This is a genomic window from Kitasatospora sp. NPDC043950, assembly GCF_056435345.1.
The window spans coordinates 1-57489 of the sequence record NZ_JBWKER010000010.1 but is presented as its reverse complement, the minus strand read 5'-3'; the positions used below and the strand labels follow the sequence as shown (position 1 = coordinate 57489).

At 73.7% G+C, this 57489-nt stretch carries 49 protein-coding genes (1 of these 49 only partly in view); 24 read left to right on the top strand and 25 right to left on the bottom strand.

Annotation, left to right across the window (positions count from 1 at the left end):
* On the bottom strand, window positions 1-857 hold the 5' portion of the coding sequence (locus AC07BF_RS09315; protein WP_478333132.1) for a TolB family protein. 532 nt of this gene lie to the left of the window's left edge; 857 of the gene's 1389 nt are visible here — the first part of the coding sequence; the start codon lies at window positions 855-857; the stop codon falls past the left edge of the window.
* Window positions 858-1076: 219 nt separating this feature from the next.
* On the opposite strand from AC07BF_RS09315, the gene AC07BF_RS09310 reads away from it, so the two are divergent.
* The gene (locus AC07BF_RS09310; RefSeq protein ID WP_400987126.1) at window positions 1077-1988 is read left to right on the top strand and encodes a LysR family transcriptional regulator; all 912 of its coding nucleotides are present in this window, start codon (window positions 1077-1079) and stop codon (window positions 1986-1988) included.
* Between the two features lie 54 nt (window positions 1989-2042).
* Here AC07BF_RS09310 and AC07BF_RS09305 read toward each other — a convergent pair whose 3' ends face one another.
* The 4 genes from AC07BF_RS09305 to AC07BF_RS09290 all read right to left on the bottom strand — a co-directional run bounded on the left by AC07BF_RS09305 (window position 2043) and on the right by AC07BF_RS09290 (window position 7390).
* A complete protein-coding gene (locus AC07BF_RS09305) occupies window positions 2043-2729 on the bottom strand; it encodes a TetR/AcrR family transcriptional regulator (protein ID WP_363588867.1) in 687 nt (228 codons plus the stop codon).
* A 58-nt stretch (window positions 2730-2787) separates the two neighbouring features.
* Window positions 2788-3948: an FAD-dependent oxidoreductase gene (locus AC07BF_RS09300; RefSeq protein WP_478333131.1), complete on the bottom strand. Its 1161-nt coding sequence runs from the start codon at window positions 3946-3948 to the stop codon at window positions 2788-2790.
* A 413-nt stretch (window positions 3949-4361) separates the two neighbouring features.
* Window positions 4362-6098 (bottom strand): serine/threonine-protein kinase, encoded by a 1737-nt coding sequence (locus AC07BF_RS09295; protein WP_478333130.1) that lies wholly within the window; start codon window positions 6096-6098, stop codon window positions 4362-4364.
* Between the two features lie 146 nt (window positions 6099-6244).
* Window positions 6245-7390: a hypothetical protein gene (locus tag AC07BF_RS09290; protein WP_478333129.1), complete on the bottom strand. Its 1146-nt coding sequence runs from the start codon at window positions 7388-7390 to the stop codon at window positions 6245-6247.
* 344 nt (window positions 7391-7734) lie between these two features.
* On the opposite strand from AC07BF_RS09290, the gene AC07BF_RS09285 reads away from it, so the two are divergent.
* The 5 genes from AC07BF_RS09285 (at window position 7735) to pip (ending at window position 13224) form a co-directional block, all read left to right on the top strand.
* Entirely contained in the window at window positions 7735-8256 is a 522-nt protein-coding gene (locus tag AC07BF_RS09285) for a hypothetical protein (protein WP_363588875.1), read from the top strand.
* A 98-nt stretch (window positions 8257-8354) separates the two neighbouring features.
* The gene (locus AC07BF_RS09280) at window positions 8355-9284 is read left to right on the top strand and encodes a Gfo/Idh/MocA family protein (protein WP_363629762.1); all 930 of its coding nucleotides are present in this window, start codon (window positions 8355-8357) and stop codon (window positions 9282-9284) included.
* Window positions 9285-9720: 436 nt separating this feature from the next.
* A complete protein-coding gene (locus AC07BF_RS09275; protein ID WP_478333170.1) occupies window positions 9721-11547 on the top strand; it encodes an endonuclease/exonuclease/phosphatase family protein in 1827 nt (608 codons plus the stop codon).
* A gap of 10 nt (window positions 11548-11557) precedes the next feature.
* On the top strand, window positions 11558-12169 hold the full coding sequence (locus tag AC07BF_RS09270) for a GNAT family N-acetyltransferase (protein ID WP_478333128.1): 612 nt from the start codon (window positions 11558-11560) through the stop codon (window positions 12167-12169).
* A 95-nt stretch (window positions 12170-12264) separates the two neighbouring features.
* A complete protein-coding gene (gene pip / locus AC07BF_RS09265) occupies window positions 12265-13224 on the top strand; it encodes a prolyl aminopeptidase (protein WP_363588881.1) in 960 nt (319 codons plus the stop codon).
* A 57-nt stretch (window positions 13225-13281) separates the two neighbouring features.
* Here the strand turns inward: pip and AC07BF_RS09260 are convergent, their stop codons facing one another.
* Complete coding sequence (locus tag AC07BF_RS09260; protein ID WP_478333127.1) at window positions 13282-15204, bottom strand: prolyl oligopeptidase family serine peptidase; 1923 nt, start codon at window positions 15202-15204, stop codon at window positions 13282-13284.
* Window positions 15205-15496: 292 nt separating this feature from the next.
* Between AC07BF_RS09260 and AC07BF_RS09255 the strand changes: the two genes are divergently transcribed.
* The 7 genes from AC07BF_RS09255 (at window position 15497) to AC07BF_RS09225 (ending at window position 27350) form a co-directional block, all read left to right on the top strand.
* The gene (locus AC07BF_RS09255; protein WP_363629768.1) at window positions 15497-17257 is read left to right on the top strand and encodes an acyclic terpene utilization AtuA family protein; all 1761 of its coding nucleotides are present in this window, start codon (window positions 15497-15499) and stop codon (window positions 17255-17257) included.
* On the top strand, window positions 17254-18852 hold the full coding sequence (locus tag AC07BF_RS09250; protein ID WP_387816043.1) for an acyl-CoA carboxylase subunit beta: 1599 nt from the start codon (window positions 17254-17256) through the stop codon (window positions 18850-18852). Before AC07BF_RS09255 ends, AC07BF_RS09250 begins: the two co-directional genes overlap by 4 nt.
* A 66-nt stretch (window positions 18853-18918) precedes the next feature.
* Window positions 18919-20919, top strand: a complete 2001-nt coding sequence (locus AC07BF_RS09245) for an acetyl/propionyl/methylcrotonyl-CoA carboxylase subunit alpha (RefSeq protein WP_478333126.1) — start codon at window positions 18919-18921, stop codon at window positions 20917-20919.
* Window positions 20920-20932: 13 nt separating this feature from the next.
* A complete protein-coding gene (locus tag AC07BF_RS09240; RefSeq protein ID WP_363621641.1) occupies window positions 20933-22114 on the top strand; it encodes an acyl-CoA dehydrogenase family protein in 1182 nt (393 codons plus the stop codon).
* A gap of 216 nt (window positions 22115-22330) precedes the next feature.
* Window positions 22331-23971 carry an AMP-binding protein gene (locus AC07BF_RS09235; protein WP_478333125.1) on the top strand — a complete coding sequence of 547 codons (1641 nt, stop codon included), beginning with the start codon at window positions 22331-22333 and terminating at the stop codon, window positions 23969-23971.
* Window positions 23972-24114: 143 nt separating this feature from the next.
* A complete protein-coding gene (locus AC07BF_RS09230) occupies window positions 24115-24735 on the top strand; it encodes a TetR/AcrR family transcriptional regulator (RefSeq protein WP_363584637.1) in 621 nt (206 codons plus the stop codon).
* A gap of 146 nt (window positions 24736-24881) precedes the next feature.
* Window positions 24882-27350, top strand: coding sequence for a SpoIIE family protein phosphatase (locus AC07BF_RS09225; protein WP_363584639.1), 2469 nt, complete (start codon window positions 24882-24884; stop codon window positions 27348-27350).
* 39 nt (window positions 27351-27389) lie between these two features.
* Here the strand turns inward: AC07BF_RS09225 and sph are convergent, their stop codons facing one another.
* From sph to AC07BF_RS09210, 3 genes are all read right to left on the bottom strand, one after another.
* Window positions 27390-28385, bottom strand: coding sequence for a sphingomyelin phosphodiesterase (gene sph / locus AC07BF_RS09220; RefSeq protein WP_478333124.1), 996 nt, complete (start codon window positions 28383-28385; stop codon window positions 27390-27392).
* A 188-nt stretch (window positions 28386-28573) separates the two neighbouring features.
* Window positions 28574-28786 (bottom strand): DUF397 domain-containing protein, encoded by a 213-nt coding sequence (locus AC07BF_RS09215; RefSeq protein WP_478333123.1) that lies wholly within the window; start codon window positions 28784-28786, stop codon window positions 28574-28576.
* Complete coding sequence (locus tag AC07BF_RS09210; protein ID WP_363621650.1) at window positions 28783-29613, bottom strand: helix-turn-helix domain-containing protein; 831 nt, start codon at window positions 29611-29613, stop codon at window positions 28783-28785. The genes AC07BF_RS09215 and AC07BF_RS09210 overlap by 4 nt, the downstream gene beginning before the upstream one ends.
* A gap of 123 nt (window positions 29614-29736) precedes the next feature.
* Here AC07BF_RS09210 and AC07BF_RS09205 point away from each other — a divergent pair, with 123 nt between their 5' ends.
* The 4 genes from AC07BF_RS09205 (at window position 29737) to AC07BF_RS09190 (ending at window position 32563) form a co-directional block, all read left to right on the top strand.
* Window positions 29737-30000: a hypothetical protein gene (locus AC07BF_RS09205; protein ID WP_363584647.1), complete on the top strand. Its 264-nt coding sequence runs from the start codon at window positions 29737-29739 to the stop codon at window positions 29998-30000.
* Window positions 29997-30182, top strand: coding sequence for a hypothetical protein (locus tag AC07BF_RS09200; RefSeq protein WP_363629777.1), 186 nt, complete (start codon window positions 29997-29999; stop codon window positions 30180-30182). Before AC07BF_RS09205 ends, AC07BF_RS09200 begins: the two co-directional genes overlap by 4 nt.
* Before the next feature lie 279 nt (window positions 30183-30461).
* Window positions 30462-31406, top strand: a complete 945-nt coding sequence (locus tag AC07BF_RS09195) for a radical SAM protein (protein ID WP_363629778.1) — start codon at window positions 30462-30464, stop codon at window positions 31404-31406.
* A gap of 191 nt (window positions 31407-31597) precedes the next feature.
* The gene (locus AC07BF_RS09190; RefSeq protein WP_363629780.1) at window positions 31598-32563 is read left to right on the top strand and encodes a methyltransferase domain-containing protein; all 966 of its coding nucleotides are present in this window, start codon (window positions 31598-31600) and stop codon (window positions 32561-32563) included.
* 122 nt (window positions 32564-32685) lie between these two features.
* Here AC07BF_RS09190 and AC07BF_RS09185 read toward each other — a convergent pair whose 3' ends face one another.
* Both AC07BF_RS09185 and AC07BF_RS09180 read right to left on the bottom strand, forming a co-directional pair.
* A complete protein-coding gene (locus tag AC07BF_RS09185; protein WP_363584659.1) occupies window positions 32686-32898 on the bottom strand; it encodes a DUF397 domain-containing protein in 213 nt (70 codons plus the stop codon).
* 104 nt (window positions 32899-33002) lie between these two features.
* Window positions 33003-33851: a patatin-like phospholipase family protein gene (locus AC07BF_RS09180; protein ID WP_363629782.1), complete on the bottom strand. Its 849-nt coding sequence runs from the start codon at window positions 33849-33851 to the stop codon at window positions 33003-33005.
* Between the two features lie 84 nt (window positions 33852-33935).
* Between AC07BF_RS09180 and AC07BF_RS09175 the strand changes: the two genes are divergently transcribed.
* On the top strand, window positions 33936-34496 hold the full coding sequence (locus AC07BF_RS09175) for a TetR/AcrR family transcriptional regulator (RefSeq protein WP_363629784.1): 561 nt from the start codon (window positions 33936-33938) through the stop codon (window positions 34494-34496).
* 76 nt (window positions 34497-34572) lie between these two features.
* On the opposite strand, the gene AC07BF_RS09170 is transcribed toward AC07BF_RS09175, so the two are convergent.
* The 11 genes from AC07BF_RS09170 to AC07BF_RS09120 all read right to left on the bottom strand — a co-directional run bounded on the left by AC07BF_RS09170 (window position 34573) and on the right by AC07BF_RS09120 (window position 46832).
* Window positions 34573-34893 carry an MFS transporter gene (locus tag AC07BF_RS09170; protein WP_363629786.1) on the bottom strand — a complete coding sequence of 107 codons (321 nt, stop codon included), beginning with the start codon at window positions 34891-34893 and terminating at the stop codon, window positions 34573-34575.
* Window positions 34894-34974: 81 nt separating this feature from the next.
* Window positions 34975-38514, bottom strand: coding sequence for a carboxylic acid reductase (gene car / locus AC07BF_RS09165; protein WP_363629787.1), 3540 nt, complete (start codon window positions 38512-38514; stop codon window positions 34975-34977).
* A gap of 182 nt (window positions 38515-38696) precedes the next feature.
* Window positions 38697-39407 (bottom strand): FadR/GntR family transcriptional regulator, encoded by a 711-nt coding sequence (locus AC07BF_RS09160; RefSeq protein WP_363584669.1) that lies wholly within the window; start codon window positions 39405-39407, stop codon window positions 38697-38699.
* A gap of 145 nt (window positions 39408-39552) precedes the next feature.
* Window positions 39553-41142, bottom strand: coding sequence for an MFS transporter (locus AC07BF_RS09155; protein WP_363584671.1), 1590 nt, complete (start codon window positions 41140-41142; stop codon window positions 39553-39555).
* Between the two features lie 73 nt (window positions 41143-41215).
* Complete coding sequence (locus tag AC07BF_RS09150; protein WP_363584673.1) at window positions 41216-41821, bottom strand: TetR/AcrR family transcriptional regulator; 606 nt, start codon at window positions 41819-41821, stop codon at window positions 41216-41218.
* A gap of 191 nt (window positions 41822-42012) precedes the next feature.
* Window positions 42013-42405: a cell division protein SepF gene (locus AC07BF_RS09145; protein WP_363584675.1), complete on the bottom strand. Its 393-nt coding sequence runs from the start codon at window positions 42403-42405 to the stop codon at window positions 42013-42015.
* Between the two features lie 270 nt (window positions 42406-42675).
* Window positions 42676-43191: a DinB family protein gene (locus AC07BF_RS09140; protein WP_363584677.1), complete on the bottom strand. Its 516-nt coding sequence runs from the start codon at window positions 43189-43191 to the stop codon at window positions 42676-42678.
* Between the two features lie 121 nt (window positions 43192-43312).
* On the bottom strand, window positions 43313-44047 hold the full coding sequence (locus AC07BF_RS09135; RefSeq protein WP_363629789.1) for a TVP38/TMEM64 family protein: 735 nt from the start codon (window positions 44045-44047) through the stop codon (window positions 43313-43315).
* A gap of 49 nt (window positions 44048-44096) precedes the next feature.
* Window positions 44097-44696, bottom strand: coding sequence for an RICIN domain-containing protein (locus AC07BF_RS09130; protein ID WP_363629791.1), 600 nt, complete (start codon window positions 44694-44696; stop codon window positions 44097-44099).
* Window positions 44696-45493, bottom strand: a complete 798-nt coding sequence (locus tag AC07BF_RS09125) for a dienelactone hydrolase family protein (RefSeq protein ID WP_363629793.1) — start codon at window positions 45491-45493, stop codon at window positions 44696-44698. The genes AC07BF_RS09130 and AC07BF_RS09125 overlap by 1 nt, the downstream gene beginning before the upstream one ends.
* Window positions 45494-45584: 91 nt before the next feature.
* Window positions 45585-46832 (bottom strand): MFS transporter, encoded by a 1248-nt coding sequence (locus AC07BF_RS09120; RefSeq protein ID WP_363584685.1) that lies wholly within the window; start codon window positions 46830-46832, stop codon window positions 45585-45587.
* Window positions 46833-47041: 209 nt separating this feature from the next.
* Here AC07BF_RS09120 and AC07BF_RS09115 point away from each other — a divergent pair, with 209 nt between their 5' ends.
* From AC07BF_RS09115 to AC07BF_RS09095, 5 genes are all read left to right on the top strand, one after another.
* Window positions 47042-48235 carry an ROK family transcriptional regulator gene (locus AC07BF_RS09115; RefSeq protein WP_363629795.1) on the top strand — a complete coding sequence of 398 codons (1194 nt, stop codon included), beginning with the start codon at window positions 47042-47044 and terminating at the stop codon, window positions 48233-48235.
* 141 nt (window positions 48236-48376) lie between these two features.
* A complete protein-coding gene (locus AC07BF_RS09110; RefSeq protein ID WP_208869038.1) occupies window positions 48377-48793 on the top strand; it encodes a TOBE domain-containing protein in 417 nt (138 codons plus the stop codon).
* A 111-nt stretch (window positions 48794-48904) separates the two neighbouring features.
* Entirely contained in the window at window positions 48905-49666 is a 762-nt protein-coding gene (locus AC07BF_RS09105; protein WP_363629797.1) for a glycerophosphodiester phosphodiesterase, read from the top strand.
* A gap of 294 nt (window positions 49667-49960) precedes the next feature.
* Window positions 49961-51103 carry an AI-2E family transporter gene (locus AC07BF_RS09100; RefSeq protein ID WP_363621687.1) on the top strand — a complete coding sequence of 381 codons (1143 nt, stop codon included), beginning with the start codon at window positions 49961-49963 and terminating at the stop codon, window positions 51101-51103.
* Between the two features lie 78 nt (window positions 51104-51181).
* On the top strand, window positions 51182-52075 hold the full coding sequence (locus AC07BF_RS09095; RefSeq protein ID WP_400802793.1) for a Vgb family protein: 894 nt from the start codon (window positions 51182-51184) through the stop codon (window positions 52073-52075).
* On the opposite strand, the gene AC07BF_RS09090 is transcribed toward AC07BF_RS09095, so the two are convergent.
* The 3 genes from AC07BF_RS09090 to AC07BF_RS09080 are packed head-to-tail and all read right to left on the bottom strand — an operon-like array spanning window position 52066 to window position 56670.
* On the bottom strand, window positions 52066-52623 hold the full coding sequence (locus AC07BF_RS09090; RefSeq protein ID WP_350879761.1) for a GAF domain-containing protein: 558 nt from the start codon (window positions 52621-52623) through the stop codon (window positions 52066-52068). The two genes, AC07BF_RS09095 and AC07BF_RS09090, sit on opposite strands and share 10 nt — an antisense overlap.
* Window positions 52607-53563, bottom strand: a complete 957-nt coding sequence (locus AC07BF_RS09085) for a S8 family peptidase (RefSeq protein ID WP_400802789.1) — start codon at window positions 53561-53563, stop codon at window positions 52607-52609. The genes AC07BF_RS09090 and AC07BF_RS09085 overlap by 17 nt, the downstream gene beginning before the upstream one ends.
* Complete coding sequence (locus AC07BF_RS09080; RefSeq protein WP_478318326.1) at window positions 53560-56670, bottom strand: adenylate/guanylate cyclase domain-containing protein; 3111 nt, start codon at window positions 56668-56670, stop codon at window positions 53560-53562. Before AC07BF_RS09080 ends, AC07BF_RS09085 begins: the two co-directional genes overlap by 4 nt.
* 449 nt (window positions 56671-57119) lie before the next feature.
* Here AC07BF_RS09080 and AC07BF_RS09075 point away from each other — a divergent pair, with 449 nt between their 5' ends.
* Complete coding sequence (locus AC07BF_RS09075; protein ID WP_363584699.1) at window positions 57120-57293, top strand: hypothetical protein; 174 nt, start codon at window positions 57120-57122, stop codon at window positions 57291-57293.
* Window positions 57294-57489: the final 196 nt, after the last annotated feature.

The window sequence follows — 57489 nt, the reverse complement described above, 5'->3', positions numbered from 1 at the left end:
TTCCAGACGTAGTACGGGTAGAACTTGGGCCCGGCCAGCTGGGGTGACCCGGCGCCCGGCGTCGGGTCGGCGGCCGGGGCCGGGGTGCCCGGGAGCAGGTTTCCGGCCCGGGAGCCGAAACCGACGGTCGAGCCGTCCGCACTGATCGTCGGGCTGAAGGAGTTGTTGTCGGCGCCCTCGCCCTCCGTGCCGGAGGTGACCAGCCGGGTGGTGTGGGTCCAGCGGTCGGTGACGTAGATGTTGTTCTTGCCGCGCTTCACGCCCGGGGCGAGGTCGGTGCGGCTGGAGGCGTAGGCGACGAAGCGGCCGTCCCAGCTGAGGGTGGGGCTGTCGGCGGTGCGGATGCTCTGGTCGTCGGTGCTCGCCGAGCCGGGGGCGGTGATCAGCTCGGTGCGGCCGGTCCAGCGGTCGCGGACGAAGACGTCGTTGCCGTGCTTCGGCTGGCCGGGCAGCACGTTGGTGGCGGCGGTGCTGAACGCCACGTACCGGCCGTCGCCGCTGATCGAGGCCTGGTTGGTGGCGGCGTCCAGCTTGGAGCCGTCGGCGGCGACGCTGACCCGCTCGACGTGCCCGTTGCGCAGGTCCCGCACGTAGACCTCGTCCGAGTTCGGGGTGCCGGCCCCGGGCAGCAGGTTGGTCGCGGTCGAGGTGAACAGCGCGGAGCGGCCGTCGGCGCTCAGCCCGAGCGCGGACGAGGTGCCGTCGAGCTGCTCGCCCTTGGGCCCCTCGCTCACCCGGGAGGTGTAGCCCTTGAGCGGCCGGGCCTCGGCGGCGGGCATCGCGGCCCCGGCCACGGCGGCGGCCACCAGGACGCCGGCGGTCCGGGCCAGCCAACGGCGGGTTCGTGCGGTGGTCATGGAGATCCTCCCCTGATGACGGCACCGGGCCCTCGTCACCCCCGCGGCCCGGCTCGGGAAGAGCCAATCGTCGCCCGGGCCGGGTGGTCAACCGGGCGAAGCGATCTCGTCCGGAAATACGCCACCGGTCGTATCGCCCCTTACGCGGAACCGGGCCCGGACCCCGCCCCGGCTCCGGGCCCGGTCCGGCTGACCCCGGCACGCTGGCAGAATTGGCCTGTGATCGACGCCCGACGGCTGCGGACCCTGCGGGCCGTGGCGGACCACCGCACCGTGACCGCCGCGGCGGCTGCCCTCTACCTGACCCCTTCCGCCGTCTCCCAGCAGCTGGCCGCCCTGGAACAGGAGACCGGCCACCACCTGCTCGCCCGCGAGGGCCGGGGGGTGCGGCTGACCGCCGCCGGGGAGATCCTGCTGGGCCACGCCGACGCCGTGCTCGCCCAGCTGGAGCGCGCCGAGGCCGACCTCGCCGCCTACAGCGCGGGCGTCTCCGGCGAGGTGACCGTCGCCTCCTTCGCCACCGGCATCGCGCTCGTCCTCGCCCCGGCGATCGGGCTGCTGGCCGCGCAGGCGCCCGGGGTGCGGCTCAAGGTGCTGGACGCGGAGGGCGACGCCAGCCTGCCGATGGTCCTCGACGGCCGGGCCGACCTCGCGGTGGCCGTCGAGTACCGGGGCGCCCCGCGCGCCGACGACGCCCGGCTCACCCGCGTCCCGCTGTACGCCGAGCCGTTCGAGGCGGTGCTGCCGCTCGGCCACCCGCTGGCCGCCGACCGCGGTCCGCTCGCCGTCGCGGCCCTGGCCGACGAACGGTGGATCGGCCCCTACCCGGGCAACCCCTGCCACGACGTCGTCCTGCTCGCCTGCGAGCACGCCGGCTTCCAGCCGCGCCTGGTGCACTCCTCCGACGACTTCCGGGCCGTCGTCGCCCTCGCCTCGGCGGGCGCCGGCGTCGCCCTCGTGCCGCGCTCGGCGCTGCGCGGCGTCGACCTCGGCCGGATCGCCGTCCGGCCGGTGGACAGCGAACTCGCCACCCGCCGGGTCTTCGCTGCCGTCCGGGCCGGCGCCGACGGGCACCCGCTGATCCGCCCGGTGCTGGACGCCCTCGCCGAGGCGGCCGCGGCGGGCGCCTGAGGGTCCGAGGTCGGGTGGGTCCGAGCTCGGGCGGGGCGCGGTGGGCGGCTGGGGTCAGGCGGGTCGGGGCGTCGTGCGCGTGCCGTTGACGACCGCCCGGAACATCCAGGACAGCCGGTCCTCCGGCGCCCCGGAGACCAGGTCGTCCCCGAGCGCGGCGATCCTCGGGTAGGTGGCGGCGGGCGCCGCGCGGAGCGCGTCGGTGAGCGCGGCCTGTTCCCGCTCCGCCTGCTCGCCCTGCCGGGCGGACTGCTCGGCGGCGGTGGCGGTGGCCACCTGGAGCAGCACGTCCACGCCCCAGGCCGCCTGCCCGTCCGGCACCCCGCCCTCGTGCAGCAGTGCCAGGACCGCCTCCACCAGGGCCAGGTAGTGCGGCCCGGACGGCCTCGCCACCAGTGCGGCGTGGGCGAGCGCCGGGTGCCGGAGCAGCACCCCGGTGCAGGAGTCGAGGACGGCGGCCAACCGCTCGCGCCAGTCCCCGGCCGCCGTCACCGGGCTCAGGTCCACCTCCCCGAGGTACTCCTCCAGGATCGCGGCGTGCAGTTCCGCGGCGTTGGCCACGTACACGTACAGCGAGGCCGGCCCGGTGTCCAGCTCCTGGGCCAGCCGCCGCATGGTCACCCGTGGCAGGCCCTCCGCCTCCAGCACCCGTACGGCGGCGGCGACGATCGCTTCGTGGCTCAGCGCGGGCTTCGCCGGTCGCTCGCGGCGGCTGCGGGGTCGGGAGGGGGAGCTCGTCATACCGGCCAGCCTAGCGACCGTGTTCGTGACGAACTAGTTCGCCGAAACGGCGCCGCCGCTACCGGCCGGCCGGCGGGGCGGGCTGGTTCGGGGCGGCGAACTGGTCGAGCAGGCCCTGGAGGCCGTCGGGGCCGAACATCAGCTCCAGGCTGGCGGCGGAGGCGGCGGCCGAGGCCTCGCTGCGGGGGAAGAGGGCGCGCTCGTAGGTGGTCAGGGCGGCCTCGGGGTCGCCGGGGTGGTGGGCGAGGGCCTTGCCGAGTTCGGCGCCGTCGAGCATGGCGAGGTTGGCGCCCTCGCCGGCGAACGGGGACATCAGGTGGGCGGCGTCGCCGAGCAGGGTGACGCCGGGGGTGCGGTCCCAGCGGTGGCCGACGGGCAGGGCGTGGATCCGGCGCGGGACCAGGTCGCCGTCGGCGTCGGCGAGCAGGGCCCGCAGGCCGTCGGCCCAGCCGTCGAAGCCGGCCAGCACGGCCGCCTTGGCGGTGTCGGGGGCGGTGGTGTCGATGCCGTCCAGCCAGTCCTCGCCGGCCCGGACGGCGGTGTAGACGTGGATGCTGCCGTCGCCCTCGCGGTGGGCGAGGAAGCCGCGACCCTCGGCCACGGAGAGGAAGAACCCGCCGCCGACCAGGGCGGCCGCCTCGGGGTGCCGGGTGTCCGCGTCGTGCAGGTCGGCCTCGACGAAGGAGATCCCGGTGTAGGTGGGCCGGGCGTCGGACAGCAGTGGCCGGATCCGGGACCACGCGCCGTCCGCCCCGACCAGCAGGTCCGTGGTGACGGCCGTGCCGTCGGCGAAGGCGACCTGGTGGCGGCCGTCGCCCAGCGCGTGGGCGCGGACCACCTTCCGGCCCCAGCGGACGGTGCCGGCGGGCAGGGAGTCCAGCAGCAGGTCGCGCAGGCGGCCCCGGTCGACCTCGGGGCGGCCGCCGGTGCCGTCGTCCTCCTGCTCCAACCGGACGGCGCCGTCCGGTCCCACCACCCGCAGGGCCTCGCCGCCCGCGTGGACCAGGGCCAGGAACCGGTCGTGCAGCCCGGCGTCGCGCAGGGCCTGCTGGCCGGAGTCGTCGTGGATGTCGAGCAGGCCGCCCTGGGTGCGGGCCTCGGGTGAGGGCTCCAGGTCGAAGACGGCGGCCCGGATGCCGTGGACGTGCAGGACCCGGGCGAGCACGAGGCCCCCGAGCCCGGCTCCGATGACGGCGACGGGAACGTGCTGGACGGTCATGGCCACTCCTTGGGTCGGTGTCGGTCCGTGTCGGTCGGCGTGGGTTCGCCTCCCGTTCCTCCACGGTAACGAACAGGTTCGTAACGAACAAGTTCGTCTCCTGGAGCGGCCTACCGGACAACCGGGATCCCCCCGGACGGGAGCGTGAGAACTTCACGATCCGGACGTGGCGGGATCACTGGCGCGCCGCGAGACGAGGCGGGCAGCCTCGGTGCCGGAGAACCAGCTGACGGGAGGCCGTCGCCCTGGTCCACCCCTCGCAACTGCCCGGCCCCGGCGTGCCCGGCGTGCCCGCGTACGTCGCCGACCACCCGCTCCCCGACACCACCCGCGCCGCCATCGACCGCACCAACTCCGCCCGGCTCTTCGCCGGGGCGGCGTTCCTCAAGTAGTGGCCGAAGGCCGTGGGGACCTCACTCCACGATCAGGTACCGCTGCGCGCTCGCCCCGCTGGCGCAGGTCCCGCCGTCGCAGCCGCCCTTGGCCTCGGTGAACGCGCTCCAGACGTAGATCCCGGGCGAGGGCGGGGTGTACAGGTAGGTCGACGCGTCCTGCCATGGCATGTTCTGCCAGGTCCCGTCGGGCGACAGCACCGAGGCGTGGGAGGAGAAGCCGCTCGCCGTCCAGCTCAGCGAGACCGGCCGGCCGGCCTTGGCCACGGTCTGGTCCGCCGGGGCCAGCAGGCGGGGGACGGCCGGGGTGTCGTGCCCGGGGTCGGGCGTGGAGGAGCCCTTCGCCCTGACGAACAGGAACCGGTCCTCGGACCACGCGCTGCCGGTCTGTCCTTCGGCGGCGTTCGCGGTGCTCGCCTCCCACCGGTACAGCCCGGCGGCGGTGGGAGTGAACGTGCAGGCGGCGGAGCTCAGCCAGGCGGTGTAGCGGGGGGCGTCGTCGCCCAGCCCGGTGAAGACGCGCGACACCGCGGCGGCGTGGTCCCAGCTGAGCGTGACCGACTGGCCGAGCTCGATGACCGTCCGGTCGGCGGGCCCGGTGGGCTCGGGCGGGTGCGGAGTCCCCGCGGGCACGCTGGTCACCCTGGCCGGGGGCGAGGAGTCGGCCGGGGCGCCGCCGGACGGGAAGCAGTCCGGCGGCCCGGAGCCGCCGGTCATCACGAAGAGGCGGACGCAGACGGCGGCGGCGACGAGCACGAGGGCGAGCGGCACCGGCAGCCAGCGGAGCCGGTGCTTCCCGCCACCGGGCGGCGGGGCGTCGGGAGCCTGCCGGAGCTCGGTGACCGCCGTACGGGTGCGGTCGTTCGGGCCGTTCGGTGGCCCGATCGGCGGGGGTCCGGGGTGGGCCGGAGCCGCCCGCCGCTGCGCCGGAAGCCACGCCCCGGCGGGTGCGTCGTGCGCGGCCGGCCCGAACAGGTCCAGCAACTCGGCGGGGGTGGGCCGGTCGGCGGGATCGCGCGCCAGACAGGCGGCGATCGCCGGGCGCAGGGCCTGCGGGACGCCGCCGAGATCCGGCTCGGTGTGCAGGACCCGGTAGAGCATCACCTGCGCTGCACCGTGGCCGAACGGCGCGCACCCGGCAGCGTGGCAGAGCACGTGGCCGAGGCTGAACACGTCACAGGCCGGCCCGATCGCGCCGCCCGCGATCTGCTCAGGCGCCATGTAGCCGGGCGTGCCGACGACGACCTGGGTCCGGGTGATCGCGGTCCCGTCCAGCGCGCGGGCGATCCCGAAGTCGATGACGCGCGGCCCGTCGTCGGCGAGCAGCACGTTCGACGGCTTGAGGTCCCGGTGGATCAGGCCGACGGCGTGGATGGCGTCCAGCGCCTCGGCCAGCCCCGCCCCGAGGACGCGCAACGACGCTTCCGGCAGCGGGCCGTGGGCGGCGACCGCCTCGGCCAGGGACGGCCCCGGAACGTAGGCGGTGACCAGCCACGGCGGGTCACCGCCCGGGTCGGCGTCGACGACCTGGGCGGTGTGGAACCCGCCGACCCGCCGTACGGCCTCCAGCTCGTGGGCGAAGCGCCGCCGGAACTCCGGGTCGGCGGCGAGCTCCCGGTGCACGCACTTGACGGCGACCAGCCGACCGCCCGGCGAACGCCCGAGGTACACCACGCCCATCCCGCCGCTGCCCAGGCGCCCGAGCAGCCGGTACCGGCCGCCGACCGTCGTCGGGTCAGTGGCTCGTAACGCCTCCACGACACCCCCGGTGGGCCACCGCGCAGCAGCCGGTCCCGTCGACCGGACCCCCCGTGACGAACCCTCGCCTCATCCCAGCGCGTCGCGCGCGGGGCTGTCAATGCCGGCCGCCGAACACTCGGCGACCGGCGCCCCGGCGCGCGGCGTCAGATGCGCAGGGTCCGCAGGAAGCAGCCCGTGGCCGAGTCGCAGCCGGTGACGTAGAGCGAGTGGCCGTCCGGCCCGACGGAGAGGGCGTGCACACGCCACTCGGGGACGGAGAGGGACACGCTCTGGTCGAACCGGTTCTCGCCCGGCACGAACGTGTACAGCGGGGTGGGGAGCCTGTACTCGGGGCCGCCGAGCAGGTAGACGCGACTGCCGTCGGCGTTCATCGCCGGGTGGTGGTACTCGAAGTAGCCGGAGCCGTACTTCATGAGGTAGCGCACCTTGTCCGTGCCCGTGTCGAGCCCGATGCCCACGGAGTAGGTGCGGACCGACCCGAGCGCGAGCAGGAAGGAGCCGTCCGGGGAGAGCGCCAGCTCGTCCTTGGCCCCGGGGTCGACGACCGTGGTGGTGCCGAGTCCGGTCCCGATGTCGAGGCGCAGCAGGTCGAGGTTGGTGCCCGCGTAGAGGTAGTTGCCGTCGGGCAGGACGGCGAGATCGTTGACCGTGTGGCCGGTGACCGCCGTCTGGTCGATGAACTCCTGGTCGCCGGTGGAGAATTCCAGGATCCGGCCCGGCTCCTCCTGCCCGGCGGGGCCTGAGGGACCGGACTGCCCGACGTAGAGGGTCTCGCCGTCCGGGTCGGTGGCCAGACTGGTCGCCGCGCCCGGGGTCCAGCCCGCCGGGAGCTGCTGCTCCGGCGCGGCGACGCGGGCCTTGACCGTGTTGGTCGCGGTGTCGATGACGTAGACGGCGGAGCCGACTCCGACGTACAGCCGGTGGCCGTCCGGGCTGAGGGCAGGCCGCCCGTAGGGTGCCGGGTCGCCGAGCGGGAGGCGGGCCGTCACCGTGCCGGTCTGCGTGTCGACGGTGGACAGGTACACGCCCTGGCGCCCGCCGACCACGTCCGTCAGCACGAGGTAGACCGTTCGGCCGTCCGGACTGACCGCCTCGGTGACCTTCTCCCAGGTGAATTCCGCGATCCGGACGGCCCCCGGCACGCCGACGACGGGGCCGTCGGGAACGCCGGAGGGGGCCGCCCCCGAGGCCCCCGAGACGCCCGCCCCACCGAGCAGCAGCGCCACCGCCGTCGCCGCCGAGACGGCCCAGCGGGATCCGCGCCGTAACGCGCTTGCCGGAGTCCTCATCATGTCCTCCCCTTGTCGGCCGGTGCGCCGCGCCGGGCACCGGATGGATCGAAGCCTAGGTGATTCCATTGCCATCGAATGGGACAACTATTAAGTGGTGAAGGAGGGTTGGAAGATCCGGCAGTGGCTGGTGGGGTGTGCGGCGCCGGCCTGCCGGGACCGTCGTGCCCACCGGAAACCGTTCGACCGCCGTGCTTCCACCGCGAGCCGGTGGGAGGTCAACTGGCGCCCACCACCGGGTGAGTCCGTCTCCGTCGAATGAGAGAATCACCCCGGCCCGCGAATTCCGGCCCGCGAATTCCATTCCATGCGGCCGGAGTTACGACCCACCAAAGGAATCGCAGATGACCGACCTGCCGGCGCCCGCTCCCTTCACCACCGAGGACACCCTGTTCGGCGAGATCACCGTCCGCATCGAAGGCCAGCACCGGGTGACCGTCTCCGGGGATCGGATCCCCACCGCCGTCCTGGAGCGCGACCCGGGCAGCGAGCCGGACCCGCAGATCGCCATCGGCACCCGCGACACCGCCCACCTGACGCTGACCGTCGACGGCTCGCCGGTGCCGCTGCGGCCGGGCCGGGGCAAGCTCCGCCGGAAGTCCTACCGGGTCGAGACCACGTACGACGGCGCCGTCCACGTCCTCGTCCCGGACTCCATCCCCAGCAGTCGGCTCATGCGCGACGGCAAGCGCCTCGGCGACTTCTCCTGCGACGGCGACCAGATCGTCATCGTGGAGTGGCGGGACGGCGCCCCCGCCCGCCCCGCCGACGCCGCGATCGGGTACGTCCTCGCCTCCGCCTTCGGCACGGGCGGGCAGCCCACCTGGATGCTGGTGGTCGAAGGGGTCGCCGCCCTCATCCCCTGAGCCGCCGGGCCGGTCGCTCGCCGGCCCGGCGCCGTTGCGCGGGAGCGGGCGAATAGGGTGGGGCGGATGGTTTTCGGCGCATGAGTATGGAGATTCGTATGAGCTCGACCTCTGTTCCTGACGGCCTGCTCCCGGTCGGGGTGATCGGTCTCGGTGACATTGCGCAGAAGGCGTATCTGCCGGTCCTGGGCGGGTTGCCGGCGCTGGACCTGCGGTTGATGACCAGGGACGGGGCGAAGCTGGACCGGATCGGTGACGCGCACCGGATTGCGCCGGAGAATCGCTTCACCGATCTCGGGGAGTTGATCGGGAGCGGGATCCGGGCGGCGTTCGTGCACGCCGCGACCAGCCAGCACGTTCCGATCGTGGAGCAGCTGCTGACGGCCGGTGTCGACGTCTACGTCGACAAGCCGCTCGACTACACCGTCGACGGTGCCCGCCGGCTCGTCGACCTCGCCGACCGGACGGGCCGCTCGCTGATGGTCGGCTTCAACCGCCGGCACGCGCCCGGCTACGCCCAGGCCAAGGAGCGCCCCCGCGACCTGATCGTCCTGCAGAAGAACCGCGAGGGCCTCGCCGAGGCCGCCCGCTCCCTGGTGTTCGACGACTTCATCCACGTCGTCGACACCCTGCGCTTCCTGGCCCCCGGCGAGATCGAGCACGTCGACGTCCGCGCCCGCGTCCGGGACGGGCTGGTCGAGCACGTCGTCCTGACCCTCGGCGGGGACGGCTTCACGGCGCTCGGCATCATGAACCGGCTCTCCGGCTCGACGGAGGAGATCCTGGAGGTCTCCGGCGCCGACTCCAAGCGGGCGGTGCACAACCTCGCCGAGGTGATCGACCACCGCGGCCAGCCCACCGTCCGCCGGCGTGGTGACTGGGTGTCCGTCGCCCGCCAGCGCGGCATCGAGCAGTGCGTGCTGTCCTTCCTGGACGCCGTCCGGGCCGGCAAGACCCTGGACGCGCACGACGCGCTGCGCAGCCACGAGCTGTGCGAGCTGATCGTGGAGCGGATCGAGGCGGGCTGAGGGGACGTCGAGGCAGGTTGAAGGAGCGGGCTGAAGGGCCGGGCTGAAGGGATGGGGATAGGGGCGGGGGTAGGAGCAGGGGCAGGGGCGGACGCCGAAGCGGAACCAGAAGTTCACTGACGGGGTCTTGTCGCGTCATTTTCTACGCGCGTATCTTGGGGTCGCCGCGGGGGACGGGTGACCGGCTTCCGCTTCATCTACGCGGGTAGCGCGTGCCATGGGCACGCCGCCTGACCATGCGTCACGGCCCGGCGGCCGCAGACCCGCCGGGTGGACGACGCGCCCTGTGCCCCGCTCCACCCTCGACCGCCGTGCCACGACCGTGCCGCACGGTGGAGCTAGGAGTCATGCCCCGGTGACCACCGCCCCCGCTCCCCGCCCCCGCCGGGCCCTGCTGCGCGCCGCGATCCTCCCGGCCGGACTGGCCGCCTCGCTGGTGCTCGTCCCGCTGCCGGCCGCGAACGCCGCGCCCACCGCCGCGAACGCCGCGCCCACCGCCGCGAACGCCGCCGCCCCGGCCGGGCCGACCGAGGCCGGACCGCTGCGCATCCACGACATCCAGGGCACCACCCGGATCTCCCCGCAGGCCGGGAAGCCCGTCACCGGCGTGCCCGGCGTCGTCACCGGCGTGCGCGCCTACGGCAGCGCCAAGGGCTTCTGGATGCAGGACCCGAACCCCGACGCCGACCCGGCCACCAGCGAGGGCATCTTCGTCTACACCGGCGGCAACCCGACCGTGAAGGCCGGCGACTCGGTCCTGGTCAGCGGCAAGGTCACCGAGTACTACCCGAACTTCGCGGGCGGCTCGCAGTCCGTCACCGAGCTCACCGGCCCCGCCGTCACCGTGCTGTCCTCCGGCAACCCGCTGCCGGCCCCGGTGGTCGTGGACACCCGCAACATCCCCGGCACCTACGCCCCGCCGGCGCCCGAGGGCGGCAGCATCGACGCGCTGCCGCTCGACCCGGAGAAGTACGCCCTGGACTTCTACGAGTCGCTGGAGGGCATGCTCGTCCAGGTCAAGGACGTCCGGGTGATACAGGCGACGGACAAGTACAACGAGCTGTGGGTCGCCGCCGACCGGCAGGACCAGCGCAGCAAGCGCGGCGGCGTGCTGTACGAGTCGTACGCGGAGCCCAACGTGGGCCGCCTGATGGTGCAGCAGCAGGCGGCGGTCACCCCGCAGCAGCCGTTCCCGGTGGCCAACGTGGGCGACGTGCTGACCGGCACCACCACCGGCCCGCTGGACTACAACCAGTTCGGCGGCTACACCCTCGTCGCCGGCACCCTGGGCACGCTCCAGGACAACCACCTCCAGCGCGAGGTCACCGCCAAGGCGGCCGACCGCGAACTCGCCATCGCCACGTACAACGTGGAGAACCTGGCCCCCGGCAACCCGGACGCCAAGTTCGCCGAGTTGGCCCAGGGCATCGTCACCAACCTGCGCTCGCCCGACATCGTCGCCCTGGAGGAGATCCAGGACAACAACGGCGCCAAGAACGACGGCACGGTCGACGCGAGCCAGACCGTCGCCAAGTTCATCGCCGCGATCAAGGCGGTCGGCGGCCCGGCGTACGACTGGCGCTCGATCGACCCGCAGGACGGCAAGGACGGCGGCGAGCCGGGCGGCAACATCCGGCAGGTGTTCCTGTTCAACCCGCAGCGGGTCTCCTTCACCGACATCCCCGGCGGCGCCGCCGCCAGTGCCGTGGACGTCGCCGGCAGCGGCGCCACCACCGCGCTGACCGCCTCGCCCGGCCGGATCGCCCCGGCCGACGACGCGTGGACCAACAGCCGCAAGCCGCTGGTCGGGCAGTTCTCCTTCCGCGGCAAGAAGGTCTTCGTCATCGCCAACCACTTCAACAGCAAGGGCGGCGACCAGGGCATCGACAGCCGCTTCCAGGCCCCCACCCGCAGCTCCGAGGTGCAGCGGGTCAAGCAGGCCACCATCGAGCAGGCCTTCGTCGCCAAGCTGCTGGCCGCCGACAAGGAGGCGCGCGTCGTCTCGCTCGGCGACTTCAACGACTACCAGTTCTCGCCCGCGCTGGCCGCGCTCACCAAGGACGGCGTGCTGCGCGACCTGGTGAACGAACTGCCGGAGACCGAGCAGTACTCGTACGTCTACCAGGGCAACTCGCAGGTGCTGGACCACATCCTGGTCAGCCCCGAGGTCGGCTACGCCAAGTACGACGTGGTGCACATCAACGCCGAGTTCGCCCAGCAGGCCAGCGACCACGACCCGCAGGTGGTCCGCATCAAGCCCTGAGCGTCAAGCCGTGACCGGTCTGCATCAGGCCCTGACCTGCGGCTATGCTGCCTTCGCCGGAGGTGACCACCGCCGGCGAAGGCGGCTGCGGCAGTGGGGGTCGGAGAGCATGCGGTACCGGATCGAGCGGATGGGGACCGAGGACTGGCAGCGCCTGCGGAAGGTGCGGCTGGCCCAGCTCCTCGACTTCCCGATGGCCTTCGGCGAGACCCACGCCGCGGCGCAGGCCCTGGGCGAGGCCGACTGGCGGGCCCGGACGGCCCGGGTGAACGAGCCGGGCAGCGTCGGCCTGGTGGCCGTCGACCCGGACGGCGAATGGGTCGGCACGATGCTCTCCGTCCCCGACCGGGACCAGGCCGCGACCGCCGTCCTGATCGGCGTCTGGGTGGCCCCGGAACACCGCGGCCGCGAACGCGGCGTGACGGACGCCCTGTTGGACGCCGCCACCGACTGGGCCCGCACCGAGGGCGGCGCCAAGCGGATGCTGCTCGGCGTGCACGAGGCGAACTCCCGCGCCGCCGCCTTCTACCTGCGCCGGGGCTTCACCTACACCGGCGGGGAGACCCCGTACGGGCTCGACCCGCAGGCCCGCATCCTGGAGATGGCCCTCCCGCTGGACTGAAACGCCCTGAGGCCGGCCGAACGGCCGTTCCCACGAAGCGGGTTGGGCGGAAAAGCGCGGGCCCCGAGCGCGCCCGCGCCCTAGGATCGACGGTCATGGTTGATCTCTATCCTCCGACGAGTCCCTACGGCCACGGTTTCCTCGACACCGGAGACGGCAACCGGGTCTACTACGAGCAGCTCGGCAACCCCGAGGGCAAGCCCGTCCTCTACGTCCACGGCGGCCCCGGCGCGGGGACGCCGGACCGGCCCACCCGGGCGTGGGATCCGGAGTGCTACCGCGTGATCCGCTACGACCAGCGCAACTGCGGCCGCAGCACCCCGCACGCCGGCGACCCGGCGGCGGACATGAGCCTGAACACCACGCAGCACCTGATCGACGACATGGAGCGGCTGCGCGAACACCTCGGCATCGAGCGGTGGTTGCTGAACGGTGCCTCCTGGGGTTCGACCCTCCTGCTGGCCTACGCGCAGCAGCACCCCGAGCGGGTCAGCGAGATCATCATCCAGGCGGTGACGACGACCCGCCGGGCCGAGACCGACTGGCTCTACCGGGGCGCCGGGTCCTTCTACCCCGAGGCGTGGGACCGGTTCCGCGAGGGCGTGCCCGAGGACGAGCGGGACGGCGACCTGCTCGCCGCCTACGCGCGGCTGATGGAGAACCCCGACCGGGCGGTCCGGGCGAAGGCCGCCGCCGGCTGGCTCGCCTGGGAGGACGCGGTCATCTCGAACGAGCCCAACGGCTCGCCCGGCATGTACAGCGCCCGGGAGGTCGACGAGCAGATCGCGTTCGTCCGGATCTGCGCCCACTTCTTCAGCAACGGCGCCTGGCTGGAGGAGGACCAACTGCTGCGCAACGCCCACAGACTGGCCGGGATCCCGGCGGTGCTGGTGCACGGCCGGCACGACATGGGCTGCCCGGTGCAGACGGCCTGGGAGCTGGCGAAGGCGTGGCCGGGCGCGCGGCTGCACATCTCCGAGGACTCGGGGCACATCGGCAGCGAGGAGATGAAGAACACCGTCCGGGAGGCCATCGAGGAGTTCAAGCACCGCTGATCCTGCTCGGGTTCCGCCACTCGTCGATCACGACTCGATGCCCTCCCGGGTACGGGCTCACAGCCAGCGGTCGTACCAGGCGCGGATGCGCCGGAGGGCGTCGAGTTGATGGGCGCGCTCGTGCAGCCCGTGGCCCTCCCGGGGGTAGACGACGAACTCGTGCTCGACGCCGAAGTGGCGCAGTGCGCGATGGAAGTGGACGGCCTGGCCGAGGGGGACGTTGGTGTCCTGCTCGCCGTGCAGGATCAGGACCGGGGTGCGGATCCGGGACGCGTAGGAGATCGGGCTGTTCCGGTCGTGGAGGTGCGGTCCCGGTCCGTTCCAGCCGGTGCTGCCGCCGAGCGCCGCGTCCATGGCTCCCCACTCGCCGGTCCCGGCCTGCATGCCCCAGTCGGTGATGCCCGCGCCCATCATGGCGGCCTTGAACCGCCCGGTCTGGCCGATGGCCCAGGCCGCCATGAAACCGCCGTGGCTCCAGCCGGAGATGCCCAGGCGTTCGGGATCGGCGACTCCCTCGGCGACCAGCAGGTCGATCCCGGCGAGGATGTCGGTCCACTCGTCGCCGCCCACCGCGCCCGCCACCACGGCGGCGAATTCATGGCCGTGGCCCGACCCGCCCCGGGGATTGGGCAGGAAGACCGCGTATCCGGCGGTCGCCAGCCACTGGCCGCAGTCGACCGCGGTGAGCGTGAACTCGTCGGCATGGCGGAAGTAGGGGCCGCCGTGGACCATGGTGACGAGCGGGAACGGGCCCTGGCCCCGAGTCCGGCCGGCCGGCAGGATCAGCAGGCCGTCCAACTGGAGTCCGTCGGACGCCTGGTAGCCGAGCCGTTCCTGGGCGCCCCAGCGGATCCCGCGCAGTTCGGGGCTGGTGTCGCTGAGCCGGAGCAGTGGCCCGCCCGTGGGGCCCGCGTGGACGTTCCTGGGCTCGCGCGCGGTGCTCAGCAGCACGGCGAGGGTCGCTCCGGAGCGACTCGCAGTGAGCCCGGCGAGCGTGCCGGGCGTGCCGAACGTGCCTGGCGTGCCGGGCGCGCAGGACAACCGGTGGAACCGCAGCGACTGCGGATCGAGCCGGTACAGCGCGGTGTCCAGCCCGTCGGCGAACAGCGCCAGCGGCGGCCCGTCGGCGACCTGCACCAGCTCGGTGGGGCAGGCGGACATGCCGACCGTGAGATCGCGCTGTTCGACGGTCGGGCCGGTCGCCGGCGGCACGGTGTCGATCACGGCGAGCGCGCCGACCAAGTGCCCGGGGGTCACCGCCAGGTGGGCCAGATGCCATTCACCGTCGTGATGCCACCAGACCGGGGACCGGGCCTCGAATCCGACCGGGCCCAGGTCCTGGACGGCTCCCGTCTCCGGGGCGACCAGGTGCAGTCCTGCCGTCGTGACGCCGGGGTCGAGCTCGGGGGTGGCCCAGCTCAGCACGGCCAGCGGGCCGCCGTCCGGACGCTGGGCCACCTCCACGACATGGCGGTCTCCGAGGCCGTCCACGGTGCGGACCACGCCGGTCGCCAGGTCGAGCAGGCGCAGCCGGGTGGCGGGGAGGTGCCGGCCCCAGACCTTCGCGTCGTCACCCTCGGCCTCCCGGCGTTCGTCCTCCGGGGTGGGCTCGTCCTCGGCGAGTAGCGCCACGGTGCGGCCGTCGGCGAGCGGGTAGTGGTCGCAGATGCCCCCGCGCCACCTGGTCAGGGGCTCCGCCCGGGCGATGTCCCCGCTGCCGTCCAGAAGGATCCGCCGGAGTTGAGCGGTGCCCCGCTCCTCGCGGTCGGAGGTGAGAAACAGAGAAGCCGAGTCCGGCGCCCACTTCGGGGCGGCGGCGCGGGCCGTGCCGTCGGTCAGCCCGCGCGGGGCAGCGCTGCCATCGGCGGCGGCGACCCAGACCGAGCTGTGCGGGCGTCCTTCCCTTCCACTGTTCGCGACCACGCCGTAGGCGACCAGGCGACCGTCCGGCGAGATGGCCGGCGCCGCGGGGGTGGCCATGTCCACCACCAGTTCCGCGGTGAGCGGGTCGGTCTACTCGGGAGTCGGTCGCGGTGCGGGATGCGGCATGCGGGCTGCCTTTCACTCGCCAGTACGACGGACGGACATCGTGTCGCACCGACGGGCCGGTGTCAGTCGGGTTTCGGAGAATCGGGCCGTACGCGGCCCTGTCGAGTGCGGCCACCGGCTCGAAACAAGCAGGCGTGATTGCTTTTTTTCGCGCCCGGTGCCACGCTGCTGCCCGGCGGCGCTCGTGTGGGGGCGTCGCCAACCCGTCGGCAGGGGAGGCGCTTTGGCGCGCGAACGCTCGGTACTGCGGGTCGGCAACGCCTCGGGGTTCTACGGGGACCGCTTCGCGGCGGTGCGGGAGATGCTCACCGGCGGGCCGCTGGACGTGCTCACCGGGGACTACCTGGCGGAGCTGACCATGCTCATCCTGGCCCGGGACCGCCTGAAGGACCCGTCCCTCGGCTACGCCCGGACGTTCCTGCGGCAGATGGAGGAGTGCCTCGGCCTGGCGCAGGAGCGCGGGGTGAGGATCGTGGTGAACGCGGGTGGGCTGAATCCGGCCCGGCTCGCCGCCGAACTGCGGAACCTGGCACAGCGCCAGGGCCTCGCGGTGGCCGTCGCCCACGTCGAGGGGGACGACCTGATGCCGCGCAGGAGCGAACTCGGCTTGCCTGACGGCCTGTTGGCCGCGAACGCCTACCTCGGCGGCTTCGGGGTGGCGGCCTGCCTGGCCGCGGGCGCCGAGGTGGTGGTCACCGGGCGGGTCACCGACGCGGCGCTGGTCGCCGGGCCCGCGATCGCCCACTTCGGCTGGACGGCGGCAGACTTCGACGCCCTCGCCGGGGCGGTGGTCGCCGGGCACGTGCTGGAGTGCGGCGCCCAGGCGACGGGCGGGAACTACGCGTTCTTCCGCGAGCACGACGTCACCCGCCCGGGCTTCCCGATCGCCGAACTGCACGCCGACGGCTCCAGCGTGATCACCAAGCACCCGGGCACCGGCGGCGCCGTCACCGCGGGCACCGTCACCGCCCAACTCCTGTACGAGACGGGCGGTGCGCGCTACCTGGGCCCGGACGTCACCGCCCGGCTGGACACCGTGCGGCTCGCCGAGGAGGGGCCGGACCGGGTCCGGATCGACGGGGTACGCGGCGAGGCGCCGCCGCCCACGCTGAAGGTGGGCCTGAACCGGCTCGGCGGCCACCGCAACGAGGTGGTGTTCGTCCTCACCGGCCTCGACATCGAAGCCAAGGCCGACCTGGTGCGGCGGCAGTTCCTGGACGCCCTGCCGCCCGCCGCCCGGCCCGCCGAACTGCGCTGGACGCTCGCCCGGACCGACCACCCGGACGCCGGCACCGAGGAGGCCGCCTCCGCCCTGCTCCGGCTCACCGCCCGCGACCCGGACCAGGCCAAGGTCGGGCGCGAACTGGGCAAGGCCGCCGTGGAGTTGGGGTTGGCCGGTTACCCGGGCTTCCACCTCACCGCGCCGCCAGGCCCCGGCGCGCCGTACGGGGTGTTCGCCGCCGCGTACGTCGACGCCGAGGCCGTCGAGCACACCGCCGTGCTACCGGACGGCCGCCGGCTCGCCGTCCCGCCGGCCCCGGTGACGAGCCGACCTGCTGAGACCTCCGAAGAGCCGACGCTCCCCGCAGCACTCCCAGCAGTACTCCCAGCAGTACTCCCAACTGCACTCCCCGCAGAACCCCCCGCCGGCCCGCGTCGCCGCGCCCCGCTCGGCCTGGTGGCCGGCGCCCGCAGCGGCGACAAGGGCGGCGACGCCAACCTCGGCGTCTGGGCCCGCTCCGAGGCGGGATGGCGCTGGCTCGCCCACACCCTCACCGTCGACAAGCTGCGCGAACTCCTGCCCGAGACCGCCGACTTGCCCGTCACCCGGCACCTGCTCCCGAACCTGCGCGCGGTCAACTTCACCCTCACCGGCCTGCTCGGCGAAGGCGTCGCCGCCCAGCACCGCTTCGACCCGCAGGCCAAGGCCCTCGGGGAGTGGCTGCGCTCCCGCCACCTCGACATCCCGGAGGCCCTGCTGTGACCGTGCTGCCCACCCGCGTCGACCCGGCCGGGCCCGAGTACGCCGAGTACCGCGCCGCGATGCTCGCCAAGCTCGCCGGGCTGGACGCCGAGCACGCCAAGGCGCTGGCCGGCGGCGGCCCCAAGTACGTGGACCGCCACCGCGCCCGCGGCAAGCTGCTGCCGCGCGAGCGGATCGAGCTGCTGGTCGACCCGGACTCGCCGTTCCTGGAGCTCTCGCCGCTGGCCGCCTGGGGCAGCGACTACCCGGTGGGCGCGGCGCTGGTCACCGGCATCGGCGTGATCGAGGGCGTGGAGTGCCTGATCACCGCCAACGACCCGACCGTGCGCGGCGGCGCCAGCAACCCGTGGACCCTGCGCAAGGCCCTGCGCGCCAACGAGATCGCGTTCGACAACCGCCTCCCGGTGGTGAACCTGGTCGAGTCCGGCGGGGCCGACCTGCCCAGCCAGAAGGAGATCTTCATCCCCGGCGGCGCGTTGTTCCGCGACCTCACCCGGCTCTCCGCCGCCGGAATCCCCACCGTGGCCGTGGTGTTCGGCAATTCGACGGCCGGCGGCGCCTACGTCCCTGGCATGTCGGACCACACCGTGCTGGTCAGGGAGCGCGCCAAGGTGTTCCTCGGCGGCCCGCCGCTGGTCAGGATGGCCACCGGTGAGGAGGCCGACGACGAGTCGCTCGGCGGCGCCGAGATGCACGCCCGCACCTCCGGTCTGGCCGACCACTTCGCGGCGGACGAGGCGGACGCGCTGCGGCTGGCCCGCCGGATCGTCGCCCGGCTGGACCACCGCAAGCCGGGCCCGTCGCCGGACCGGCTCGCCGAGCCGCCGAAGTACGACGAGGAGGAGCTGCTGGGCATCGTCCCGGGCGACCTCAAGGTGCCCTTCGACCCGCGCGAGGTGATCGCCCGGATCGTCGACGGCTCCGACTTCGACGAGTTCAAGCCGCTCTACGGCACCAGCCTGGCCACCGGCTGGGCCCGGCTGCACGGCTACCCGGTCGGCGTGCTGGCCAACGCGCAGGGCGTGCTGTTCAGCGCGGAGTCCCAGAAGGCCGCCCAGTTCATCCAGTTGGCGAACCAGCGGGACATCCCGCTGCTGTTCCTGCACAACACCACCGGCTACATGGTCGGCCGGGCGTACGAGCAGGGCGGCATCATCAAGCACGGCGCGATGATGATCAACGCCGTCGCCAACTCCCGGGTGCCGCACCTGTCGGTGCTGATCGGCGCGTCCTACGGCGCCGGCCACTACGGCATGTGCGGGCGGGCGTACGAGCCGCGCTTCCTGTTCGCCTGGCCGAGCGCCAAGTCCGCGGTGATGGGCCCGCAGCAGCTCGCCGGGGTGCTGTCGATCGTCGCCCGGCAGTCGGCCGCCGCGAAGGGGCAGCCGTACGACGAGGACGCGGACGCGGCGATCCGCGCCATGGTCGAGCAGCAGATCGAGGCCGAGTCGCTGCCGGTCTTCCTGTCCGGGCGGCTGTACGACGACGGCGTGATCGACCCGCGCGACACCCGTACGGTGCTCGGCCTGTGCCTGTCCGCGATCCACAACGCGCCGGTCGAGGGCGCGCGCGGCTACGGCGTCTTCCGGATGTGAGACCGAACTGTTCGACCGAGCTGCGAGACCGAGCTGCGAGACGGAGCTGTGAGGGGCACCCGAGACATGATCACCAACCTGCTGGTCGCCAACCGTGGCGAGATCGCCCGCCGGGTCTTCCGCACCTGCCGGGCCCTGGGCGTCGCGACCACCGCCGTCCACTCCGACCCGGACGCCGGGGCCGCGCACGTCCGTGAGGCCGACGCGGCCGTGCGGCTGCCCGGCGCCGCGCCCGCCGACACCTACCTGCGCGCCGACCTGATCGTCCGCGCCGCGCTGGCGGCGGGCGCGGACGCCGTCCACCCCGGGTACGGATTCCTGTCGGAGGACGCCGGGTTCGCGCAGGCCGTGCTGGACGCCGGGCTGGTCTGGGTCGGCCCGCCGCCGGCCGCGATCGCCGCGATGGGCTCCAAGACGGCCGCCAAGCGGCTGATGGCCGAGGCCGGGGTGCCCGTGCTGGACGCCCTGACCGACCCCACCGAGGTCGACCTGCCGCTCCTGGTCAAGGCGGCGGCGGGTGGCGGCGGACGCGGCATGCGGGTGGTGCGCACGCTCGCGGAGCTCCCCGGCGAACTGGCCGCCGCCCGCGCCGAGGCGGCGAAGGCCTTCGGCTCGGACGAGGTGTTCTGCGAGCGCTACCTGCCCGCCGGGCGGCACGTCGAGGTCCAGCTGCTGGCCGACGCGCACGGCACGGTCTGGGCGGTCGGCGACCGCGACTGCTCGCTCCAGCGGCGGCACCAGAAGGTGATCGAGGAGGCCCCGGCCCCCGGCCTGCCCGAGGCGGTGCGCGCCGGGCTGCACGCGGCGGCCGTCAGCGCCGCCCGGGCGATCGGCTACACCGGTGCCGGTACGGCCGAGTTCATGCTCGGCGAGGACGGCCGGTTCCACTTCCTGGAGATGAACACCCGCCTCCAGGTCGAGCACCCGGTCACCGAGGCGGTCACCGGACTGGACCTGGTGGCGCTCCAACTCGCCGTCGCCGAGGGGGAGCGGCTGCCCGGGCCGGTCCCGCCGCCCGCCACCGGCTGCGCGATCGAGGCCCGGCTGTACGCGGAGGACCCGGCGAAGGACTGGCAGCCCGCCACCGGCACCCTGCACCGCCTCGAACTCACCGTGCCGCACCAGGAGTTCGGCGGCCGGGGTGTCCGGCTGGACTCCGGCGTGGCGGCCGGCGACGAGATCACCCCGCACTACGACGCGATGCTCGCCAAGGTGATCGCCTGGGCGCCGACCCGCGCCGCCGCCGCCCGCCGGCTGGCCGACGCGCTCGCCCGCGCAGAGGTCCACGGGCCCGCAACCAACCGGGAGTTGCTGGTCCGCGCGCTGCGGCACCCGGCCTTCCTGGCCGCACGCCTGCACACCGGCTTCCTGGCCGAGCACGCGGCCGAACTCACCGCCCCGGACGGCAGGGAGACCGCGCGCGCCGCCCTGGCCGCCGCCCTCGCCGACGCCGCCGCCCGGCGCACCGGGCCGCACGGCGCACTGCCGTCGGGCTGGCGCAACCTGCCCTCGCAGTCGCAGTCCAAGCGCTACCGCACCGACGACGGCGCAGAGTTGGAGGTCCGATACCGCCTCACCCGGGACGGCCTGCGGGCCGACGACCACCCGCGGACGGAGCTCCTGGACGCCTCGCCCGAGCAGGTCACGCTGCGCGAGGGCGCCGTCCGGCGCGGCCACCGCGTCGCGCGCTACGGCGACCGGGTGTACGTCGACACCCCGAACGGCGGCATCGCGCTCACCGCCCTGCCGCGCTTCCCCGACCCCGCCGCCCGGGCGGACCCGGGCGCGCTGCTCGCCCCGATGCCCGGCACCGTCGTGCGCACCACCGCTGCCGTCGGCGACACCGTCACCGCCGGTCAGTCGCTGCTCGTCCTGGAGGCGATGAAGATGGAGCACCGCGTCACCGCCCCCGCCGACGGCGTCCTGGTCGAACTCCACGCCGCCCCCGGCCGACAGGTCGAACTCGGCACCCTGCTCGCCGTCGTGCAGCCCGAGGCCGGTCCCGCCGCCGGTCCCGCCGCCGAGCCGACCGCACCAGCCGCCGTCCAGCCCGCCGCAGAAGCCTGAGGAAGGACCCCGCATGTCCACCATCGGCAGTCAGCTCATCGAGACCACAGAACGCCGGGCCCTGCGCCAGGCCGTCGGCGACCTCGGCCGCCGCTACGGCTCCGCCTACTACATGGCCAAGGCCCGGGCCGGCGAGCCCGCCGACGAGCTGTGGGCGGACGCGGGCAAGGCCGGCTACCTCGGCGTGAACCTGCCCGCCGAGTACGGCGGCGGGGGCGGCGGCATCACCGATCTGGCCATCGTGCTGGAGGAGTTGGGCTCGGCCGGCTGTCCGCTGCTGCTGCTCATCGTCTCCCCGGCGATCTGCGGTACCGTGATCGCCCGCTTCGGCACCGAGGAACAGAAGCAGCGCTGGCTGCCCGGACTCGCCGACGGCAGCCGCAAGATGGCCTTCGGCATCACGGAGCCGGACGCCGGCTCCAACGCGCACCGGATCTCCACCGTCGCCCGCCGGGACGGCGGGGACTGGCTGCTGACCGGCCGCAAGGTGTTCGTCTCCGGCATCGACCACTGCGACGCCGTGCTGTTCGTCGCCCGCACCGAGACCGCGGACACCGGCGGGGGCCGCAGGCTCAAGCCCTGTCTGTTCATCGTCCCGCGCGACGCCGCCGGCTTCGAGTACCGGGCGATACCGATGGAACTCGTCGCCCCCGAGAAGCAGTTCCAGGTCTTCCTGGACGACGTCCGGCTGCCCGCCGACGCCCTGGTCGGCGACGAGGACGCCGGCCTGCTGCAACTGTTCGCGGGCCTCAACCCCGAGCGCGTGCTGACCGCCGCGTTCTCCCTCGGCCTGGCCCGCCAGGCCCTCGGCAAGGCCGTCGAGTACGCGAAGACCCGCACCGTCTGGTCCACCCCGATCGGCGCCCACCAGGGCCTGGCCCACCCGCTGGCCCAGTGCGCGGTGGAGATCGAGCTGGCCCGGCTGATGACCCAGAAGGCCGGGCTGCTCTACGACGCGGGGGAGGACCTGGCCGCCGGGGAGGCCGCCAACATGGCCAAGTACGCGGCCGGCGAGGCCGCCGCCCGTACCGTCGATCAGGCGGTGCAGACGCTGGGCGGCAACGGCCTCACCCAGGAGTACGGGCTGGGCGCGCTGCTGGCCGCCACCCGGGTCGGCCGGGTCGCCCCGGTCAGCCGCGAGATGGTGCTCAACTACGTCGCCCAGCACACCCTCGGCCTCCCGAAGTCCTACTAGTCCGCCTCCATCCAGGGCGCACCGGAAGCACCTACCGGAAGCACCTACCGGACCCACCGGACGCACCCGCCCGGCGTGCCCCCGGTGGGTCACCAGAGGGACATCTCGGCGAACTTTGCAGTGGCGGACGTCATGGTCCGTATGCTCCTGTTCGTACCCTCGGTCGACCTTTCGCCGCGCCAGCCGATGCGTCAACTACCTTTCTGGAGGCTTACTTTGGTGTTCCGCAGCGAATTCCCGGACGTGTCGACGGTGGACCTGCCGATCCATGAGGCGGTGCTCGGCGGCGCGGCGGCGTACGGTGACCGGCCGGCCCTGATCGACGGCGTCACCGGGGAGTGCGTGAGCTACGCGCGGCTCGCCGCCGGCGTCGAGCGGGTGGCCGCCGGACTGGCCGCGGCCGGGGTGCGCCAGGGCGACGTGGTGGCCCTGTTCAGCCCCAACACGCTCGGCTACCCGACGGCCTTCTACGGTGCCACCCGGGCCGGCGCCACCGTGACCACGGTGTCCTCGATGGCCACGCCCGCCGACCTGGCCGGGCAGCTCGGCGACAGCGGCGCCCGCTGGCTGGTGACCGTCTCCCCGCTCCTGCCGACCGCCAGCAAGGCCGCCGCCCTGCTCGCCGAGCAGGGCGGCCCACTGGCCGAGATCCTCGTCCTGGACGGCGCGGAGGGCCACCGCTCGCTCGCCGACCTGCTGACCACCACCGGCCCCGCCCCCGGGATCGCCATCGACCCGGGCCGGGACGTCGCCGTACTGCCCTACTCCAGCGGCACCACCGGACTGCCCAAGGGGGTGATGCTCACCCACCGCTCGATCGCCACCAACCTCGCCCAGTGCGACGCCCTCTACCGGCCCGCCGTGGGCGAGCGGGTGCTAGCCGTGCTGCCCTTCTTCCACATCTACGGCCTGACCGCGCTGCTCAACCAGCCGCTGCGCTGCGGCGCCACCGTGGTGGTGCTGCCCCGCTTCGACCTGGAGCAGTTCTGCCGCACCATCGAGGAGCAGCGGGTGCAGGCGCTGGTGGTCGCCCCGCCGATCGCGCTCGCCCTGGCCAGGCACCCGGTCGTGGACCGCTTCGACCTCTCCTCCGTCGAGTACCTGCTGTGCGCGGCCGCTCCGCTGGATCCGGAGCTCGCCGCCGCCTGCGCCCGCCGCCTGGGCCTGCCGCACCTGCTCCAGGGCTACGGCATGACCGAGCTGTCCCCGGTCACCCATGTGGTCTCCCCGCTGGAGCGCGACCCCTCGCCCGGCTCGGTGGGGCGGCTGATTCCCTCCACCGAGCTGCGGGTCGCCGCCCTGGACGGGGCCGGCGAGGACCTCGGGCCCGGCGAGCCGGGCGAGCTGCTGATCCGGGGCCCGCAGGTGATGAAGGGGTACTTCGGCCGGCCCTCCGACACCGCCGCGGTGGTCGACTCCGAGGGCTGGCTGCACACCGGCGACGTCGGCTTCGTCGACGACCGGGGGTACCTGTACATCGTCGACCGGGTGAAGGAGCTGATCAAGTACAAGGGCCACCAGGTGGCCCCGGCCGAACTGGAGGCCGTGCTGCTCGGCCACCCGCAGATCGTCGACGCCGCCGTGATCGGCGTCCCGGACGCCGACGGCACCGAGTGCCCCAAGGCCTTCGTGGTCCGTGCTCCGGGCAGCGGCCTGAGCGCGGAGGACGTCACCGGCTTCGTGGCCGGGCTGGTGGCCCCGTACAAGAAGGTCCGCGCGGTGGAGTTCGTCGAGGCCGTCCCCAAGTCCGCGGCCGGCAAGATCCTCCGCCGCGAGCTGCGGGCCCGCGAGGCCGAGCGCCGTGCGGCGTCCGCGACCGCAGCCGCCGCGCCCACCGCCCCCGAGGCCTCCCGCTGAGCGGCCGGGCCCCCGGCGGCCGAAGACCGGCGCCCGTCTGTGAGGATCGACCCGCCGAGCACGGCGGGCCCGCCGACCGCGACGGGCCCGTCGGGCACGACCGGCCCGCCGAGCCCCCACCGGAACAGGAACCGCCGCCAGCCATGACCAGCCACCCCGCCGTCCGCACCCCCCAGCAGGACCGCAGCCGCGCCACCCGGGCCCGGCTGCTCGCGGCGGCCGTGAACTGCCTGGCCGAGCTCGGCTGGCACGGCTCCACCGTCACGGTGGTCGCCGAGCGCGCCGGAGTGTCCCGGGGTGCCGCCCAGCACCACTTCCCGACCCGCGAGGACCTGTTCACCGCGGCCGTCGAACACGTCACCGCCGAGCGGCTGGCCGCCGTCCGCGCCCACACGGACGAGCTGCCGGCCGCCGGCCCCGACCGCACCCGGGCCGTCGTCGACATGATCGTGCGCCTCTACACCGGTCCCCTGTTCCGCGCCGCCCTGCACCTGTGGACGGCCGCCGCCACCGAGGAGCCGCTGCGCGAGCGGATCATCGCCCTGGAGGGGCACGTCGGCCGGGAGGCCCACCGGGCCGCCGTCGAGTTCCTGGACGCCGACGAGACCCGCCCCGGCGTGCGCGAGTCCGTGCAGGCCACCCTCGACCTCGCCCGCGGGCTGGGCCTGGCCAACCTGCTCACCGACGACAGCGTCCGACGATCCGGGGTGATCCGGCAGTGGACCGGCGTTCTGGAGAGTACGCTGCGGCCGGTACGCCCATGACTCCCGTACTACCGGAGCGACCGGACGACCCCTGACCAAGGGGTCGCCGGGCGGCCGATGTCCGTGCAGTCTGGAGAAGAATCCCGGCCGACACGGACCGTGAGGCCCCCGGCCGGGCACGAGCCGAACCGGGGTGCTGCCTGATCATGCACGGAAACGAGTGGGACGTGACCTCCGCCGCCGGCCCCGCACCGGGCGGCACCCCCGTACGCCCCGAAGGCCACCGACTCGTCCCGCTCGCGACGGCCCTGCTCCAGGGCGACGGCCTGATCCTGCACTGGAGCGAGGACGCCGAGGCGCTGCTCGGCTACTCCGCCGAGGAGGCCGTCGGCAGCTACGCCGCCCAGCTGCTCACCGACGGCACCGACCGCCCCGAGGTGCTGTCCCTGTTCTCCCACATCATGGGCGGCTCCACCGGCTGGTCCGGCGTCTTCCCCGTCCGCCACCGCGACGGCCACAAGGTCGACCTGGAGTTCCGCACCTACCCGATCGCCGGCCCGGCCGGCACCCTGCTGCTGCTCGCCACCGCCTCCGACATCCGCGCCCTCCAGGCGGTCGAGGCCGACCTCGCCGTCCTCGACGGCGTCTTCGACCGCTCACCGATCGGCATGGCCGTGTACGACACCGAGCTGCGCTACGTCCGGCTCAACGAGGCGCTCGCCCGGATGAACGGCGTCCCCGTCGCCGCCCACCTCGGCCGCCGGATACCCGCGGTGCTGCCCGGCATCAACAGCGTCGAGATCGAGCAGACCATGAGGCAGGTGCTCAGGAGCGGCAAGCCCGTGGTGGACGCCCGCTCCCACGGCCGGGTGCCCGGGGACCCCAAGCGCGACCGCGCCTGGTCCGCCTCCTACTTCCGGCTGGAGGACTCCACCGGCCGGGTCTTCGGCGTCTGTTCCTCGATCATCGACGTCACCGAGCGCTTCCAGGCCGAGGCCCGCGCCGCCCGCGCCCAGGAGCGGCTCGCCACCATCGCGGAGGCGACGGCCCGGATCGGCACCACCCTCGACCTCCAGCGCACCGCGGAGGAGCTGATCGAGGCCGTCGTCCCCCGGTTCGCCGACTTCGCCACCGTCGACCTGCTGGAACCGGTGCTGCGCGGCGCCGAACCCACCCCCATCCCCTCCGACCGGACGGTCACCCTGCGTGCCGTCGCCGTCGGCGAGTCCTACGAGTCGGGCCTCGCGCACGCCGTGGACACCGTCGGCGAGACCTCCGAGTACGCCCCCGACCGCAGCTACACCCAGTGCCTGCGCAGCGGACGCCCCCTGCTGCGCGCCCACGTGGACGCCGAGGTGCTGCGCGGCCTGGTCGCCAGCGAGGACCGGGTCGAGCCCGGCATCGCGGCGGGCATCCACTCGTACCTGATGGTGCCGCTCACCGCCCGGGGCATGGTGCTCGGCGGCTCCGAGTTCATCCGGATGCGCAACTCCGAGCCGTTCAGCGACGCCGACGTGGCGCTCGCCGAGGAACTGGTCGCCCGCACCGCGCTGGCCATCGACAACGCCCGGCTCTACCGGCGCGAGCGGGAGACGGCGCTCACCCTCCAGCGCAGCCTGCTGCCACAGGAGATCCACCGCACCCTGGGCCTGGAGATCGCCTACCGCTACCTGCCCAGCAGTGTGGTCAGCGAGGTCGGCGGCGACTGGTTCGACGTCGTGCCGCTGTCCTGCGGCCGGGTCGCCCTGGTGGTCGGCGACGTGATGGGCCACGGCATCCGGGCCGCCGCCACCATGGGCCAGCTGCGCACCGTCGCCCGCACGCTCGCCACCCTCGACATGCCGCCCGAGCAGGTCCTCACACGCCTGGACGAGACCGCCTCGGGCATCGGCGAGGGCCAGTTCGCCACCTGCATCTGCGCGGTATACGACCCGCTGGAGCGCACCGTCCAGGTCGCCTCGGCCGGCCACCTGCCGCCGATCTGGGTCGCCCCCGACGGCACCGCCAGCAGGGTCGAGGTGCCGCCCGGCGTGCCGCTGGGCGTCGGCGGGGTGGCCTTCGAGTCGATCGAGTTCACCCTGCCCGAGGGCGGCATGGTCACCCTCTACACCGACGGCCTGGTCGAGCGGCGCGGCCAGGACCTCGACGACGGCATCGACCTGCTGGCCGACACCCTCGCCGGGCCCGGCCGGACCCTGGAGGAGAACTGCGACGCCGTCCTCGGCGCACTGGTCACCGACGGCACCGAGGACGACATCGCGATGATCATGGCGCGGGTGCTGCCGCTGCCCGCCGACCGGATCGCCACCCTCCCGCTCACCGGCGGCGGCCGGCTGCCCGGCAAGGCCCGCCGCTTCACCCGCGCCACCCTGGACGCCTGGGGCCTGACCGCCCTCTCCGACTACGCCGAGCTGCTGGTCAGCGAGCTGGTCACGAACGCCCTGCTGCACGCCGACGCCCCGCGGCGGCTGCGGCTGTTCCGCGACCGGGTGCTCACCCTGGAGGTCTCCGACGCCGGCGGGGCGGCCCCGCAGCTGCGCCCCTTCGCCGAGCAGGACGAGGGCGGGCGCGGCATGTTCCTGGTCAGCGAGCTGGCCCAGCGCTGGGGCAGCCGGCTGACCAGGGACGGCAAGGTGGTCTGGGCCGAGCTGGAACTGCCGTTCGGGGCTGCTTAGTTCCCCGCGGGTCAGTCCCTGGTCAGTGCGCTTCCCCGGTCAGTGCGCGGCGAGCGGGTAGTGGTCGGAGAGGTCGGTGTAGGTGTAGCTCTTGCCCCAACTGCTCACCGTCCACGGCGCGCTGTGCGTGCGCAGGACCTGGTTGGTGTACTGCTGCGGGCGGGCGTGGTCGGCCCGGTAGAGCACGTAGTCCAGGTCCTCCTTGGGCTCGCCCGGGTAGCGGTAGGCGGCGATGGAGTTGTCGGCGGTGTCGAAGGAGTACGGCCAGCCCGTGCGGGCGGAGGCCGGCGCCAGGTTGGCGTTGTCCAGCAGGGACTGGTACTCGGAGCCGTGCGAGTCGATGTTGAGGTCACCGGCGAGCAGGATCGGCTCGTTCGCCGGGATCTGCTTGGCGTCCAGGAAGCCGCGCATGGCCGTGAGCTGCTTGGCCCGGATGGCGGCCGGCTGGCCGTTGGAGCAGCCCGAGTCGGTGGACTGCAGGTGGGTGCCGACCACGTGGGTGCGCTGGCCGTTCACGTTCAGGACGGCGTAGACGAAGCCCTTGTTCGAGAAGTAGTCCGAGCCGCAGGCGTCCTTGTAGACGTACTGCTCCTTGCGCAGGATCGGCCACTTGCTGAGCAGCGTCACGCCGCCGTCCTCGGGGGTGGTGGAGCTGTAGCTGCCGGAGGTCGCGTCCCAGCCGCTGGTGGAGCGGCCGACGACCGGGGTGTGGTACGGGTAGGCGGCCGAGGCCTTGGCGGTCAGGGCGTCGGAGGCCGCGTTGTCGAAGGCCTCCTCCAGGACGACCACGTCGTGGCCCTGGAAGAAGTCCGCCGAGGCGATCGCCTGCGCCCGGTGCTCCTGGCCCCAGTTGGGGTAGAGGGTCGTGCTCATCAGGAACGTGTTGTACGTGAGGACGTCCAGCGCGGGCGCGGTGACCGGGGCGCTCTCGGTCGTGGCGCCGGTGGCGGCCGTGGCGGGGGCGGTGGCGAGCGCGCCGAGCACGGCGGCGGCAGCGCAGGCGGCGGCGGCCTTGCGGAGGGACGACAGCGGCATTGGGGCTCCGTGAGGGTATGACGTGAACGCGACGGTCAGCGGATGGTGTACATCCAACGTCGCCGCCCGCACGGTGCACAAGACCGCGCAAGAGCATTCGGTGAACGCAGTTGAAACACTGTCACCGCCAAGAACGCGCGAACCCCACCACCCGCTGAGGGTGGTGGGGCTCGCGAGAGTTGTGCGCGTCAGACCTCGCCGAACTCGCCGGCTTGGACGGCGGCGACGAACGACGACCAGGCCTCGGCGGGGAAGACGAGGGCAGGACCCTCGGGGTCCTTGGAGTCACGGACGGGCGTCAGGCCAGGGAAGCCAGGAGCTACCTCTACGCAGTCACCGCCGTTATTGGAGTGGGAGGATTTGATCCAGGAAGCGCCGGACAGGTCTACGAGGTCGGTCATGATTGGAGTTCCTTTCGGGCCCTGCGGATCATCGCCTGGGATGCGGCCTGCGGCGGCGCTTCCACCAGCATCTGATCGTAGTCCCTCTCCCATCCTGCAACCGTTGTGCGAGACCGCTCAAGGTGGCCTCTCGCGGTCGATTCCGCATACCCCACGACTGTTTGGTCGGGGAGGTTCAGCAGGACCACCGGCAGTGTGAAGGACAGGTTCTCGCCGATGGCAAACGGCGCCACCTGCATCGTGATGTACGGGCGCTGAGCCAGTTCCTCAAGGTGGCGGAGCTGTTCAGCCATGACCTGCGGCCCGCCGATGGGGCGGAGGAGAACGCCTTCTTCGATCACTGCGTGAATCATCGGGGGAGTCTTTTGGGTGAGGATCTCCTGACGCAAGGACAGATAGTCGGTGCGTTCATCGGCCTCAGCGGGGGTGATCGTGCCGCGCCTGACGGCCGATTGTGCCAGTGCCCTTGCATAGGCAGGGGTTTGGAACAGCCCAGGAACGATGATCAGGCCGACCGTTCTCAGTCGGCGGCATCGTGCCTCAGCGTCGGCGAACTCGGCGAAGCCCTCAAGAAGCGCTGCGCGGCTGAATCGCCGCCACAACTCGTAGAACCGTTGGCCTGACTCGAACACCTCATCGGCCTTAACAGCCAGTGCCCGTGTTGGGGAACGCTTCCCGTTCTCGACATATGAGATGTGCGCGCCCGAGTACCCCAGGCGCTTGGCAGTTTCGGCCTGCGACCAGCGCCTTGCCCGTCGTGACCTGCGAAGCTCCTGGCCAAAGCGCACCTGCGGTGATGCTTGGGCGTCAACCTCGGCTTCAGCCATGATCCTTCGGCTCCTTCACACGACATTGCTGTCAAAGGTAAGACTCTGGCGATCGTAGTGGAGACCACGCCACCATGGCTACAGCAAGTGACACGCCAAGAGCGAAGCGCTACGGAGACCCCCATGCCCGAAAACCCGAAATCCGCGCTGCCCGACTTCGTCCGCAACGAGGTGGTGCGGGACCTGAAGCACCGTGACGACGACGGCAAGCCGAAGGAGGGGGTCTTCATGGAGATCCTCTGCGGGGCGGCCTTCCTGAGGCCGCTCGGCGGGGGGTGCGAGTGGACGACCAGGCCCGATCAGCTGCGACGGTGCGACCCCAGGGAGATCGCGCCGGGTACGGGGAGCAGCCCGCAGCGTCGGCCGATGTTCCCGGAGCCGGCGTGACCTCGGGGGAGATGCTGCTCGCCGGGCTGCACGTCAGCTCGTTGGCGGCCGGCGGCTTCACCGCTGTGGTCAACGGCTGCCGCGCCGCTGTCGGCCGAACCGCGAACCGGACCGACAAGCTCCCGCCACCGCGCCGCGAGTGCTCATCCCGCGCGGTGGCGGGGTTCAACGCCCGTCCGTGACAGGCAATCACGGACGGGCGCCGGCAGGCCTACCTCCCCTGCCGGCCGGCTCCGAGGGCACGTTGGCGCCAGACCCTCGCCGAGCCACACCGCTCCCCGTCGGCCACTCCGCCGACGGGGAGCGGCCGCCTCAATCACCGGTCAGTGGAGCCCAGATCTCCCCTGGTCGGAACCCCTGCCCCAGGGACAGTGAACCGTTGCCCAGTCAGCCGGCTGCCCGGGGCGGGCAGCCAGTTTGAACCAGCCCATCCGCACCACCGAACTGGAAGGGAGCACAACGTGAACACCATCATGACGTTGGCGCTGGACGTGCCCGGCACCGTAGAGCTGGAGCTGACCGACAAGTGTCAGATGTCGTGCGGGCACTGTCTCAGTGACTCCGGCCCGACCGTGCCGCACGGCGCGATGACCCTGGACGACTGGAAGGCGGTGATCGGTGAGTGCGCCGAACTTGGCGTCAAGGTCGTCCAGCTGATCGGCGGAGAGCCCACGACCTTTCCGGGCTGGGCGGACCTCGTCGACCACGCGCTGAGTCACGGACTCGGCGTCGAGGTCTTCTCCAACCTCTTTCACGTCACGGACAAGGGTTGGGCGGTCTTCTCGAAGCCGGGCGTCCGGCTGGCCACCTCGTACTACTCCGTCAACTCCGGGGAGCACGACAAGGTGACGAACAAGCCGGGCTCCCACGAGAAGACTCGGACCAACATCGTCAAGGCCGTCCGCCTCGGTATTCCGATCCGGGCCGGCGTCGTCCGCTGTCACGACGGGCAGCTGGAGAAGCTGGCCGTGGACGAGCTGCGGGCGCTGGGCGTCGAAACCGTCACCCTGGACAACGCACGCGCGGTTGGACGAGGCAGCGGCGGTACTGCGCCGACCATGGATGCCCTGTGCGGTAGGTGCGCGCTGGGGCGGCTGGCCGTTCTCCCCGACGGCGCCGTTGTCCCGTGTGTGCTCGGAAGGTTTCTGCCGACCGGCAACGTGCAGGATCCGGGCGGGCTCCGGAGCGTCCTCACCGGCCCCCGGTGGGCGGAGATCACCGCGAGCATCCCGCGCAAGGCCGCCATGGGTTGTCCGCCGAATGACTCCAACGACTGCAACCCGGCCAACACGGAGGCGTGCGCGCCGAAGTACGAGCTCGTCCCCGTGTCGCTCGGTGGCTGTCCGCCGAACGACAGCAACGACTGCAACCCCGCCAACACCGAGGCGTGCGCGCCGAAGTTCTGAAAGGCTCCCGAGGCATGACAAACATCCCATGGCAAGGACGGGCCGCCGATCTGGCCGCTCGGGCGACCGATCCGGACTCCCGATGGCGGAACCCGGTGGCTGGCATCCCCCGGCACGAACTGGTCCCCAGGTGGTGGGAGCCTGTCGAGGACGGCACTTGGCAGCTTCAGGTAGGGGAAGCGAACCCGGACTTGTGGCTCCAGCAGGCCTACGGGAACGAGTCCCTGGTGACCAGCGTGGGCGGGTTGCACGCGGACCATGCGAAGCCGGATGACCGCCCGACCGGGCTGCCCACGTCGTCGGCCACGCTCACGCCGCTCGTGGTCAAGATGCTGCGGCACGGCCGGATCGCCGCCGAGCACGACCTGCTGGACATCGGCACCGGCGCGGGCGGGTTGACCGCCATTGCCGCCACGCGGCTCGGTTCGGACCGCGTGACGAGCGTGGACATCGACGGGTACCTGGTCGACGCCGCGCGGGACCGCCTCGCAGGCATGGGGCTGAGCCCCCACTTCGTCACTCAGGACGCCACCGACGCCCTCCCGGGTGACTACGACCGGATCGTGGCCACCGTGTCCGCCCGCCCCGTTCCGGTCTCGTGGCTCCAGGCGCTTCGGCGCGGAGGACGGCTCGTCACCACCATCGCGGACACGGCGCTGATCCTGACGGCCTGGAAGACCCCGGACGGCGGAGCGACCGGAGTGATCGAGCGCGACTGGGCGGGCTTCATGACCACGCGCCACGGCTCCGCCTACCCGCCCGGCCTGGACGAGCTGTTCGAGACCGCCCGCGAAGCCGACGGGGAGAACGTCAAGCTCTTCCGGTACCCGGTCACCGACATCCGCAACAACTGGGAAGTCTGGTCGATGCTCACGATCAGCATCCCGGGCATCGAAGTCGACTTCGAGGAGACCCCCGAGGGCCGTACGGCCTGGCTCGCCCATCCGGACGGGTCGTGGGCACGGGCCGAGGCAACGAAGTTCGAGCCGCCGACCGTCCACCAGAGCGGCCCCCGTCGCCTGTGGTCGGAACTCGAATCCATCCGGAACTGGCGGGAGGTCGAAGGCGGCCTGCCGCTCTACGGCTGCCGCGCCGTCGTCACCCCGGACGGCGCGATCCACCTGTCCCGGGGCCGGTGGTCGGCCACCATCGGCTGACCGTAACCGGACGGCCCCGTCCGGCTTCTCCAGGGCGGGGCCCTGCCTGGAACGGTGTCATCGGCGGCGATGCGCGATCGCCACTGCCCGCCGTGGGCAGTGGGGCTCGGACAAGGTGCGCGTCAGACCTCGCCGAACTCGCCGGTCCGGATCGTGGCGATGAACGATGACCAGGTGTCGGCGGGGAAGACGAGGGCAGGACCCTCGGGGTCCTTGGAGTCGCGGACGGGAGCGAGGTTGGGGACGTCGGTGGCGACCTCCACGCAGTTGCCACCGTTGTTGGAGTACGAGGATGTGATCCAGGAAGCGCCGGACAGGTCTACGCGGTCGGTCATGACTGGAATTCCCTTCGGGCCCGATGATGAACTGTCAGGTGTCATAGGGCTACCCCGGAAGTCAGGCAGGCAGATGCTGGTGATCGCGCCGACCTGATCGGCGCTCAGCCCGCGTCGACTTCCGCCCTCCACATGGTGCGGAGTTGCGCCTCGACGTCGCCGGCCTGGCGGAGGCCCGCCTGGTAGGCCGGTTCCCAGGCCGCCAGGTCGCCCGTGTCCGAGCCGAAAGCGCGCACCGAGGCCGGATCGGGGCCGATGGTCACCACGGCGTCCGCCCCCACTGCCGCCAGCTGCTGGTTGAGCGGTTCCCGGGGGAACAGGTGGGCCATCGGCTCGACCACGACCAGCGTGCGGGCTCCAGCGGCGAGATCGGCGTTGGGGCCTGCGCGCAGCGCACCGTCCATGTACCGCCGGCCGTCGATGGCGACGGGCGGTGCGGCTCCGGGGAAGGCGCTGCTCGCCGCCACCGCGTGCACCAGCGGCACGCCGCTGTCGCGGTCCCACACCACGGGCTCACCGGTGGTGGCACAGACGGCGGCGATCAGCAGTCGTCGCTCCGGCCACGCGTCCGCACCGATCAGGGCGGCGCGCCCCGCGATCAGCGCCTCCTCGGCTCGGGGGTCGGTGCCGTCGAGCGCGAGGCGGCCGACGCGACGCCTCGCCTCGCCGGGTTCCAAGCCGCGGTCGCCGAGTACGGCGAACACCGCGCCCATCCGCTCGGGGTCAGGCTTGACCCGGTGAGCGGCCTGGCGAGCGGAGGAAGCGAGCCGCCCCGGGTCCTGTCCGGTGGCGAGCAGCGTTCCGACGATCGAGCCGGCTGACGTGCCGACGATCAGGTCGGCCTCGCCCAGATCCACGCCGTTGCGGCGCAATCCGTAGGCCAGTCCGGCTGTCCAGGCCGTGCCGACGTGACTTCCGGGGCCCAGGACGAGCGCTCGGTCGACGGTGTGCATGTGGTCTCCCCTCGTTATTGAAACAGTCGTACCATATAATCGCCAATGCCGTTTCAACTCCGATGCGCCGAAGGGAGATCCACCGTGGGGCGACCCGCCGACCCCGCCCGTCGCGAGCGCACGCTGGCTCGGGCGACCGACTACGTGCTGGCGCACGGCCTGGCCGGACTGAGCCTGCGACCACTGGCCGCAGCCCTCGACACCAGTCCACGGATGCTGCTCTACGACTTCGGCAGCAAGCAGGAGTTGGTCGCGGCGGTCCTCGCCGAGGCCCGTCGCCGGGGCGCGGTACGTCTGGCCGGGCACCCCGCGCCGATGAAGGGCTCCGTGCAGGAGCGGCTGCGGGGCATCTGGGTGTGGATGAGCGCGGACGAACGCGCGCCGTTCGTCCGGCTGTTCTTCGAGGTGCACGCCGATGGCCTGGTCCACCCCGAGAACTACCCCGGCCAGGCCGAGGCGATCACGGACTGGTTCGACACTCTCGGCGCCACCTTCCGGGACGTCTCCACCGGCCCTGACGACACCGTCACGCCCACGTTGGTCATGGCCGTCATCCGGGGTCTGCTGTTCGACCTCACGACCACCGGCGACCGCCGGCGCACCGACCGTGCGCTGGACCGCTTCGCTGAACTCCTCGGGCGGTGAACACGCGAGAGCGGTGAACGTGCGAGAGGCGTGACGGACGGGGCTGCGTGCGGTGACGGTGACGGTGACGGTGACGTCAGCGAGGCCGAGGAAGGCACCCGTGACGGTCCTGCCCCGCGCCGTATCCGGCAGCCGCCATGGCGATGCCGAGGACGGCCGGGACCGTGAGCGGAAGCGTCCAGTTGCCCGTGGTGTCGTGCAGGATCCCGAGGAGGAGGGGCCCGGCCGCCGCCACGAGGTAGCCGATGGACTGCGTCTTGCCGGCCGACGCGGCGGCTTCGCCGGAGCTGCCGGCGCGTTCGCTCCGGAAGGTCAGCGCGAGGACGAGGCACGCGCCGCCGCCCAGCCCGAGCAGGGTGCACGCCACGACGGACAGCGCGGGGGCGGACACCAGCACGGTGAAGCCACCGGCGGGAACGGCCGTGGCCGTTCCCGCCAGCGGGTGCGGAGGTGGGTGCGGAGGAGGAGGGCGGACCGGCTACAGCAGGTGCTGCGCCCGGAGGTCTGCCACGTACTTGGTGATCAGGTCCTGCGACAGGTGCGGGATGTCGTTCTCCTCGTTGAGGGCGGCGGCCCGGACCGCCGCGCGGAACCGGTCCGCCGGCAGGGCGGATCCGGGCAGCGGCTCCGACGGCGTGGAGAAGGCGTGCAGCAGGGGGAGCAGCGAGTGCTGCCGCTGGCGGTCGGGCAGAGCGCGCATGGAGCTCTCGAAGCGGTCGAGCCACTCGTCGTAGTCGTCGATGCGCGTCAGGGGGTGTCCGGCCGCCACCAGCCAGTCGACGAAGGTGTCGAGGGAGATTCCGTCCTCGTGCGGGTTCACGATGTTGAAGGTCCGGTACCCCTCCCGGGTGTCGTCGCCCAGCGCGGCGACGGCCTGCGCGGTGAAGTCCACGGGCAGCGCGTCGTAGTGCCCGTCGACGTCACCGGTGCCCCGGGCGTAGAAGCTGCCGGGGGCGATGCCGGTCGCCAGCAGGCTCAGCAGGAGGCGGGTGAACACGTCCGGGACGTTCAGCTGCCCCCGGTAGCGCGGGTGGGCGAGGATCAGGTTCGAGCGGAACACGGCGACCGGGAGGCCGAACGTGTCGTGCGCCTCGCGCAGCAGCACCTCGCCCGCCCACTTGCTGGCCGCGTAGCCGTTCGCGTAGCCGCTGCCGAGGTCGCGCGTCCCGCAGGCCGTGCGGATGTCCGCGTCCTCGTCGGCCGCGGCCTCGGAATCGAAGACGACGGCGACCGTCGACAGGTAGGTGAACTGTTTGGCCCTGGAGGTGACCGCGAGCCTGATCAGTTCGGCCGTGCCCAGCACGTTGGGGCCGAACAACTGGTCGTAGGGCAGGACGTGGTTGACGAGTGCCGCCGGGTGGACGATCAGGTCCACGGTGTCGGCCAGCCGCTGCCAGGTCTCCCGGTCGAGCCCGAGGTCGCTCTCCCCGACGTCGCCGGCGACCACCTCCAGGTGCTCGGCGGCCAGGCCGTGGTAGCGCCGGAGGAGCTCCGGGTCGCCGCTGTCGAAGGCCGCGTCGAGCCGCGCCCGGGCCGACTCGTCGGTGGCGCCGCGGACCACGCAGACCAGTGTGCCGCCGCGCTGCGCGACGCGCTCCAGCCATTCGAGGCACAGGAAGCGGCCCAGGTAGCCGTTGGCGCCGGTCAGCAGGACGGTCCGCGTCTCGGGCAGCGGGCCCCTCGGCCTGCCGGTCCGCGTCGGGGTCCCCGTGTCGAGGAACGCGTCCAGTGTCAGGTCGCCCGCCACGAGCCGCGTCGCGCCCGGTCCGTGGACCTGGTCGGCGGTCGGGCGCCGGTCGCCCGACGCGAGGGCGTTCTCGATGTGGTCGGCCACCCGCTGGAGCGTGTTGACCGGGTTGATGACGACGTCGACGGGGACGTCGACGCGATAGACCTCCTTGAGCAGTTGGGAGAACGACAGCGCGGAGAGGCTGTCGCCGCCGAGTTCGAGGAAGCGCGTCCCGGGGTGGACGTCGTCCTGCCGGTGTCCGAGCAGCGCGCGGGCGGCCTGGCACACGGTCTCCGGTACGGGCCGGGACGGGCCGACCTGGCGCAGTGCCCGGAGTTCGTCGCTCTCGCGCTCGGTCAGCTCGGCGTACAGGGCTTCGAGGCGCTCGCCGTAGCGCTTCGCCAGCGCGGGGCGCAGCAGCTTGCGCACGCCGGAGAGCAACCCGTTCTGCTGGCTGAACGGCTCGGTCTCGATGAGGAAGTCCCGTGGGATCTCGTACGAGTTGAGGCCCGCCTCGGTGGCGAGGCGGTGTAGGGACTCGCGCAGGAGCGACCTGAGACGCGGACCGTCCTCGGCGGCGAGGTCGAGCGCCTCCTGGGTGGGCACGATGACCGCGAGCAGGTAGGCGCGAGCGCTGTTGCCGTACACGAAGACCTGCCGGACGAGCGGACTGTCGGTGAAGAGGGCTTCCAGCCGGGAGGTGGCCACGAACTCGCCCTGCGACAGTTTGAGGACGTTGGAGCGGCGGTCGACGTAGACGAACTCGTCGGGGCCGGTGAGGGCCACGATGTCGCCCGTGCGGTAGAAGCCGTCCTCGTCGAAGACCTGGGCGGTGGCGTCCGGCTGCTGGAAGTAGCCGGGAACGAGGCGTTCCGACTTGACCAGGAGTTCGCCCCTGGGGTGCGGGGAATCGGTGCGGAAGTACCCCAGCTCGGGCACGTCCGCCAGCCGGTGGTCGGTCACCGGCGGGCGCAGCACCCGGCCGTCGAGCGAGACCAGCCCGGCTTCCGTCGACCCGTAGCCGTTGAACACCCTGATCTGCAGGCAGCTCTCCAGGAACGCCGCCAGCTCCGCGCTCATCGGGGCCGAGCCGTAGGTGGCCCACAGGAGGCGGCCGCCCAGGGTCTTCTCCCGCAGCTCCTCCTTCGCGCGGTCCGCCTGCCCGGCGGTGTCGCCCCCGACCTCGTCCGGCTCGTTCCGGCGGGCCGACTCGCTCCGGTAGCGCTGGAAGAGCATGTCGCAGATGCGGGGCACCAGGATGAACTCGGTGGGCCGGACCAGGGAGAGGTCCACGAAGAGGGTCGACAGGTCGCTCGACGCCACGAAGTGGGCGGTGCCCCCCTTGGCGAGCGTGCCGAACAGCACGCCCCGTCCCATCATGTGGCTCAGGGGCAGGTAGTTGAGCACGATGGACGGCTGCGTCCCCTGGCCGGGCACGAAGTCGATCCAGAAGTTCTTGACGAGACGCTCGGTGTACACGGCGCCCTTGGGGGTGCCAGTGCTCCCCGAGGTGTAGATCAGCGCGCTGAGCGTGTCGGCCGTCGAGCCCTCGGGGACCCGGGGGAGCGGTGGCAGGCTCCTGCCCCGCTCGATGACCGAGGCCAGCGTGTCCAGGGTGACGCCCCGGCCCTGGGTCGCCAGCCGTCCGCGCGCGGCGTCCAGCGCCTCCTGGTGGTCGGTGACCTCCGGGCGGTGGCCGAGCACGACGATCCTGCCCAGTGACGGGGCGTCCGCCGCGATCTGGAGCGCGACGTCCAGGTGCGCCACGTCCACCGCCAGCAGGCGTGGTCCGGTCTGCGCGACGACGGGGGCCAGGTGTTCCGCCGAGGCGCCGGCCTGGAGGGGGACGCTCACCGCGCCGGAGCGGACGCAGGCCAGATCCAGCACGGCGTACTCGGGGCTGGTGGAGCCGAGGACGGCGACGAAGTCGCCCGGGCCCACGGCGTGGTCGGGGTGGTGGCGCCACTCGGAGGCCACCGCGCCGACGCGTTCCCACAGTTCGCCGTAGGTGACGGTGTCGAACCGGTCCAGGAGGCGCAGGGTGGTGCGGCCGGTGTCCGGGTCGGTCACCGGCTCGGCGGCGCGCTCGCCCAGGGCGGGGCGGTCCGCGTACCCTTCCATCACCGTGGCCACGAGGTCGGCGAGCGGGAGGCCCGGCCGCCGGATCGCCTCGCTGACGGCGTCCAGGGGTGCGGCGGCACGGAACTGCGGATCCGTCGCGTACAGGTGGGCGGTGCGCTGGGCGGTGCGTGCGTCGAGGTCGTCGGCCGGGGGCGGTAAGACGGACATCGGTGTTCTCCTCTACGGCCTCGAAGGCCTGTGCAAGGGGTTGGCGGTCTTCATTTTTCGCCGAAGGCCCGTTCGGTGGAAGTGAGTTGAGCGCTCGTCGGCGTGCGGGGACTCCGTACGTGGCGGTCCTGCCCCGCACCGTATCCGGCGCCCGCCATGGCGGTGCCGAGGACAGCTACGGCTCATCGCTCCTCCGTCGCGGCTGGTGCCTGGACCCCGTGGTCGTGGGTGAGCCGGACGATCGCCGCCGCCGCGGTGCGGGCGCCGTTCTCGTCCTGGGCCTCGATCGCGTCGACGAGTCGCCGGTGCAGGTCGGCGTGCTCCTCGGCGGCGGTGGCGTCCCAGGGCAGGCCTCCCAGGGCGGAGGTGAGGGCCGTGCCGAGGTAGTCGTAGACCTCGATCAGGAGGTCGTTCCCGCTCGCCCGGACGACGGCCCGGTGGAACAGCGCGTCGACACTCATGGCCGCGGACCTGTCCTCGCCGGCGCAGGCCGCGTCGGCGTCGGTCAGCAGCTCCCTGAGCTGGTGCAGCTGGTCCTCGCTGCGCCGCAGGGCGGCGGCCCCCGAGGCGTACTCCTCGAGGACGGTGCGCAGTTCGAGGACGTTGTCCCGCCGGGCGGAACTCGCCCGCCGCACCATGACCGACTGGAGCTCGCTCGACGCGCGGACGTAGGTGCCGTCCCCGGCCCGGGGTTCCAGCAGGCCGAGGTGCACGAGCGCGCCGATCGCCTCGCGCAGCGTGCTGCGTCCGACCCCGAGCTCCTCGACGAGGACCTGCTCCGGCGGGATCCGCGTCCCCACCGGCCAGCCGCCCGCCTCGATGTGCGAGCGGAGGCTGTCCACGAGCTGCGCGGACAGGCTTGCCGTCCTGCGCGGTGTACTGATGCGGTTCATGGAGGCAGCCTATACAAACATCAGACATTTGAACATCGCATGTTTCTGGGCCTGGCCGCCCCGGTTCCAGCCGCCCGGCCCGCGATACGCCACCGGCGGGAACGGCCGTGGCCGTTCCCGCCGGTGGCAGGGGAGTCGGGCGTGCTTACGCGTCGACCTTCTCCGGCTTCTCCGGCTTCTCCGGAGCGGGCGCCTCGACCGCAGTGACCGGGGTGGCCGCGCTGGTCGGGGCGTCCAGGCCCCGCAGCAGCCGCCAGGCCATCGCGGCCGCGCCGATCAGCAGGACGGCGGCCAGCAGGCCGGCACTGTTCATGCCGTGCGTGAAGGACTCCCGGGCGCTCGCCAGCAGCGGCTCCGCGACGCCCTGCGGCAGTCCGTGCGCCGTCTCGACAGCCGCGCCCAGCGACTCGCCGGCCCGCGCCGCGGCCGCCGGGTCCGTCCCGGCCGGGACGACGAGCCCGCCGGCGTAGATCGAGCCGACCACCGAGCCGACCAGCGCGATGCCGAGTGCGGTGCCCAGCTCGTACGCGGTCTCCGAGACCGCCGAGGCCGCGCCGGCCTTGTCGGCGGGTGAGGCGCTCAGCACCAGGTCGGCGCCGAGCGTGTAGACCACGCCCTCCGCCGTCCCGACCAGCAGGAAGGAGGTGGCCAGCAACAGGTAGGTGGTGTCCTGCTGGAGCCAGCCGAGCACGCCCACGCCGAGGCCCATGGCGAGCAGGCAGCCGGTCAGCGCCGCCCGGGCGCCGGTGCGCCGCACCAGCCGGGCCGTCAGCAGACCGCCGACGACGGCGCCGACGAAGGCCGGCAGCTCGGCCAGGCCGGCCCGCAGCGGCTCGTAGCCGCGGACCAGCTGGAGGTACTGCGAGGTCACGAAGACCACCCCGGACAGGCCGATCAGGGCGATCAGCGAGGCCAGCACGGCGGCGGTGAACCGCCGGTCGCGGAACAGCCGCACGTCCAGCAGCGGGGTCTCCAGCCGCAGCTGGCGGCGGACGAAGACGGTCAGCGCGGTGACGCCCAGCACGAAGGCGACCGGGACGTCCCAGCGCGCCACGCCGTGCGCGGCGGCCTCCTTGATCGCGTAGACCGTGCCGATCACCCCGGCCATCGACAGGGCGACGCTCAGCACGTCCCAGCGGCCCGGGTTCGGGTCCTTGGACTCCGGCAGCAGCCAGGCGCCGAGCACCAGCAGCAGGAGCAGGATCGGGATGTTCAGCAGGAACACCGAACCCCACCAGAAGTGCTCCAGCAGCACCCCGCCGACCACCGGCCCGAGCGCGGCGCCGGCGGTGGCGGCCGCGCCCCAGATGCCGATCGCGGTGGCCCGCTCCCGGTCGTCCGGGAAGAGGCCGCGGATCAGCGACAGGGTCGAGGGCATGATCGTCGCGCCGGCGACGCCGAGCAGCGCGCGGGCCAGGATCAGCCAGCCGGCGCTGGGCGCGTAGGCGGCGAGCAGCGAGGCCGCGCCGAAGGCGGCCGCGCCGATCAGCAGCAGCTTCTTGCGGCCGATCCGGTCGCTGAGCGAGCCCATGCTGACCAGCAGGCCGGCCAGGACGAACGAGTAGGAGTCGCCGATCCAGAGCAGCTGGGTGCCGCTGGGCTCCAGCGTCTCGCTGATGGAGGGGATGGCGAGGGAGAGGACGGTCGCGTCGAGGGCGACCACGGTGACGGCCAGGACGAGGACGGCGAGGCCGGTCCAGCGCTGACGGGGGCTGGCAGAAACGGTACTGCTCATGCGCCCGCCTCGCTTCGCTCGGCAGGCGCTTCGCGCAATGCGCACCCGCTGATGATTCGTTCGCTTCGCTTGCTCATGGGATATCGGTTTCCGGTGTGCGGGCCGAAGGTGCTGTGGGCGGGGGAGTGGCGGCGTCCGGTCGGCGCAGCGCGCCGCCGAGGAACAGCTCGGCGAGCGAGAAGGCGGCGTCGCGCGGGGCGAGGCGGCCGTCCTGGATGGCCCAGCCGACGCCGGCCACCAGGTCGAAGAAGGCCTCGCTCAGCCAGGCGGCGCTCAGCTCGATGCGGAACGTGCCCTGCTGCTGGCCGCGCAGGAAGAGCGCGTGCAGTCGAACGATCTGGAGTTCCCAGAGGTCGTTGACGCTGTCGTCGTCGTAGAGCTGGTTCTCGCCGGCCAGGAAGGCGCAGAGCGTGGCGTCCGGGACGGCGGCGTCGACCAGGCGGCGCAGCGCGGCCTCGGCGTCGCCGTCCTCGACGGCGGCGGTGTCCAGGGCGGCGGCGAACCGGCGCAGGCCGAGCAGGCCGACCTCGCGGATCAGGGCCTCGCGCCCGGGGAAGAGCCGGTGCAGGGTGGCGCGGCTGATCCCGGCGGCGCGCGCGATCTCGTCCAGGTGGGCGGTCGGGCGGCGGGAGAGCACGCCGACGGCGGCTTCCAGGACGGTGTCGCGATCGGTGGCCATGAATCGAGTGTAGGTCATGTGAGACATGGATGTCTCAAAATTATGGTGGGGGTCTCGAATGAGGCGTTGATCGTCACAGCCGGGACAGCAAAAACCGGGAACGGCGGGTGCCGTCCCCGGTCGGGGTGCCGCTGTCGTGCGGCCGGTTCAACTCGGTCGGTTCAGCCCGGTCGGGCCGTGCGCCGCCCGGATCAGCTCTGGTTGTAGAACCCGGTCTCGTCGAGCGGGCGGTCGATCACCATGACCTCGACGTCGGCCGGGGTGAGCAGGAACACCCGGCGGGCGATCCGCTCGATGCCGCCCTGGGTGCCGAAGATCAGCCCGGAGGCGAAGTCCACCATCCGCTTGGCCTCGGCTTCGTTCATCTCGGTGAGGTCCATGACCACCGGGATGCTCGCCCGGATGTGCTCGCCCACCGTGCGGGCCGCCTCGAAACCGGTCGGCCGCAAGGAGACGATCTTCGCGGGCGCGGGGGCGGCCGGCATCGTCTCCTGATCGACCCACTCGTCCTCGTACACCGCGGCCGGGTAGTTTCCCGAGGGCATCAGCCACCCGTTGTGGTGCTCGTCGCGAAGTGCTCCCATGCCGCGCCTCCCTGCCTCGTCCCGTCCTGGTCCCCCGGGGTCGCGTGTCCTTTTTGACACGTCATCCACTCGTCGGAACTGTCCGAGTATCGCACTGTTCACCGGTCCCGTGCCCGCTCGCGGCCCCCGTACGAGTCGCGCCGCGACGGAAACCCGGGCGAACCCGGGCAACATCAGCGACGCGGCGGTGAGCCGTACGGTTGCGCGCGTAGACCATATCGGTCGTGGTCACCGAGCAATTGACCTTCTGTCAACAATGCGGAAACGATTTCACTCGCCGGTAGTGCCGTCCACCAGTTCGCGCAGAAGATCGGCGTGGCCGTTGTGCCGCGCGTACTCCTCGACCATGTGGACCAGGATCCAGCGCAGCGTCACCTCCTCGCCGCGGCGCAGCCGCTTGCCGACGGTGTCCAGCGACAGGCCGGCGCTCGCGCGGCGGGCGGTCTCGACCTCGGCGCGCCAGGTGGCGAAGTCCGCCGCGACGTCGGCGGTGTCCACGCCGTTGAAGTCGCCGTCCTCGTCGGCCTCGGTCCAGTAGTGGTTCTCGGTGTACTCGTCGCCGCGCAGGATGCTCTGGAACCAGTACTGCTCCACCTCGGCCATGTGCCGGACGAGGCCGAGCAGCGAGAGGGTGGACGGCGGGGCGGAGCGCAGCCGCAGCTGGTCGTCGGTCAGGCCCTCGCACTTGAGCGCGAGGGTGCTGCGGTGGTAGTCGAGCCAGGCGGTGAGCATGGCGGTCTCGTCGGCCGCCATCGGCGGGTCGACCCGCGGGGAGGGTTCGGTCATGCCGGTCATCCTGACGCCCGACGGCGGGTGGGCGCGAGCGAATTGTCGAGCGCCCCCCGAGTGCCTCGGAATCTCGGCCGGTCAGGGGGTCAGGCGGTCAGGCGGTCAGGCGGTCAGGCGCTCAGGCGGCCGGTGTGCGGCGCCGGGCGACCGCGGCCCGCCACAGCCCGACCACACTGCCCAGCACGAGCAGCACGATCATCCCGGCCGACACCAGGAAGGCCGCCGAGCCCGGCTCGCCCGCGCTGGCCGCCGCCGTCACGTACACCGCGGTGGTCGGCACCACGCCGATCGCGGTGGCGAACAGGAAGGGCGCGAAGCGGACCCCAGAGAAGGCCGCGCCGTAGTTGGCCGCCTGGAACGGCATGCCCGGCAGCAGCCGCAGCACCAGCACGCTGCGGAAGCCCTGCTCGGTGAAGCGCCGGTCCAGCGTGCCGAGCACCCGCCCGCGCAGGTACGGCCGCAGCGCCTCGCGCCCGAGGCCCCGGCCGAGCCCGAAGGCCATGGCCGCGCCCAGCGTGGTGCCGAGCACCGACAGCAGCACGCCCTGCTGGATGCCCAGCAGCAGCCCGGCGGCGGCGTTCAGTGCCGGCCGGGGGACGAAGGCGAGCGTGCCGACCGCGTACACGGTGGCGAACAGCGGCGCGAACCAGTACCCGGGCATCCGGTCGGCGAGGCCGCCGTTCAGCAGCGCCGTCGGGCTCCACAGCAGCAGCGACCCGGCCGCGGCGCCGAGCAGCACCACCAGCAGCGCGAACCGCCACCACGGCGAACGCGGCACGGGGCCGGACGGCGGCAGCTCGACGGCGGGCGGGGGCGTTGCGGGTGCGGGCAGGGGCGAGACGGGTGCGGGCACCGGCCGAGCCTAACCGGTGCCCGGTCGCGACCGTCGAGGGCGGTCGCGGTCAGCTGTACGGGGGCTTTTCCGGGTTGTAGTGCCAGAACTGGTTGTCGCCGCTGTGGAACTCCCACTGGATCACCGGGGTGCCGTCGGTCAGCGCGCCGCCCGAGACGTCCAGGACGAGGCCGCTGTAGCCGTTCACGATCCGGCGGGGCGTTCCGGGGTGGCTGGCCGGGGGGTCGCTCCAGCTCTGGTTGGCGCCGCCGTCGCAGGTCCACTGGTCGGCCTGGGTGCCCCAGGTGGTGCTGAAGGCCGGGATGTCCAGGCACTTGCCGCTGTTCAGGTTCACCCAGCCGCGGGCGCTCTGGGTCCACTGCTGGTTGGCGCCGCCGGTACAGGTCCAGATCCGGACCGGGGCGCCGTCGTCGGTGCGCCAGTCGGCGACCTCCAGGCACAGGTCGTTCGGGCCCGCGTACATGCCGGTGCGGATCTCGGCGGGCCCGAAGTCGGCGGCGGGGGTGGTCGTGGGGGTGGCCGCGGGGGCCGGCGGGGCGGTGAGCGCCACCGCGGCGGCGGCGAGGGCGGCCGTGGCGGCGGCGAGCCGCGCACGACGGGACAGGCGGGCCAGCCGGGAAATGCGGGACGGGTGGGACAGGCGGGACATCAGAGCGTCCTCCGGGGGGTCGCGGATGCGGAGCGGTCGGCGAGGAATCCCAGCAGACGTCGCCAGGAGTCCCGGGCCGCGTCCGAATATTCGACGGCGGAGAGCTCGAAGAAGTTGTGCGGCGCGCCCGGGTAGGTGACGAACTCGTGCGGGTTGCCGGCGGCGGTCAGGGCCGCGTCGAAGGCGTCGACGGCGGTGGGCGGGATGTGCTCGTCCGCGCCGCCCCAGAAGGCGAGGATCGGCGCGCTGAGGTCGGCCGCGAGCTGAGTGGGCCCCGGGGAGCCGTTGATCGCGTCGGGGTATCCGTAGAAGCCGACCGCGCCGGCCAGCCCGAACCAGGGCGCGGCGGCGCGGAAGGCCTGCCGGCCGCCGAAGCAGAAGCCGAGCGCGACCACCTCGGCCGGCCCGCTTGCGCGCAGCCGGGCGAGGCCGGCGGCGAGGTCGGCGTCCAGGCCTTCGGGGGTGAGGGCGAGCAGGTGGCGGAGCAGGCCGGGCAGGTCGCCGAATTCCTTCGGGCGGCTTTCCGGATCGGCTCCGGCGGTGCGGCCGTAATAGTCGACGACGAGCGCGGGGTGGCCCTGTTCGGCGAGCCGGGCGGCGGTCTGCCGGTAGAAGCCGGAAAGGCCCTTGTTGTCCGGCAGGACGAGGACGCCGACGCCGGTGGCCACCTCGGGGCGGGCCAGGAAGGCGGCGAACTCGGTGCCGTCCGCCGAGGTCAGGGTGAGCGCCGCAGCCTCGGCCAGGGGCCAGAGCGCGGGGGTGACGGCGGGCGGGGCGGCGTCGGGGTCGTAGCACACGGGGTTCACCTCACGGATCGCGAAACCGCCGGGCGCGGAATGCGCCCGGCGGTCGGCGATATTAGCGAGGAATTCCCCGGAATTCTCTAGATCATATCGCAGAGAGATCTTTTTTCGAAGTGCTTTCCGGTGACGTTGCGGTCACATTTTCGGCGCCGGATCCGGGGGAATTCCGTTCGGCCCGGCGCAGCGCCCCGGCGCTCAGCAGCAGAGCGAAGGCGAGCGCGGTGACCAGGCCGAAGGAGACGGTCAGCGAGGTCGCCTGGGCGAGGGCGCCGATGATCGCGGGCGCGACCAGGCCGGAGGTGTAGGTGACGGTGGCGACGCCCGCGATGGCCTGGCTGGGGTTGCTGCCGATCCGCCCGGCCGCCGCGAAGGCCAGCGGGACGGTGACCGCGATGCCGATGCCGATCAGGGCGAAGCCCGGGATGGCGAGCGCCGGACTGTCGGCGGCCACCACCAGCAGGCCGCCGACGGTGGCGACGGCGCCGCCGAGACGGGTGGTGCGCACGGCGCCGAGCCGGCGGACCACCGCGTCCCCGCACAGGCGGCTGACGGCCATGGTGAGCGAGAAGGCGGTGTAGGAGGCGGCCGCGACGGTGGCAGAGGCGCCGGTGACGTCCCGCAGGTAGACGCCGCTCCAGTCCATCGAGGCGCCTTCGGCGAAGACGGCGCAGAAGCCGACCAGTCCGATCACCAGCGAGCTGCGCGGCGGCAGTGCGAACCGCGGCGGCTCCTCCGCCCCCTCCGGCGCCCGCAGGTCGGGCAGGTTCCGGCAGACGGGCTGCGCGAGGACGAGCAGCACGAGCGCGGTGACGGCCAGCTGGAGCCGGGCGTCGAGGTCGAGGTGGGCGGCCAGGATGCCGAAGCCGGAGGCCAGCAGCCCGCCCGCGCTCCACATCCCGTGCAGTCCGGACATGATCGAGCGGCCGAGCCGCTGTTCGATCTCCACGCCCTGCGCGTTCATCGCGACGTCCGCCATCCCGGCCGAGGCGCCGTACGCGAGCAGCGCCACGCACAGCACCGGCAGCGAGGGGGCGAGCGCGGGCAGGGCGAGGGCCAGGCACCAGAGCGAGATCAGTCCGCGGACCGCCGCCCGCCCGCCGTAGCGGTGGACGAACCGGCCGGCCAGCGGCATCGCGAGGGAGGAGCCGATGGCGGGCATCACCAGGGCCAGGCCGAGCTGGCCGGGGGAGAGGTCGAGGCGGTCCTGGATCCACGGGATGCGGGTGACGAAACTGCCGCTGACGGCGCCGTGCACGCCGAAGACCAGGGCGATGCCGGCCCTGGCCCGGCGTGGGGAGGCCAGCGGCTCCAGTGAGTGTGCGGTCGTGCTCATCCGGCGTTCCCTCCCGGGTCGCGCAGGTGGGGCGGCGCGACGGTGCCCTGTGTGGGTGGTTGACGTGCTGGTGGGTGGTCTGACGTGCCTGAGGGTGGTCTACGTGCAGGCCGTTCGGTCCGCGCGGCGGCGACGGCCGTCCGGCGGATGGTTCGATAAAATTATCAGGAAGGGACCCTGATAGAAACACTCTGGAAGGATGAGCCGCCATGACCACCGCGCGCACGGCCACGCCGAGCACCGCCCGGGCGATCAACGACCGGCTGGCCCTCAACCTGCTCCTCGAACAGGGCCCCCTGACCGCGACCGAGCTGCGCGACCTCACCGGCCTCTCCCGGCCGACCGTCGCCGACCTGCTCGACCGCCTCCAGCGCACCGGCCTGGTCGCCGTCGTCGGCGAACGGGGCGAACAGCGGCGCGGCCCCAACGCCCGGCTCTACGCACTGGTCGCCTCCCGCGCCCACCTCGCCGCCTTCGACGTGCGCTCCGGCGGCGTCAGCCTGGTCGTCGCCGACCTCGCCGGGCGCACCCTCGCCAGCGCCGAGGTCCCGGTGCACGGCGACGGGACGCCCGACACCGCCGGGCACCTGGTGCGCACCCTGCTGGACACTGCGCGCGGCGTCGGCGTCGAACGGCTGCACACCGTCGCCGTCGGCGCCCCCGGGCTGGTCGACCCCGCCACCGGGCGCCTCAACAGCACCGGGAAGCTCCCCGCCTGGCACGCCGAACTGCTCGCCGAACTGCGCGGGCTGCCCGGCACCGAGGTGATCCTGGAGAACGAGGTCAACCTGGCCGGCCGGGCCGAGTACCGGATCGGCGCCGCCCGCGACCGCGACACCTTCGTGCTGCTCTGGCTCGGCCACGGCGTCGGCGCCGCCGTCGTCCTGGACGGCCGGCTGCGCCGGGGCTTCTCCGGCGGCACCGGCGAGATCGGCTTCCTGCCCGTCCCCGGCACCGGCGGCCTGCCCAGCGCCACCGGCTGCGACGGCGGCTTCCACAGCCTGGCCGGCAGCGCCGCCGTCTGCGAGCTCGCCCGCGCCCACGGACTGCCCGCCGGCGCGGCCGGGGACGCCCCCGCCGCCGAGGCGGCCGTCCGCGCCGCGCTGGACGCACTCGGCCCGGACGGGCCCGGCGGGCCGTTCCTGGACGAGCTGGCCGCGCGGATCGCGGTCGGCGCCGCCAGCATCTGCGTGGTCCTCGACCCGGGCTGCGTGGTGCTCGGCGGCGAGCTCGGCCGGGCCGGCGGCGCCGAACTGGCCGGCCGGGTCGAACGGCGGCTGGCCGAGCTGTCCCCGCTGCGCACCGAGGTCCGGCCCGGCACGGCGGGCGGCGGCGCGGTGCTGGCCGGGGCCGTCCTCACCGCCGGGGACGCGGTGCGCCGCGACCTCTTCGGCGAGTCCTGACCCGCCTCGCTTGGCGGCCCCGGCCGCCGGTACGGCAGGATGACGGCGACGGCCCGCCGCGCGTGCGGCGTCCCCGTTCCCGTCCCACGTTCCCCGAGTCAGTCCCCGGGGCAGTCCCCGAGTCAGTGTCAGGAGTCGCACATGGGCCAGTCCGAGGCGCCGGTCAACCCGTACCGCATCGGCGAAGCCGCGGCGCTGCTCGGGGTCAGTGCCGACACCATGCGGCGCTGGGTGGACGCGGGGCGGGTCGCGGCCGAGCGGGACGAGCACGGCCACCGGATCATCCCCGGCGTCGACCTCGCCGCCTTCGCCCGTGAGCTGGCCCGCCCGGAGAACGCCGAGGCCGAGGGCCGTCCGTCCTCGGCCCGCAACCGCTTCCCCGGGATCGTCACCCACGTGGTGCTCGGCGACGTCGCGGCCCAGGTGGAGGTCCAGGCAGGGCCCTTCCGGGTGGTGTCGCTGATCAGCCGGGAGTCGGCGGAGGAGCTGAACCTCGTCCCCGGCGCCCCCGCCACCGCGGTCATCAAGTCCACCAATGTGATGATCGAGCGGCGTTAGGTCCGGCCTGACCCGCACGGCACGCCCCACGGCACGCTCCACCGGGTGCCGCGCGCCGACGGCGCGTCGAGCCCCGCCCGAACCGGTTCCGAACGAGAGGCCCCGCCCGGGATGTCCCACCCGCATCTGCCGACCACCCAGAGCGCCGTCCGCGCGGTCGGGGAACCGGCCACCGACCGCCGCCGGGTGCTCGCCGTCGCGCACCGCGGCGACCCGTACCGCCACCGCGAGAACACCCTGCCCTCCGTCGAGTCAGCGCTCGCCGCCGGTGCCGACGCCGTCGAGGTGGACGTCCAGCTCACCCGCGACCGGGTGCCCGTCCTGCTGCACGACCGCACCCTGGAGCGCCTCTGGGGCGACCCGCGGTCGATCGGCCGGGTCACCACCGCGCAGCTCGACGAACTGCGCCGGGGGCCGCTCGCCGTCCCGACCCTCGCCGAGACGATCAAGGTCGTCGCTGCCGCCGGAGGCCCCCGGCTGCTCATCGACCTCGACGACCCCGGCCCCGTCGCCGCCACCTGGTCCGTCGTCAGCGACCTCGACGCCGAGGGGCTGGTCTCCTTCTGCGGCCCCGCCACCGCCATGCTCGCCGTCCGCGCGCTGGCGCCCGGCGCCGAGATCGCCCTCACCTGGAAGGAGCCCCGGCTGCCCGTCCGCGCCCTGCTCGACGACCTGCGCCCGCGCTACCTCAACCCGCCGTTCGGCCTGGTCACCCCCGAGTTCACCGCCGCCGCCGCGGACGCCGGGCTCGCCGTCTCCACCTGGACCGCCGACCTGCGCCGCACCATGCGCCGGCTGCGCGACAGCGGGGTCGCCTCCATCACCAGCAACCGGATCGGCGTGCTGCGCGCCGTCCTGGACGGCCGCCGCTGAGCGTGCCGACCGGCTGGACGGGGGCGACCGCTCCGGGTGGACGGGGCGGCCGCTTCGAGGCGAACTGAGGTCCGGCACTCGAATGTGTCCGCCAGGGCGCTTCGTCCGATGAGGTGAGCTCCACCGGCTGCTCTGTACGCGACGGACGGGGGCGGATTGAATCGGCTCCACCCTTGATCGGCCGGACGGCGGCGTGGCGGGTTCGCCGGGCAGCCCGGCGGCACGGGCACGCTGACGGATCGTCCGCCGGGACGGGGCGATTCGGACTCGTCGACGAGCCAGGCGGAGGTGGCCGTGCCCGAGGAGCACCCGGCCGGGGAGGGCCCGGCGGTGGAACCCCGGTTCGTGGGCGGGGCCGCGCCGGACCCCCGCAGGCCGTACCTGATGCTGCCGCCGGTGGTCCGGCAGGCGGCCGCCTGGTCGGCGGCGGTGATCCTGCTGCTCGCCCTCGCCTCGCTGCTGGTCTTCGCGCTGGTCGAGCTGCGGGCCGCGACCGTGCCGGTGGTGCTGGCGCTGCTGGGGGCCTCGCTGCTCTACCCGGCGGTGCCGTGGATGGTCCGGCGGGGCGTGAGTCGGGGGCTGGCCGCCGGGCTCACCTGCGTGCTGCTGGTCGCGGCCGTCTGCGGGGTGATCGCGCTGCTGGTCAACGCGCTGGTGCACAGCGCCCCGCAGATCGCCGAGTCCCTCCAGCAGGCGGGCAACCAGCTCGCCGCGTGGCTCGGCCCGACCGGGGAGAAGATCCGGCACGCGCTGGACAACGCCAAGGGGGAGACCAACTCGCTGGTCTCGACCGTCACCAACGGCGTGCTGTCCGGGCTGGGCCTGGCCACCCAGCTGATCGCCGGCGGCGTGCTGGCGCTCGCCCTGGTGTTCTTCTTCCTCCGCGACGGCCACCGCACCGGCGACACGATCCGCTCCTACCTGCCCGAGCGCAGCGCCGAGACCGTGATCGCCTGCGCCGAGCGGGCCTTCGACGCGATGGCCGGCTTCATGCGCGGCACCTCGCTGATCGCGCTGATCGACGCGACCTTCATCACCATCGGCCTGGTGGCGCTCGGCGTGCCCGGCGCGCCGGGGCTGGGCGCGCTGGTGTTCATGGGCGCCTACATCCCGTTCGTCGGGGCCTTCCTGTCCGGGGCGGTGTCCGTGCTGGTCGCGCTCGCCGACGGCGGGATCGGGACGGCGCTGTGGGCGCTCGGCGTGGTGATGGCGGTCCAGCTGTTCGAGGGCAACGTCCTCCAACCCCTCATCCAGAGCCGGACGGTGGAGCTGCACCCGGCCACCATCATGGTCGCGGTGGTGGCCGGCTCCGGGATCGCCGGCATCCTCGGGGCCCTGCTCGCCGTCCCGGTGTGCGCCGCCGGCGTGGGCATCGTCTCCGTCCTGCGCGGCGTCCCCGCCCCGCGGGCCGCCCGCCGCGCGGGGAACGGGGTGTAACCCGGTTGCCGGGGGAGGGGAGGGCGTGCGAGGATCGCTAATGCGACGGAAGTCGCAATAGCGAGGACGGGGGTTCGCATGGCACGGATCGCGGAGCTGATCGAGGTCGCCGAGGAGGGGGCCGGACCGTACGGGGTTGCCGTGGGGCCGGACGGGGGCGTGTGGTTCACGCTGGTGCACGCCGGGGAGATCGGACGGCTGGCGGCGGACGGCACGGTCGAGCGGTACGGCCTCGGGGCGCCGGAGTGCGGGCCCGCGGTGCTCACCGTCGGCCCGGACGGCGCGCTCTGGTTCACCCGGATGCGCGACCACCGGATCGGGCGGATCGACACCGACGGGAAGGCGTGCTCCTTCGCCGTCCCGACGGCGGGCGCCGGGCCGTACGGGATCGCGGCGGGGCCCGACGGGGCGCTCTGGTTCACCGAGCTGAACGCCGACCGGATCGGGCGGATCACCGTCGAGGGCGAGGTGACGGAGTACCCGCTGCCGCGGGCCGGGGCCTTCCCGTCGCTCATCACGGCCGGCCCGGACGGCGCGCTCTGGTGCACGCTCAACCAGGCGGACGCCGTCGCCCGGATCACCGTCGGGGGCGAGGTGGCCGTCCACCCGCTGCCGACCGGGGGCACCGCCCCGGTCGGGATCACCGCCGGGGCGGACGGCGCGCTCTGGTACGTCGGCATCGGCGGCGGGCTGGTCGGCCGGATCACCGTGGACGGCGAGGTCACCGAGTACCCGCTGGCCGACCGGGCGGCCCGGCCGCACGCGATCACCTGCGGCCCGGACGGCCGGCTCTGGTTCACCGAGTGGGGCGCCGGCCGGATCGGGGTGCTCGGCCCGGACGGGCTGCTCGACGGCTACCAACTGCCCGGCCCGGCCGCCGAGCCGCACGGCATCGCCGTCGGCCCGGACGGCGCGGTGTACGCGGCGCTGGAGCGTGGATCGATCGCGAGGTTGGCGCCGCGTCAGGGCTGACGGCGCAGCAGCTCCTCCAGGTCGGCCAGCAGGTCGAGGGCGGCGGCGCGGTCGGGCACCGCCGCCGGGGCCGGGGAACGCTCGGCGATGACCCGCAGGGCGGCGGCGGCCTGGCGGGCGAACAGGGCGAGCAGGTCCAGCTCGGGCAGGCTGGACCGGGCCTGCGGGGCCGGGTCCAGTACCTCCAGGACGCCCAGCACCCGGCTGCCGTGCGTCAGCGGCGCCGCCATCAGCGCGTTCGGGACGTACGCGGTGGACTCGGCGAAGGCCCGGTCGAAAGTGCGGTTCGCACCCAGGTCGTCGACCACCATCGGCTCGCCCGAGGCGGCGACCCAGCCCGCGATGCCGCTGCCCGCCGGGAAGCGGCGGCCCACCAGGGACTCCTCGCCGCGCCCCGAGACGGCCTGGAACACCAGTTCCCCGGCCGCCTCGTCGAGCAGGCAGACCGAGCCGGCCTCGGCGCCGAAGATCGCTCGGGCCACGTCCACCACGGACTGCAGCAGCTCGCGGGCCAGCGGGTCGACGGCGGGATCAGTGCTGAGGGTCATCGGGCGCCTCCGTGATGGGGGTGGACGGGGTGGGCTCGGTCGTCGAACTCCCGCCTGGGGGACGGTGAGGACCGGCACCGGGGCCGACCTGGACGTTGGCTGCGGTGAGGTAGAGCGCGCTCTTCAGCTGGAAGGTCGTCAGCCTCGGGTGGCCGGACAGGATGCGGGCGCACAGCCCGGCGACGTACGGGGTGGCGAAGCTGTTGCCGGTGGTGCGGATGGTGGAGCCGCCGAGCCAGGGGACCCGGACGTTCTGGCCGGGGGCGAAGAACTCGACCGGCGGCGCCGGGTTGTACAGGTGCAGGGCCGGGTCGTCCTCCTGGTGGCTGCCGACCGAGATGACCGAGGAGAACCGCCAGGGGTAGCTCTCCACCGGGGTGTTGTGGGCGGAGGCGACGATCGCGGTGCGGGCGAAGAAGGCGTCGTCGGCGATCGCGTGCAGCTCCTCCAGGAAGCGGGTCCGGGTGGTGGAGAGGCTGAGGTTGACGACGTCGAAGCCCTGCTCGACGGCCCAGCGCAGCCCGGTGATCAGCATGTCGCCGGTGCCGGTGAAGCGTTCGCCGAGCACCCGGACGCTGTACAGCTCGCAGTCCGGGGCGGTACGGCGGATGATGCCCGCGCAGGCGGTGCCGTGGCCGCAGGTGTCGCCGGTGCGGTCGGGGCGGACCACCAGCTCCCGGGTCGTCGGGTCCTTGACGACCACCCAGGAGCCGTTCAGCGGGCCGACCAGCGGGTGGTCCGGCTCGATGCCGGAGTCCACGACGCACACCCGCACGCCCTTGCCGGTGCCCCCGCCGCCGGTGCCCCCGCCGTCGAGGGCGCCGTCGGGGCCGGCGCTGCCGTGGGCGGTGGTGTCGTGGGCGGTGGTGTCGGCGAGCACCGGCAGGTCCGCGGCGGTCCGGCCGCGCAGGCTCCAGGTGAGGCCGGCCGGGCCGCTCACCGGGCGCCCCCGAGCCGCTCGGCCCGGCGCACGCCCGGCAGGTGGCCCTTGGCGGCGAAGCGGTCCCGGGCGGTGCCGGCCGCCACGGCGGCCTCGGCCCGCCGGTCGAGCAGCAGCAGCGCATGGGCGCGGTCCAGCGCGGTGAGCGCCTGGAGCAGCAGCGACTCGGTGGCCTCGGCGGCCTGTGCGGCGGCCGCGGTCAGCTCCAGCGCCGGGTCGGCCTCGCCCCGGGAGGCGGCGAGCCGGCCGCGCAGCGCGTCCAGCTCGATCGCCAGCACCGGCGGCAGCGCGGCCGTGGCGTCGACGCCGTCCAGGTGGCGGGCGGCCGGCCCCGGGCGGTCGGCGTCCAGCAGGGCGCGGGCGGTGGTGAGGGCGAGCCGGGGCAGCGGGGCGGAGTTGCCCAGCCGACGGGCGACCTCGGCGGCGTCGGCGAGCAGGTCCAGCGCCTGCGCGGTCTGGCCGGTGGCCGCCGCGGCCTGGGCGGTCAGGGCCGGCAGCGAGATCATCGCGTCGGCCAGCGACAGCTCGCCCGCCAGGCCGTTGGCCTCGGCCAGCAGCAGTTCGGCCTCGCCGGGCCGGTCGCGCAGGGCGAGCAGGACGGCCAGCGGGCCGTTGAGCGCGACCCGCACCGTCCGGTGGCCGGCGCCGTGCCCGGCCAGCAGGGCCCGCAGCCGGAAGACGGCGTTCGGGACGGGCTCGGGGCCCGCCAGCAGCGAGGCGGCCAGCGCGGCCAGCACGGCGGCCCGGTCCAGCTCGGCGTCGGTGCGGGCGGCGTGGTCGAGGGCGTCGTCCAGCAGCCGTTCCGCCTCGGTGTGCCGGCCCGCCAGCAGGTGCTCCTCGGCCAGGCGCAGCCCGGCCCGGGCCTGGCCGAGGTCGTCCCGCAGGTCGATGAAGAGCGGGAGGACGGCGCGGGCGGTGGCGGCAGGTTGCTCCGGGCCGGGCGGTAGACCGCGCGCGGCCAGCGCGAGCCGGGCGTGCGCGGCGTCCAGCGGATCGGCGGCCGAGTCGCGGACCTGCGCCAGGACGGGCAGGGCCTCGTCGGCCCGGCCGAGCGCCAGCCGGGCCTCGCCGAGGCGGCGCAGCGCCGGGCCGGCGGTGCGCTCGTTCGGGTAGTGCAGCCGGACGGCGCGCTCCAGCAGGTCGGTGGCGGCGGGCAGGTCGGCGTGGGCGAGCGCCTGGGCGCCGGCCACGCCGAGGGCGGCGGCCGCGCGGGTGCGCAGGGCGTCCGTCCGGGCGTCCAGCAGGCCGAGTTCGAGCCGGTAGCGGTGGGCGCGCTCCAGGTGGCCGCCGACGGCGGCGTCCCCGGCGGCGCGGACGGCCGGCAGGTCGGCGGCGCGTTCGTGGCGCTCGGCGCGGGCCCGCTTGGACATCGACTGGTAGACCGACTCCTGGACCAGGCCGCTGCTGAACCGGAAGCTGGTGCCGGCCGGTTCGACCAGGCGGCGCTCGGTCAGCCGGGCCAGCGCGGCGTGCAGCCGAGGCGGGGTGTCGTCGCCCGCGGGCAGGCCGGGGAGGCCGTCGAACGGGCCGGTGAAGACGTCGTCCTCCGGGTCGGCGAAGGCGTCGTGGTCGGCGCCGCCGTGGGCGAGCTGGGCGAGTTCGGCGGCGGAGAAGGCACGGCCGAGCACGGCGGCCAGGTCCAGGGTGGTGCGCTCGTCGCGCTCCAGGTCGTCGATCCGCGCGCTGAGCAGCGCCCGGCCCGTGGGCGGGAGTTCGTCGGCGAGCGCGGGGCCGTCCGCCTCGGTGAGGGCGGCCAGCAGCTCCTCCAGGTGCAGCGGGTTGCCCTCGGCGCGCTCCAGCAGCCGGGTCGGCACCGCGTCCTGGTGGGCACTCAGCTCCGTCAACTGAGCGGCCAGAAGCGCCGATTCGTCCCAGGACAGGCCGCCGACCGGCAGCCCCGGCAGCTCCGGGCGGGAGGCCGGCAGCTCCGGCCGGGCCAGGCACAGCAGCAGCACCGGGGCCTGGCCGAGGGCGGCGACCAGCCGCTCGACGGCGTCCAGCAGCACCGGGCCGGCCCACTGGCAGTCGTCCAGGACCAGCACGGCCGGGCGCTCGACGGTCCGCCCGCGCAGGATCGCGGCCAGCCGGTCCAGGGACTGTTCGGCGCTCACCCCGGGCGCGGTGGCCTGCGCCAGCCGGTCCAGCGCCTCGGCGGGCGCGGGCGTCCCCGGGCCGCCGAGCAGGGCCCCGACGGCCTCCGCGAGCGGGGTCAGGACGCCCTGCTCGCCGTAGCTGCGGCAGCGGCCGGTGCCGCAGCGCGCGGTGTGCCGGCCCGTCCGCTCCTGCCACTCGCGCACCAGCCGGGTCTTGCCGATCCCGGCCTCGCCGACGACCAGCAGCAGTTCGGCGCCCTGACCGCCGGCCACCCGGGCCAGTGCGGCGTCCAGCTGGGCGAGTTCGCGCTCCCGCCCGACCAGCGGGACGTCGAAGCGGCGCAGCAGCTCGGGGTCGTCCTCGTCCAGCCCGACCAGGCGGTACGCGGTGACGGGCTCGGCCTTGCCCTTGAGCCGCAGCGGGCCGACCTCGTGCACCTGGGCGGCCGGCCCCGCCGCGCGCAGGGTCTGCGGGCCGATCAGCACCTGGCCGGGGGCGGCCTGGGTCTGGAGCCGGGCGGCGATGTTCACGGTCTCGCCGGAGATCAGGGCCTGGCGCGCGGAGGCGTCCGAACCCGCCACCACCTGGCCGGTGTTGACACCGATCCGGACGTCCAGGCGGACCCCGAGGGTGGCGTCCAGCTCGGTGTTGAGGTCCTCCAGGTCCTCCAGCATGGCGAGCGCGGCGGCCAGCGCCCGGTGGGCGTCGTCCTCGCGGATCACCGGGACGCCGAACACCGCCATCACCGCGTCCCCGATGAACTTCTCCAAGGTGCCGCCGTGCGCCTCGATCTGACGGTGCATCCGTTCGAAGTAGCGCAGGATCACCTCGCGCAGCGTCTCCGGGTCGAGCGTGCCGGACAGGGCGGTGGAGTCGACCAGGTCGCAGAAGACCACCGTCACCAGCTTGCGCTCCTCGGCGGCCAGGTCGAGGGCGGCGGCCCGGGGGGTGCCGCAGGCGGGGCAGAACTGGTCGTTCGTGCTGGCGAGTTGGGCGCAGAGCGGGCAGGGCATGGTGGCAGTCCTTCGCTAGTCCTTCGCGGTGCGGGGAGTGCATCGGGGTGTGCGTGGAGTCGGGGGAGTGCGTGGGGGCGGGGGAGCGCGTGGGGTCGGGGGAGTGCATGAGGCTGGAGAGTGCGCGGGGTCGGGGTGCGCATGGAGCCGGGGTGGGCGTGGTCGGAGCCGGGCGTGCGGGCGTGCCGGGCCAGGCTCCCCGGCCCGGCTTCGGGCCCGGTTCGCGGCCGCCTTGCCGGCGGTATGGCCGCAGCCCGGAGCGGGTGCGCAGCGCCGCCGGGCGGGCTCGGCGGGCCGGGAGGCGCCGCCGCCGGCGCCCCGACCTGCGGCCATACCGGTGCCGTACCGGTTCGCAGGCCGTGCGAAGCCCCGCCTGCCTACCGTCTTCACCACGGCGGGCCACCACCCGTCGAACCCCCACCGATCAACCCAGTGAAGGGAGTTCAGCCATGGCCGAGAACATCGACCCGATCGTCGGCGAGGACAGCGAGGAGGCCCCCGAGGTCGAGGCGCACGCCGCCAACGTCCTGGACCTCCAGGCGATGAAGGTCCTTCAGGAGGCCTCCGACGGCAGCTGCTTCAGCCTGATCAGCTACGTCAGCTCCGCCGAGACCTCCGCCTGACCGGCGGCAGGTCAGCGGTGTCCGGCGCGGGGGCGGGCGCACCACCGCCCCCGGCCGCCGGGCAGTGATTGGCTTCCGGGGCGGTCCCGGCGGGGTGGGACCCCCCCCGACCAAGCCCCCCCCCCCCCCCGGAAGGCGGGACGGGAGGGGTGCGTCTTGGCGCTTTCCGACGAGGAGTCCTGGTAGACGATGTCTG

Coding starts and splice junctions, on each gene's coding strand:
- AC07BF_RS09300 (WP_478333131.1), bottom strand. CDS start 3,948: ATGACCGTCCAGCACGTTCCCGTCGCCGTCATCGGAGCCGGGCTCGGG.
- AC07BF_RS09240 (WP_363621641.1), top strand. CDS start 20,933: ATGTCCACCATCGGCAGTCAGCTCATCGAGACCACAGAACGCCGGGCC.
- AC07BF_RS09185 (WP_363584659.1), bottom strand. CDS start 32,898: ATGACCGACCGCGTAGACCTGTCCGGCGCTTCCTGGATCACATCCTCG.
- car (WP_363629787.1), bottom strand. CDS start 38,514: ATGTCCGTCTTACCGCCCCCGGCCGACGACCTCGACGCACGCACCGCC.
- AC07BF_RS09285 (WP_363588875.1), top strand. CDS start 7,735: ATGACCGACCTGCCGGCGCCCGCTCCCTTCACCACCGAGGACACCCTG.
- AC07BF_RS09290 (WP_478333129.1), bottom strand. CDS start 7,390: ATGAGGACTCCGGCAAGCGCGTTACGGCGCGGATCCCGCTGGGCCGTC.
- AC07BF_RS09095 (WP_400802793.1), top strand. CDS start 51,182: ATGGCACGGATCGCGGAGCTGATCGAGGTCGCCGAGGAGGGGGCCGGA.
- sph (WP_478333124.1), bottom strand. CDS start 28,385: ATGCCGCTGTCGTCCCTCCGCAAGGCCGCCGCCGCCTGCGCTGCCGCC.
- AC07BF_RS09280 (WP_363629762.1), top strand. CDS start 8,355: ATGAGCTCGACCTCTGTTCCTGACGGCCTGCTCCCGGTCGGGGTGATC.
- AC07BF_RS09075 (WP_363584699.1), top strand. CDS start 57,120: ATGGCCGAGAACATCGACCCGATCGTCGGCGAGGACAGCGAGGAGGCC.
- AC07BF_RS09245 (WP_478333126.1), top strand. CDS start 18,919: ATGATCACCAACCTGCTGGTCGCCAACCGTGGCGAGATCGCCCGCCGG.
- AC07BF_RS09090 (WP_350879761.1), bottom strand. CDS start 52,623: ATGACCCTCAGCACTGATCCCGCCGTCGACCCGCTGGCCCGCGAGCTG.
- AC07BF_RS09120 (WP_363584685.1), bottom strand. CDS start 46,832: ATGAGCACGACCGCACACTCACTGGAGCCGCTGGCCTCCCCACGCCGG.
- AC07BF_RS09110 (WP_208869038.1), top strand. CDS start 48,377: ATGGGCCAGTCCGAGGCGCCGGTCAACCCGTACCGCATCGGCGAAGCC.
- AC07BF_RS09115 (WP_363629795.1), top strand. CDS start 47,042: ATGACCACCGCGCGCACGGCCACGCCGAGCACCGCCCGGGCGATCAAC.
- AC07BF_RS09140 (WP_363584677.1), bottom strand. CDS start 43,191: ATGACCGAACCCTCCCCGCGGGTCGACCCGCCGATGGCGGCCGACGAG.
- AC07BF_RS09155 (WP_363584671.1), bottom strand. CDS start 41,142: ATGAGCAGTACCGTTTCTGCCAGCCCCCGTCAGCGCTGGACCGGCCTC.
- AC07BF_RS09160 (WP_363584669.1), bottom strand. CDS start 39,407: ATGAACCGCATCAGTACACCGCGCAGGACGGCAAGCCTGTCCGCGCAG.
- AC07BF_RS09260 (WP_478333127.1), bottom strand. CDS start 15,204: ATGGCCACCCCCGCGGCGCCGGCCATCTCGCCGGACGGTCGCCTGGTC.
- AC07BF_RS09080 (WP_478318326.1), bottom strand. CDS start 56,670: ATGCCCTGCCCGCTCTGCGCCCAACTCGCCAGCACGAACGACCAGTTC.
- pip (WP_363588881.1), top strand. CDS start 12,265: ATGGTTGATCTCTATCCTCCGACGAGTCCCTACGGCCACGGTTTCCTC.
- AC07BF_RS09130 (WP_363629791.1), bottom strand. CDS start 44,696: ATGTCCCGCCTGTCCCACCCGTCCCGCATTTCCCGGCTGGCCCGCCTG.
- AC07BF_RS09230 (WP_363584637.1), top strand. CDS start 24,115: ATGACCAGCCACCCCGCCGTCCGCACCCCCCAGCAGGACCGCAGCCGC.
- AC07BF_RS09210 (WP_363621650.1), bottom strand. CDS start 29,613: ATGGCTGAAGCCGAGGTTGACGCCCAAGCATCACCGCAGGTGCGCTTT.
- AC07BF_RS09305 (WP_363588867.1), bottom strand. CDS start 2,729: ATGACGAGCTCCCCCTCCCGACCCCGCAGCCGCCGCGAGCGACCGGCG.
- AC07BF_RS09105 (WP_363629797.1), top strand. CDS start 48,905: ATGTCCCACCCGCATCTGCCGACCACCCAGAGCGCCGTCCGCGCGGTC.
- AC07BF_RS09180 (WP_363629782.1), bottom strand. CDS start 33,851: ATGCACACCGTCGACCGAGCGCTCGTCCTGGGCCCCGGAAGTCACGTC.
- AC07BF_RS09215 (WP_478333123.1), bottom strand. CDS start 28,786: ATGACCGACCTCGTAGACCTGTCCGGCGCTTCCTGGATCAAATCCTCC.
- AC07BF_RS09225 (WP_363584639.1), top strand. CDS start 24,882: ATGCACGGAAACGAGTGGGACGTGACCTCCGCCGCCGGCCCCGCACCG.
- AC07BF_RS09150 (WP_363584673.1), bottom strand. CDS start 41,821: ATGGCCACCGATCGCGACACCGTCCTGGAAGCCGCCGTCGGCGTGCTC.
- AC07BF_RS09145 (WP_363584675.1), bottom strand. CDS start 42,405: ATGGGAGCACTTCGCGACGAGCACCACAACGGGTGGCTGATGCCCTCG.
- AC07BF_RS09205 (WP_363584647.1), top strand. CDS start 29,737: ATGCCCGAAAACCCGAAATCCGCGCTGCCCGACTTCGTCCGCAACGAG.